The organism is Martinezella sp. CNPSo 3957 (assembly GCF_057784395.1).
Window position 1 is genome coordinate 115344 of record NZ_JBXSOU010000014.1, and the last position, 45946, is coordinate 161289.

The following is a 45946-nucleotide window of genomic DNA, read 5'->3' on the forward strand; positions in this document are numbered from 1 at the left end:
GAGAGCCATGCGGCGTCCTTCGCTCTACTCGTCTATGCCTCGTCCTGGCTCAAGGCCTATTATCCTGATGTCTTCTGTGCGGCGATTCTCAATGCCCAGCCCATGGGCTTCTATGCGCCGGCGCAGCTGGTGCGCGATGCGCGCGAGCATGGCGTCGAGGTGCGGCCGGTGGATATCAATCGTTCCAGCTGGGATTGCCTGCTGGAGAAGGCACGTTTCGATCCAGGCGCAATCGAGCGGCGCCATGCGTCGATGCGCGACGATATCAAGACGCAATGTGCCGTCCGTCTCGGCTTCCGGCAAGTCAAGGGTCTGTCTGAGGAGGAGATGAACCAGCTCGTCGAGCGCCGGGGCGATGGCTATCGGTCCGTGCGCGATCTCTGGCTGCGCTCCGGGCTTGCCAAGGCGCAGATCGAGCGCCTTGCGGATGCGGATGCGTTCGGCTCCATCGGTTTGAGCCGACGTGAGGCTCTATGGGCCGTGCGGGCGCTCGATGCCGGAAGTGCCGCCGAAACGCTTCCCCTCTTCGATCTCGGCGACCATGCGGAGCTGCAGGTCGAGCCGGCGGTCGCGCTGCCGGAAATGCTGCCTGGCGAGCAGGTCATCGAGGACTATCGCTATCTGTCGCTATCCTTGAAGGCGCATCCTGTTTCCTTCCTGCGTGCCGATTTCGCCCGCCAGGGAATCGTGCAAAGCCGGGATTTGCCTGGTATCGCCAGCGGCCGCATGGTGACGATTGCCGGCCTGGTGCTGGTGCGCCAGCGGCCAGGTTCGGCCAAGGGCGTGATCTTCATGACGCTGGAGGATGAAACCGGTGTCGCCAATGCGATCGTCTGGCCGAAGAAGTTCGATAAGTACCGAGCCATCGTCATGGGGGCGCGGCTGGTCAAGATCCGAGGCCGGCTGCAGAGCGAAAGCGGCGTCATCCATGTGGTGGTCGATCATATCGAGGATATGACGCCGGCACTTGGTATTCTGCAGCGCGAGGCGCGACGGTTTGGTGTCAGCGACCGGGCGGATGAAGCCCTGCGCCCGACCATGGATCACAGGCAGAAGCGGAAGCCCGTCTTTCTGGCGCCTTCTTCCGATGGAGGGGCGGTGACGGAAGGCCGAAGCCATGGTGCCGAAACGGCGAAAGTCATGCCGCAAGGCCGCAATTTCCATTGAGCTTGCGGGCTTCGTATCGGGCAAGAGTTTCGGAACTCGGCCCGCGGACGAGATTCGAATCGTTTCTTTCTTGACAAAGAGCGTCTTCTTTAGCAGATAACAAGACAGCAAATGTCATGTTTGACGGGCTGAGCGAAGAATGCTGGTTTGCAGTTGTAATTACATCACCGACAAAGAAATCCGGGACGTCATCAACGAGTTCCTTGATCAGGACTGTTGGCAGCTCATCGTTCCCGCCAAGGTTTATCACGCGATGGAAAAGCGCGGCCGTTGCTGCGGCTGCTTCCCGAATGTCGTTGATATCATTATACAGACAACCCAGGATTATCATGCCCGCCGCCACTCGACGGAAGCGGAAATATTTGATTTCATGTCCCGCCTGAAAAAATTCCATGAAGACAACAGGAGAGCGGACATTGAAAGGCGACAAAAAGGTCATCGAGCGGCTTAACGAGGCACTCTTCCTCGAGCTTGGCGCAGTCAACCAATATTGGGTTCACTACAGACTCCTCGAAGACTGGGGCTACACCAAGCTTGCCAAGAAAGAGCGCGCAGAATCCATCGAGGAGATGCAGCACGCCGATCGCCTCGTTGCCCGCATCATCTTCCTCGAAGGTCATCCGAACCTGCAGACGCTAGCGCCGCTGCGCATCGGTCAGAACGTCAAGGAAGTGCTGGAAGCCGATCTCGCCGGCGAATACGACGCACGCACGGCCTACAAGAAATCCCGCGACATCTGTCACGATGCCGGCGACTACGTGTCCATGAAGCTGTTCGAAGAGCTTCTGGCCGATGAGGAAGGCCACATCGACTTCCTCGAAACCCAGCTCGAACTGCTCGGCAAGATCGGCGAAGCCAAATACGGCCAGCTTAATGCCGACTCCGCCGATTCCGCGGAATAAGCGACATACTGGAGCGGCTCGGTTTTTAAATCTCTGAACCGCTCCATATCTTTGTTTTCACCCAATTTCAGGAGAAGCGCGCAAGCTTTTCCTGGAATTGCTTTATGAATCGACCGTTTTGCGGCCGGCCTTGATTTTCAGTCTTCGGCTTTCAGATCGGCCAGGTGGCTGAACTCCGAAACCACCTGCTCGTAGACCGAGCGTTTGAAGGGAACGATCAGGTCGGGAAGCACCGCCATGGGCTTCCATTCCCATGCATCGAATTCCGGTTCGTGGCCGCCCGGCGGCGGATTGATGGCAATCTCCCCTTCGTCGCCGTCGAAGCGGAAGGCAAACCAGCGCTGCGTCTGGCCGCGGAATTTCCCCTTGAGGCCGATGCCGATCAGCTGCGGCGGAAGATCGTAATTGATCCAGTCCCTGGCTTCCGCGAGCAAGGTCACGGTTTTCATGCCCGTTTCTTCGTATAATTCGCGATAGGCCGCTTTCAGTGGGTCTTCGCCCTCGTCTATGCCGCCCTGTGGCATCTGCCAGAGCTGCGGCGAGCCGTCATATTCAGAATTGCCGACCGGAATGCGACGACCAGCCCAGACTAGGCCCCCTCGGTTCAGGATCATGATGCCGACACAGGGACGGTAAGGCAGGTCTTCGGCTTTCACGGTCGCATGGGGCGTGCTCATCTTTCTCTCCGGGTCAGGGGTGTTTGGAATCCTCGGCAAGCGCCGAGACCGCGACGATTTCAATACCGCGCATGGCTGCCTCTTCGCTCCATTTGCTGATGGCGTCGACGCTCTCATCGAAGGCGGAAGCGACGCCGATCGCAGAGCCGTTACGGCGGGCGATGCGCTCGAGTTCGTCGAGTTTCCTGAGGATCGCGTCCTGTTGGAGCTCTCCGTCGAGCTGGATATCGGCAAAAGCGTGCGGCACCTCAAGCGTTTTCGAAAGCATTCCGGACTTCGATTGGGCGGATGAGCCGTCGTCGAGGAACAGCAGTCCGCGCTTGCCGATGTCGCGCAGCACGGGTTCCATGGCGCCGGGATTGGCAAGGAAGCGGCCGCCGAGATAGTTCATGACGCCGGTATAATTGGTGATCTTGCCCATCGCTTTATGCAAATTTTCGATGTTCTTGGCTGATGACAGCGAGGTCAGCAGCGTATCCGGTCCGGGATTGTTGCCGGGATAGTCGAAGGGCTCGAACGGCACCTGGATGAGGATCTCGTGGCCGCCGCGCCTTGCCTCCTGCATCCAGCGCTGCAGGCTGTTGCCGCTGGCGGCAAAGGCAAGGGTGATTTCCTCCGGCAGCTTCTCGATGGCGCGCTGCGTGCCGGTCTGGCTCAGCCCAAGGCCGCTGACGACGATAGCGATGCGCGTGCCCCGCGCGCCGGACCAAGGCCGCGCATATTGATCCATCGGCCGAAGGCCGCTTGGCGAGGTGATCGGCAGCTTGCCGAAGGGCGAATCCTCCAGCAGGCTGTCATTCGGCGTCGCCGCCATGCGCGGATCCTGTCCCACCTGATTGGCGTTGATCAAGACCGGGCCGCTGCCGTCGCGATTGCTGGGGCTGAACATGGTGACGACCGAACCGTCGCCGGTCACTACGCGCGTGGTATTGGCGCCGGATTGCGGATCGACTTGGGTCAATCCGGCCTGACCGGTTTGTTCGGTGCTCCCCGGCTTGGTTTCGGCTGCAGGTGCCGGATCTTGCTTCTTTGCCGTTTCGGCCGGCTGAGTCTTTTGCAGGGGATCGCGCATCAGCGCCGAATAGAGCGAAAAGCCGGCGATCGCGATCAGACAGAAGCCGCCGAGAATGCGTCCAAAGGGGATGGAGCGCCGCTGGCGGCCGGGGCCGCGATTCTGTCCCAACGGTGCATGCAAATCCGTTCCCAAGCTTCAATCCACCCCAAGCGGAAAACTCTATTGGCCTCGAGCATATCGCTCACGGCGAAGCGGAAAAATGCCCGCGGCACTCGAAGTGCTAAAACATGAACAAGACTGTTCTGAGCGACGTCGGATTCAGAGGCTGACCGAGAAGAGCGGAACGATACCCCTCGCCCCGCTCCCTCATCATGAAAGCGCCGGGTCTGTTTCCAGCCCGGCGCCAATCCTTACTTGGAGGAAACCGCCTTTTCGGGGTTCGGCGGGAAGGCCGGATCCGTCTTCGCGCCACGCAGCAGGTCGAGCGCGTAGTTGAGCTGGATATCGTCCTTCGGATCCGGCGGCACATAGGCCGAAGAGCCGGAGCCCTTGTCGGTCTCGCTCTGGCCCTTGATGTGGCCCGGCAGGCTGGATTCGCCTTCCGTCGTCAGCTTGCCCTTCAGATCGTCGGGAAGCGGCTGGTCGACCTTGATGTCAGGCGTGATGCCGGTGCCCTGGATCGAGCGACCCGACGGCGTGTAGTAGAGCGCCGTCGTCAGGCGCAGCGCGCCATTGCCGTCGCCGAGCGGGATGATCGTCTGGACGGAGCCCTTGCCGAACGACTGTGTGCCGAGCACGGTGGCGCGACGCAGATCCTGCAAGGCGCCTGCGACGATTTCCGAAGCGGAGGCCGAGCCGCCGTTGGTGAGCACGATGATCGGTTTGCCGTCGGTCAGGTCGCCTGGGGTGGCGTTGAAGCGGCGGGTTTCGTCCGGGTTGCGGCCGCGGGTCGAAACGATCTCGCCGCGCTCGAGCACGTCGTCGGCAACGTTGATTGCCTGATCGAGCAGGCCGCCCGGGTTGAGGCGCAGGTCGAGGACGTAGCCCTTCAGCTTGTCGGCCGGGATATCCTTCTTGATCTTGGCGATCGCGGCTTCGAGGTCCGGGGTGGTCTTTTCGGTGAAGGAGATGATGCGAATATAGCCGACATCGCCGCCTTCCTCGCGCGACTTGACGGCGGCGACGGCAATCACGTCACGGATGACCGTGAGCTCGATCGGCTTGTCGGCGCCCTTACGCAGCAGCGTCAGCTTGATCGGCGTCTTGACCGGGCCGCGCATCTTTTCGACGGCGTCTTCCAGCTTCAGGCCGCGGACGGACTGGCCGTCGATGGCGGTGATATAGTCACCGGCAAGGACGCCGGCCTTGGCGGCAGGCGTATCGTCGATCGGGGTGATGACCTTGACGAGGTCATTGTCCATCGTCACTTCGATGCCGAGACCGCCGAATTCACCCTTGGTCTGGGTGCGCATGTCTTCCGCATCCTTGGCGTTCATGTAGCTCGAATGCGGGTCCAGCGAAGACAGCATGCCGTTGATCGCGGCTTCGACGAGCTTGTCTTCTTGGGGAGGAGTCACATACTGCGCGCGGACGCGCTCAAAGACGTCGCCGAAAATCGACAACTCCTTGTAAGTGGAAGTGCCAGCGGCTTCCGCCGGCGCTACCGCCGAGTAGATAACGCCCATCGCGGTCGCACCCATCAATGCGCCGACGAGAACAAGAGAAGCCCTACGTATCATTGCGTGCCTTTCCAGTGTCTTTGGAGGTCCACCAGGGCCGAGAATCGACTGGTTTTCCATCTTTTCGGAATTCAATGTAAAGCGTTGGCCGATCCGTTTCCAGCGCCAATGCGGTCGCGCTCGCGACTCTTTTTTGGCCCATGGTCGCAAGCGGTTCGCCAGCGAAGACGAATCTGCCCGGGCGCGTCTTGATCGCGTCCATGCCGGACAGCACCATGTGATAGCCGTCGCCCGTATCCAGGATGATCATCTGTCCGTAGCTGCGAAACGCGCCGGCATAGACGACCGTGCCGTCGGCGGGAGCCGTGACGAGTGCTTCCGGGCCGGTCGCAACGGTCAGTCCCATCGCGGTGTGGCCGGTGCCATCGTCGTCGCCGAATTGGCGGAGAATATCGCCCGCCACGGGCAACTCCAACTTTTTCTTCAGGTCTGAGAAGGGATATGCGGGCGTAATGCGGTTTTTATCGGGCACGCCGTTCTCGGCAAGGGCCTTCGCCTGCTCGCGCTGCTGTTCGCTCATCTGCGCCCGGCGCGCCTCTTCCGCGCGGGCAGCAGCGGCAGCGTCGCGTACGGAGCCGATCTGGCTTTCCAGCGAGGCGACGAGCCCTTCCAGGCTGGTTGCCTGGCCCGCCAGCTCTTCCGCGCGCTTGCGCTCCGCATCGAGCTGGGCCGTATTTTCCTTGCTGTGCTTGTCGTTCTCCGCAATCAGCAGATCCATGCGCCGTTCCTCCTCCAGACTATTGGTCACGGTGGCGGTGAAGCTGGCCTTTTCGGCGGCAGTGTCGGCCTGCAACTTGCTGAGATCGGTCAGATCGGCGATGAGCTTGTCCGTCTCCTTGCGCATTCCGGGCACGACGGCGCCCAGAAGAATGGCGCTGCGCACCGAGCCAAGCGCATCGTCCGGCGTCACCAGCAATGCCGGCGGCGGATTGCGACCCATGCGCTCCAGCGCGCCCAGCACTTCGGCCAGCAGCGCGCGACGCTCGTGCAGGGAAGCGCGGATCTTATCCTCCTTGACGGCAAGATTCGTCAGCGTCTTCTCGCTCTGCTGGATCTTGCGGTCCAGCTCTTTGCGGCGGGCGGCGCTGTCGATCAGCGCCTGGCGCAGGCTGGCAGTGCTCTTGTCGAGGGAGGCGATGCTATCTTCCAGTTCCTTCGTCTTGCCGGACGAAAGACCGATCGTCTTAGAAAGCGCATCGAGCTGCGCGCGGGTTTCGTCGCGCTTACGGGCAAGGTCCGCCGCCGGGTCAGGGGCCTCCTGCGCGGACGGCGGTGTAGAAGAGCGATCGTCGGGTGCTTGCGCAGCGACGGCATCGGCTTCCTGGGCGAGGGCGACGTTCTCCTGGGAGAAAGGGCCTGTCATATAGACGCCCATGCCCAGAGTTGCCGCCAAAGCTGGCAGCACGATACGCGAAAGCATGGGCGGGGCTTTTCTCATCCAGTCGGTTCGGCCTGGTCCCTCAGATCACGCGAAAATAAGCTGATTTGCCGCGATCATCCAGGAAGCATCGTCATTTTCAGGGCGGGAATCAAAACACGCCTGTGTGAGCGTTTCGTTAACGCAAAAACGGCGAAAGCCAAACTGTTTTCAAAACGGATGGAGCAATCACACCCGGTGGTAGGGGTGCCCGGAGAGGATTGTCACGGCGCGGTAGAGCTGTTCGGCAATCAGGATGCGCACGAGCTGGTGTGGCCAGGTCAGCTTGCCCAGGCAAATGGTCAGGTCGGCCTTGTCGTAGAGGGCAGGGTCCAGGCCGTCGGCGCCGCCAATGGCGATGGTCAAGTCGCGCTTGCCTTGATCGCGGTATGTCCCGAGCATGGCGGCGAAGGCTTCGCTGTCGAGCGCCTTGCCGCGTTCGTCGAGAAGGATGAGGACGCCGCCTTCGGGATGCGCCTTCTGCAGCAGGCCCGCCTCTTCGCGCTTGCGGGTCTCGCTATTGGAGGCGCGGCTTTCTGCAACCTCGGTCATGCGCGCCATTTCCAGGCCGATGGCCGGCCCGGCCTTGGCGAAACGGTCGAGATAGCGAGCCGCAAGATCCTTTTCCGGGCCGGCTTTCAGCCGTCCCACCGCAAAAAGACCTATTCGCATTCCCGCTCCCACGCACATCCGCCGTCATGGCGGCACAAAACGAAACTCTTGCCGGAGGCTCATCTCCGGCGATGTAAGGCTGAGTACCGGGCCGAGAAAGCGTTCCTGGCGTCGGTTAGTGCAGCGTGCCTTCGTCGAGATCGGGTGCTGCCCACATCTTTTCGATGTTGTAGAACTCGCGGATCTCGGGTCTGAAGACATGAACGATGATGTCGCCGGTGTCGATCAACACCCAGTCGCCGCCATCGAGACCCTCGACGCGGGCATTGCCGAAGCCCTCGTCCTTGAGATCGGTCATGAGATGGTCGGCAATCGCCAGGACATGGCGGCTCGATCGGCCGGAGACAACGACCATGTAGTCTCCAAGCGCAGACTTGCCAGCAATGTCGATGGTGACGATATTTTCGGCCTTGGAGTCCTCGAGGCTTGCGAGGACGGCTTGCAGGGCGCGGGCAGCGGCATCGGCGCCACGTTCCGAGCTCTTCGGGATAACGACAGGCGTTCTCCCCTTGGCGTGTACTGTTGTCAGTGCTCTTCCTTCCTTGAGTAACAGAACATGCACGTGAGTGATCTGAGTCGATCACGTTATAAAGATAGGCATCAAAGCATTAAGGTTTCAAGACGCAGGCCGGCAACTTCGGCCATTCAGGACAAGGATTTGTGTCTGAATAGTGCGCTTTCGCACCAGATATGGGCGAATATTCGTGCCGAAGACGAAAATCAGCCTTCCTGGCGCACTCCATCGACGAGAATAAGGTTGCGGCTGAGGGCCTGATCGCGGACCTCGAGAGCATGCGCATATTCGGGCGAGCGATACCAGGCTCTCGCTCGTTCCACATCCGGAAATTCCACGATCACGATCGCATTTGGCGACCAATCGCCCTCCAGTTGTTCGATCGGGCCGCCACGGACCAGATAGTGGCCGCCATAAAGGCCTATGGAGGCGGCCGCGCGGGTCCTGTAGGTCTGGAAGGCTTCGCTATCCCTGATGGTGACATCGGAAATGATATAGACTGGCATCGGTTTCCTCCTCTCAAACCTCAAGGCTGGTGCGGTCCGTGCTCGCGCGCCAATGCGTTTTCTCTTGAAGATCAGATAGGCCGGTTCAACCGCTTGTCCATTTCCGTCGGCATGTACAGCCGGACGAAGGCCACGTATAGATTATGCAGATATCAATTGCTTACAGACACCATGACAGATGCTCCGCAGCCACCGTTGAAGCCCATTCTCCGCATCAGCTTTTCGGGGCAGGATCGGCTCGGGCGCGGCAAGATGGAGCTTCTCGAGCATATTCAGGAGACCGGCTCGATCTCGGCCGCCGGCCGTGCCATGGATATGTCCTACCGCCGGGCATGGCTGCTCATCAGCGAACTCAATCACATGTTTCGCGAACCGGTCGTGGAATCGCAGCGCGGTGGTCAAAAGGGTGGCGGCGCTGCCCTGACGCCATTCGGCGAGGAGTTGTTGAGGCGCTTTCGCGGTATGGAAACGACGCTGCGAGCAGCAATAGCCGATGACCTGAACTGGCTCGAAGCCAATCGGAGCTCGGCGGACGCTTCTGCGAAGAAATCCTGACTAATGTTCGAGCGCCACGGTCTTGATGACCGCATGGATCGGCAGCCCGATGCGCAGCCCCAGTCTTTCGGCTGAGAATTGCGTGATGCGGGCAGTGACGATGTCGCCGCCGCAATCGACCTTGATCTCAGTCGCCCCGTCAGCCGCCGTGCCGATTCCCAGCACTTTGCCATCGAGAATATTCAAGGCGCTCAGGCCTTCTGGTCGCGTCGTCGCCAGCATGACGTCACGGGCGGGAATGTGGACGCGCACGGTCTTGCCGACAGCCGCCGCCTGGCCCGGCACAAAGAGCTTTGCCGTCTTCAGAGCAACGACTGTCAGATGATGGCGATCGTCGATCGCCTCGACGCGGCCTTCCAGCAGCACACCGGCTTCGCGGCGATCCGCCGCCAGCGGGCCGGACAGCCGGCTGAAGATGTCGACGGCAACGCCGATCGTCTCGACCTTGCCGTCGCGCATGACGACGACGCGGTTGGCAAGCCGCGCCACTTCGGCGATGGAGTGGCTGACGTAGATGATCGGGATCTTCGTCTCGTCGCGCAGCCGTTCGAGATAGGGAAGGATTTCCGCTTTGCGGGCTTCATCGAGCGCCGCAAGCGGCTCGTCCATCAGCAGGAGCCGCGGCGAAGAGAGCAGGGCGCGGCCGATCGCGACGCGCTGTTTCTCGCCGCCGGAAAGTTTGGCCGGCCTGCGGTCGAGCAAAGCGCCGATGCCGAGAAGATCGACGACCCCGTCAAAGCTTTCTCCGCGCTCGCTCTTGGGTGCGAACCAGCGGCCGTAATTGAGGTTCTGCCGCACGGATAGATGCGGGAACAGGCGCGCCTCCTGAAAGACATAGCCGAAGCGGCGGCGATGATGCGGCACGAAGATCTGCCTGTCGCTATCGGCAAGCACGGTATCGTCAAAGCTGACATGGCCGTGATCAGGGCGCGTCAGGCCGGCAATGATGCGAACGATCGACGTCTTGCCCGAGCCGGAGCGGCCGAAAAGAGCTGTCACGCCGCCATCGGAGGTGAATGTAGCCTCCAGCGAAAAGGTGCCGAGGCGGTGGCGGATATCGACCGAGAGCGTCATTCGAAATCCACCCTGCGGCCGGCGAGATAGGCAAGGAATTCCGAGGCAAGCAGCGCCGCCATGGAAATCACAATGGCGACGATGGTGAGGCGCATGGCGCCGGCATCGCCGCCTGGAACCTGCGTGAAGGTGTAGATCGCCGAAGACAGCGTTTGTGTCTCGCCGGGAATATTGGAGACGAAGGTGATGGTGGCGCCAAATTCACCCATGGCCTTGGCGAAGGAGAGGATCATGCCGGCGATGACGCCGGGCAGGATCAGTGGCAGCGTCACGGTCACAAAGGTCCAGATGGGGCTGGCGCCCAATGTGCCGGCGGCTTCCTCCAGTTTGCGGTCGACGGCCTCGACCGACAGGCGGATGCTTCGGACCATCAGTGGAAAGCCCATGACGCTGCAGGCAAGTGCGGCACCCGTCCAGCGAAAGGAGAAGACGAGGCCGAAATATTGCTCGAGCAAAGATCCGATCGGCCCTTTGCGGCCGAAGAGAATGAGAAGGATGAAGCCCGTGACGACGGGCGGCAGGATCAGCGGCAGGTGAATGAGGCCATTGAGGATCGACTTGCCCCAAAAGCGGCCACGGGCAAGCAGAAGTGCTGCGCCGATGCCGAAGGGCAGGCTGACCAGCATGGCGACGATGGAAACGCGCAGGCTCAGCTCTATGGCCGTCCATTCGTCGCTGCTCAAACCCAATGTGTCCAAATCCCGCCCCTTAAACATCTCAGGCCCGCCACGGCCGGCGAGCCTGATGATTGAACCTTCCTTGCCCAATCAGCGGCAATGATGCTCATGGCTTCAGGATGGTGAAGCCCTCATGCTCGAAGAAGGGAACAGCCTTAGCCGATTTCAGAAAATCGAAATAGGCTTGTACATCCGGGTTCTTGCTGCCGCTGGTGATGGCGATCGGGTAGACGATCGGGGGATGGCTGTCGGCGGGGAAGGTGCCGACGACGGCAACGCCTGGATCGGCGGAGACATCGGTCTGATAGACGATGCCATAGGGCGCTTCGCCGCGCGAAACCAAGGCAAGGGCCGCGCGCACGCTTTCGGCGCCAGCGACCTTCTTTTCGATCGACGACCAGACGCCGAGCTTTTCCAGCGCCGTCTTGCCGTATTTGCCCGCCGGAACCGATTCCGGCTGGCCCATCGCCAGACGGCCGTCGCCAAGCAGGCTAGCCAGATCGAAGCCCTGCTTGATCTCGACCGGCTTCGCCTTATCCTTGGCGGCGACGAGAACGAGCTTGTTACCCAGCAGGTTGACGCGGCTGTCGTCTTTGATCAGCTTCTCGCCAGCGACATAATCCATCCAGTTGGTGTCGGCGGAGATGAAAACATCGGCCGGCGCGCTGTTTTCAAGCTGTTTTGCAAGCGGACCGCTCGCAGCATAGGAGACGGTAACCTCTTTGCCGGTTTCCTTGGTGAAGGCGGCATCGGCGTTGTCGAGCGCGTTCTTCATGCTGGCGGCGGCAAAGACGACGATTTTGTCGGCGGCGAACACCGGTGTTGGAATGACCAAAAGGCCGAGCCATGCAACTGATGCTGCGGCGGTTGCAAGCTTGATCCATTGGCGTCGGCTGGTGGTCATTTCAATTCTCCCCGAAGATGTCGACATATTTCGAGAGATATAACGATGGAGGAAGCTTGGCTAGGGATGTGTTCGCAAAAATATATCGCCATAAGGTCGCGTAACCCTACGAATTCTATGGATTTTCCGTGGCGCAGAGCATGTGAACAGCTTTGGGCATTACAAAAATGCATGACTGACTTTGCCCAGTGGATTGGCGAACGCTCACGAAACGAGACATAACGTTACGAACCGTGGGGTCTCGCGTCATTCTTTCGCCGAATTAAGTCCGGAGACGGAACATCAAGCGGCGCTCAATTTGCAAAAGAAGCGTTTTTTGGGCAGATAATTTCCGCAGATATGCGTTTTATGCATTGCTGCATTGCGCAATCGCCCATTTATCAATCGGTAGAATCTGGTAAAACATAATCATCGAGGCGGCGATCTCCTCCTCCCAATGCCGTCCGATATGGATCAGCAACTCTCCTCCTCCCAGTTGCTGATCAGGTTCAAAAGCCCGACGCACCTCCTCCCGCGTCGGGCTTTTTATTTTTCCAGACTTTTTCAAAAGATCGATGAGATTATTGTGCGGCTCGCAACGCTGTCGAGCTGAGCGCTGAGCGTGGTCCGTGGATAAAGGTCCAGGCCGGCGCCCGCTTCTTCCAGAGTACGCGAGCATCATCTTCGTCGACGCGTGCGTAGTGGAAGGTCTTTGCCATCTTGGCCGAGAGGTAGGAGAGCGTCGATCCCGGCCGGTCGATAACGGCGATCGGGAAGGTTTGCGCGATTTCCTGCCACTTCTGCCAGCGATGGAACGTGTTCAGGCTGTCGGCGCCCATGATCCAGATGAAGTGGACATGGCGGTTGCGCGCCTTCACATGCGCCAGCGTATTGGCCGTGTAGCTCATGCCCAGCGTCTGTTCGAAGGCTGTCACCTTGATACGCGGATTGTGGAGAATCTGCTCGCTGAGCGCGATGCGCTCGGCAAGCGGCGCCAGATGATTGCGGCTCTTCAACGGGTTGCCCGGCGTTACCATCCACCAAAGCTGATCAAGGCCCAGCCGGCGGATGGCGATCTCGGCGACGAGCGCATGGCCTTCATGCGGCGGGTTGAATGAGCCGCCGAAAAGACCGACCACCATGCCGCGCTCGGCATGGGGCATGCGCAGATAGTGTTGATCAACCTCTTCTTTCAGCACGTCAGGGCCGTATCTGTCCGGTGCCGCGAACGCGATATTTGAAGGAGGTGAGCTGCTCGACGCCAACAGGACCGCGCGCATGCATCTTGCCGGTGGCGATGCCGATTTCCGCGCCCATGCCGAATTCGCCGCCATCGGCAAATTGCGTCGAGGCATTGTGCAGCAGGATCGCCGAGTCGATCTCCGTGAAGAAGCGCTCGACGATAGCGGGATCCTCGGCAATCACGGCCTCGGTGTGGTTCGACGAATATTTACCGATATGCTCGATCGCGCCGGAAATGCCATCGACCAAGGCCACCGAGATGATCGCGGCCAGATATTCCGTTGTCCAGTCTTCTTCCGTTGCCGCCTTCAGGCCGGGTGCAAGCTGCAGCACATCGGCCGAACCGCGAATTTCGCAGCCTGCCGCGGCAAGTCCGTCGAGCAGTGGCTTCAGATGGGTGGAGGCAACCTTCTTGTCGACCAGCAGCGTTTCGGCAGCGCCGCAGATGCCCGTGCGGCGCATCTTGGCGTTGACGACGATGGATTTCGCCATGTCCAGATCGGCCGAGGCATCGATATAGATGTGGCAAAGGCCTTCAAGATGGGCAAAGACCGGCACACGCGCTTCGGTCTGGACGCGTCCCACAAGGCTCTTGCCGCCGCGCGGCACGATAACGTCGATATTGCCCTCGAGGCCGCGCAGCATGGCGCCGACGGCAGCGCGATCGCTGACAGGCACGAGCTGGATGGCATGTTCCGGCAGGCCTGCCGCCTTCAACCCTTCGACCAGGCATTCATGAATCGCCTGCGAGGAGCGGCGCGAATCACTGCCGCAACGCAGGATCACCGCATTGCCGGCCTTGAGGCACAGCGCGCCGGCGTCGGCTGTCACGTTCGGTCTGCTTTCGAAGATAACGCCGATGACGCCAAGCGGCGTGCGGACGCGCTCGATCTTCAGGCCGTTCGGGCGGTCCCAGGCAGCGATGACTTCGCCGACGGGATCGGCGAGGGCAGCAATGGCGCGAATGCCCTCGGCCATCTCGGCGACGCGCTTGTCGTTCAGCGTCAGGCGATCGACGAAGGAGGCAAGCATATCGGTGCCTTCGACGTCTTTCAGGTCTTTGGCGTTTTCAGCGAGGATATGATCCTTGCGGGCCAAAATGGCATCCGCCATGGCATTCAAAGCCTTGTTCTTGCTCTCAGTCGAAGCAAAGGCCAGAGGTCGCGATGCAGCCCGGGCCTTGCGGCCGATATCGTTCATCAGCGCGTCGATGTCGGGGCTTTGTGCGACTGTATCAAGCATGAGCTTCATCCTTCTTCGATTTCTCGGCCTTCGTCTTGACGGATGACGTCATGACAAGGTCGTCACGATGCACCATGGCGGCGCGGCCGGCATAGCCGAGGATGGCCTCGATCTCAGCCGATTTGCGGCCGGTGATCTGGCGGGCCTCTTCGGCATCGTAGCTGACAAGGCCGCGGGCGATCTCCCGGCCGGAGGGGCCGATGACAGCGACGGTGTCACCGCGGCTGAAATGGCCGACGACGCGGCGCACACCGGCGGGCAGCAGGCTCTTGCCGGCGCCAAGGGCGGTCACGGCGCCATCGTCGACATGCAATTCGCCGGCCGGCTGCAGCTGCCCGGCAATCCAGGTCTTGCGGGCGGCAACGGGCGTACCCGATGGGGCAAACCAGGAGGAGCGGGCGCCGCTTTCGATTGATTTCAGCGGCCGGTCGGTCTTGCCGGATGCAATAATCATGGCGCAGCCGGCGCCGGTTGCGATCTTGCCGGCATCGATCTTGGTGCGCATGCCGCCACGCGACAGCTCGGAAGCGGCACCACCGGCCATGGCTTCGATCTCGGGCGTGATTTCGGCGATCGTATCGAGGAATTTTGCCTGCGGGTCGAGATGCGGTGGCGCTGTATAGAGCCCGTCGATATCCGACAACAGCACCAGCAGATCGGCGCCGGTCATGGTTGCGACGCGGGCCGCGAGGCGGTCATTGTCGCCATAACGGATTTCGCTGGTCGCGACCGTATCGTTCTCGTTGATGATCGGCACGGCGCCGATCTTCAGGAGCTGGTTTATGGTGGCGCGGGCGTTGAGGTAACGGCGGCGCTCTTCGGTGTCGCCGAGCGTCAGCAGGATCTGGCCGGCGACGATATTGTCATGCGACAGGCTTTCCGACCAGGCGCGGGCAAGCGAGATCTGGCCGACAGCCGCCGCCGCCTGGCTTTCTTCCAGCTTCAGCGCACCGAAGGGCAGGTCGAGCACGGAGCGGCCAAGCGCGATTGCGCCCGAGGAGACCACCAGGACATCGATGCCCTTGGCCTTCAGTGCGGCGATATCGGCGCACATGCCGTCGAGCCAGGATTTTTTCAAGCCGGTCTTGCGATCAACCAGGAGAGCGGAGCCGATCTTGATGACGATGCGGCGGTAGCGGTCGAGCGGCTTGCGGGCAGTCATCCCTGATGATCCCCGTCTTCGCTACGCTCATCAGCGCCTTCATCGTCGGCGGCCTGCATGTCGCGGTGCCGCACTTTCAGCGACTTTGCCGGCTTGTCCGCTTCGCCGGCATTGGCTTCGACGATCACGTCGCGCAGCGCGCGCAACACTTCCGTCATGCCGCGACCGGTGACGGCGGAAATCTGGAAGGGTGTTCTGCCACAGGCTCGCGCCAGTTCGCGCGTCTTCTTCTTCAGCGTTTCTTCGTCCACCACGTCGATTTGCGAGAGAGCGACGATTTCAGGCTTGTCGGGGATACTGTTGCCGTAAGCTTCGAGCTCGTGCTTCACAGTCTTGTAGGCCTGGCCGACCTTTTCCTCCTGGGCGGAAACCAGATGCAGCAGCACGCGGGTGCGCTCGACATGGCCGAGGAAGCGGTCTCCGATGCCGACGCCTTCATGGGCGCCCTCGATCAGGCCGGGAATGTCGGCGAGAATGAATTCCTGCCCATCGATGGTGGCGACGCCGAGATTGGGATGAAGCGTCGTGAACGGATAATTGGCGATCTTCGGCCGGGCACGGCTAACAGCGGCGAGAAAAGTCGATTTTCCAGCATTCGGCAGACCGACGAGGCCGGCATCGGCGATTAGCTTCAGCCGCAGCCAGATGGTCTTTTCTTCGCCCGGCAGGCCGGGATTGGCCCAATCGGGCGCCTGATTGACCGAGGATTTGAAATAAGCGTTGCCGAAGCCGCCATTGCCGCCGGCCGCAAGGCGGAAACGCTGGCCTTCCTGCGTGATGTCGCAGATCAGGGTTTCGCCATCTTCTTCGAAAATCTGCGTGCCGACAGGCACCCTCAGCGTCACGTCTTCACCCTTGGCGCCGGCGCGGTTCCTGCCCATGCCGTGCGTGCCAATCGTAGCCTTGAAATGCTGCTGGTAGCGGAAGTCGATCAGCGTATTGAGACCGTTGACGGCTTCGACCCAGACATCACCGCCGCGGCCGCCATCGCCGCCATCCGGGCCGCCGAATTCGATGAATTTCTCGCGCCGGAAGGAGACGCTGCCCGCGCCGCCGTCGCCTGAGCGAATATAGACTTTTGCTTCATCGAGAAATTTCATCTTACGTCCGTCACCCGGTGTCGGCGCATATCCCTTCGGATCGAATGGGATTCACAAAAGCCTATGCGCTCTTTTCAATGTCTGCCGCTCCTTCTGCATCCAAAAGACACATCGGGCGGCGTTTGCCCGTCATGTCGCCTTCGATATAGGCGCTTCGGGCTGAGGTCAAAGAATATCGTGCGGCTCCAGTGCCATAAAGGGGCGGAACCGCATGATTGGTATGACGGCCATCGCCGAACGGGTGGGCGATGGCCAATTTTCAGGGTCTTAAGCCGCCTGCGAGAGCCGCAGCGCACCCGGCCTCAACACGGTTTCGATGTGCGGAACCATGGTGTTGCGGGCAAAGCTGTAGATCTCCGAGCAACCCGTGATCTCGAAGCCGAGCTTCTGCTGCAGCTTCAAGGATGCCGGGTTGTCGGCGAAGGCGCCGGAATAGACGGCGACGTCGGGCATGCGGCGAGCAAAACGTTCGAGCGCAGCCTTGACCGCTTCGGTCATGATGCCTTGCCGCCAGTAGAAGCGGTTCAGCCAATAACCGAGGTGCCAGCGGCCGTGGCGAAGCTCGATGCCGACGCAGCCGATATGGGCATCATCCCGCTCGGTGATAGCGAGCTCCCAATCGACACCGAGGCCGGAGGTGTGCTCGACCAGCCAGTCGAGCGCATCCTGCCGGTCATAGGGCGCGGGAACGCGGGCCAGCATGCGGGTGACGGCGAAATCCGAAAGCGATTCCGCAATCATATCGGCATCGCTGAGCCGGTGCGGGCGCAGCGTCAGTCGGCCGGTCTGGATGACCGGCGCCGGTCCCGGCATCAGGATTCGGGCATCGCGGCGGGCGAGGGCGAGAGCGTTCATCTCATGCCTCCCCAGCTGCGCAACGAGATCCAGGTCTTGCGATCGAGCCTGTACCATTCGACCGGAACGGTGCTGCCGAGTGCCAGAGATGCGGCAAGGCCTGATCCCTGGAACTGGAAGCCGCACTTCTGGACGACGCGCCTTGATGCGACGTTCGTTACCCGGCAGCGGGCATCGATCTGCGCGACGTTCTCACGTGTGCGGAAGACCATGTCGATGAGGGCATGGGCCGCTTCCGTGGTATAGCCCTGGTTCCAGTGGGGCTCGCCCAGCCAATACCCGATCTCGACCGTGTTCGGATCGCCCGTGGGTTCGACCCCGCAGCAACCGAGAAAGGCGCCGTTGTCGGCTTTGGTAATGGCATAGACGCACTTGCCAATCTCGCCAAGCTTCGTGCGTCGCACGAAATCGGCGGCATCGGCGGTCGTATACGGGTGCGGCATACGCGATACCATTGTGGCGACGTTGGCGTTGTTGGCGAGATGGGCAAGGGCGTCGATGTCTTCTTCGTGGGGCGCGCGCAGAACGAGCCTTTCCGACAGTAAGACAGGGCAATCGGTCCTTAACCGCTCCGGCCTCAGCCGCTCTTCGGGAGACCTCGATTGGTCTTCCCTTAACAATTCGCCTTGCATGGTTCAGTCCTCCTTGGTTGAGGGTAAAGAAAAAGGGGAGATGGCGCCCCATCTCCCCTGTTTTCTGGACTGAACCTGATGCGGTCAGCCGGGTCGATGAGACGCCGGCTGTTTTAGAGCGCTACCGGCTTATTCCGCTGCTTCCGCTTTCGGCATTACAGACACGTACACGCGGCCATTGGCCTTCGTACGGTAGTTCACGTTGCCCGCCGTAAGCGCAAAAATCGTGTGATCCTTGCCGAGGCCAACGTTGGAACCCGGGTGCCACTGCGTGCCGCGCTGACGCACGATAATGTTGCCTGCGATGACGGCTTCGCCGCCGAACTTCTTCACGCCAAGGCGCTTGGATTCGGAATCGCGACCGTTGCGCGAGGAACCGCCAGCTTTTTTGTGTGCCATTGGAGTTCTCCTTTAAACCTTGATCCCGTTACTTACTTGGCAGCCACGATGTCCGTGATGCGGACAACCGTGTGATGCTGGCGATGGCCGCGCGAACGCTTCGAGTTCTGACGACGGCGCTTCTTGAAGGCGATGACCTTCTTGCCGCGGTTGTGCTCGACCACTTCGGCCTTGACGGAAGCGCCCTTGACGAAGGGAGCACCAATCGCAGCGTCGGCGCCTTCGCCGATAACGAGGACTTCGGTGAATTCAACGGTGCCGCCGGCGGTGACTTCGAGCTTCTCGATGGTCAGCACGTCGTTAGCTGCCACACGGTACTGCTTACCGCCGGTCTTGATGACTGCGAACATTTTTTATCCTTTCATGTTCGTTCCGGCTCTCTCGCCATAGTGGCGAGCGGCCGTCTTTTTATCAGTCGAAACTTAGCAGGAATTCCAAAGGCCTGAGGCCTTGTAAAAGATCTGCCGGTGAAACCCTGCGCGAAGCAGGGCAGGCAAGGCGCGGACTTATCCACACCTATTGCGTCGCACGGGATATATAAGCGCCCCTGATCTGTCAAGGCAAAAGGATGAAAAGCTTTCACATTCGCCCTTGCCATCCCCCTCGTCTGTCGCTATGAGACAGCCCGCGCCGAATAAGCGCCGACCAGCATAACCGGAGAGGTGGCAGAGTGGTCGAATGCACCGCACTCGAAATGCGGCATGCCTGCAAGGGCATCGTGGGTTCAAATCCCACCCTCTCCGCCATAAACGTGTGTATTATCATACGCTTATGATGCTGTGTCTGCGGCAAGCGTCGCGGGTTTTTACTCTTTGCGATCACAATTGATCACAGGGCCACGTTGAAGGCACTTGCCCGGCACGCCTGCTTCTCGGAATTCAACTCAGATTTTGGATTGCCCCGCACTGACAATCATGGATGCGGATTTAACATGTTCGTCGCAACATGTTAAAGAAATCGAGTTTTTTTAACTTATCGAGTCGCTCATGTTAAATCCGTCCTATCAGCTTCCCGATCTGACATCGCTTCATGGCTCGGAGACCACTCGATTTCCTTTGCAATGAATCCAATCGAACTGTTCTGTTGCGCGTGGCCGCCACAAAGGGCCTCCATATGCCCGACGCATCCCCAGCAATCATCCCCGTGTTCAAGGAAAGTGGGTCTCCTTCGAGATCGAGTTGCCTTTGGCATGTGGCGCAGCGTCCAATCATCGTTTCTCCAGACGTTGCAGGTGCCAGTAGCGATTGAAATACGAATGGCCTGTCGGCTAGGCGGCTTTCGGCCTACCATTCTGACGCGGGCGGTAATGCGCATGCATTAAGAGCGGGTCGCGTTGGCTTGCATGCAACAACATCTTGACGGCATGGCTAACCGGAGCGCCGGCACGATAATTTTTCCAAGTGCGGAGGGTGACTCCAAGGAAGTCCGCTGCCTCGTTATTCGAGAGCCCTATTGCTTCCTGCCATTTCCGCAAACCTCGGCGTTAAAATCGCGTTGGTCTTCGGCGATCTGAAAAAGGTGATAGGCATCGATCGCCAAATCATCGTCGGCCCATTCGACTGTCGCGCCACAGTCGGTGACTTCGGCGGTTTTCCAGACATCGGGAGACTTGAGCGGGGCGAGCAATTCGCCGCCGGTCGCAATCCAGCCGATAAGGTTTGCGGAGGATTCTGCACCACCCTTCCACTTGATTGCCAGCGTCATGTTTGACGTTGGCGTTATGCTTTCAATTCGCGGCATATCCATGTCTGTTTCCTTTCCTCAAGCGAATGGAAAGCGGGGATTGGTCCGATTCCACTCGGCGGCAATAGCTGCCTTGTTCTTTGCTGCCCACTCGAGGGCGGTGTCTTGTGCCTTGCGTGCGAGCTTACCACGCAGGATTTCCGGTGTCGTGATCTCCACCAATGCATCCCCATCGGGGTGAGAATGTGGAAATGCGGTTCGCGGGGATACGCTCGTCGTCGTTCGGCGCGCGACTTTCGGCAAATCAGGTGGACGGCATGGAAGTCATTCTTGCCGCGTAGCGTGCCGCGCCGTCTGATGTGCGCTGGTTGCCTGCGGCGCGTTGCAGCGCATGGATGACTAAGAGTGAGTGAAGCCAGACCCGGATTGCGGGGTTTGCCAATCGGAAACGCACCCGCTGTGTCGCGCCCGATATGACTTAGCAGACCAACGATGTCCTGGGTGAGACTTTCAGCCGCTGGCCGATCTCCGTGAGATGCGTTTCTGGGGGCAGATTGGCGAGCTACGGCAGCAGCCTGTCGGTAGCAACGGGTCCTGAGCGCAATGGCATGGTCAGCGACATCGGGAACGCTGAGCGGCGCTCTTCCCAGCTCGCGTATAGTCAAGCCGCCATTCACCTTCGAAGGTCAGGTGGACGACAGGCAGGCTCTCGGAGAAGATTGTCGTCATCGATCATTCCCGAAGGTTGGTAGGAAGTCGAGGTCATCATCCGATGATGCCGGAACAGATCGGACTGTCTTGAGGTCACCGATCTCGATCCCCACGGTGCGTGCCACGACTAGGGATTTTTCGAGCTGGCAGCTTGGCTTGCCGGCTTCCAGTTCAACGATGAAGCGCTCGCCCGTGCCGGAACGAGCGGCAAGCTCGATCTGGGTCCAGCCCATGGCTTTGCGTTTCTCTCGAACGGCGGCGCCGAACTCCCGTGCAGACCTGTACATCGAACAACTCCTGAATCGTCTTACCGTACAGGAAGCTTCTTCCGAAAATAATGCCCAGTCTTACCGATCGGGAAGTTCGATGACAAGAACGTTAAAATCACCCCGATCGGGAAGTTTTATCTTCTCAGTTGGTCAATCCTGATCTGACATCGCCTATGGCTGAGAACCCATCGAGGTCTTCAAGGCACTCACTCTCGCGCACAGATCGCTCGCTAAGTTGAAGGGGCGAGTGGTCGCAATACCCAATCCAGGAATTCTAATCGACACGCTTGTATTGCAAGAGGCAAAAGCGAGCTCGGAGATCGAAAACATCGTCACCACCACCCAGGATGGGTTGTTTCAGGCGGACTTATTTCAAGAGGGTTGGCGTCTCAAGCAGCAAAGGAAATTGCGTTATATCGTGATGCTCTCAAATTTGGCTTTGACAAGCTTCGGCAGACCGATGGCGTGATTACCAACGCGACTATCCTCTGTATGTTTCAGCTTCTCAAACGGCAGACGGGTGGTTTCGCTAGACGCCAGGCACAGCGCTCAGAAACGATCAGTCGACACGCTAATCCTCCGGAAACCGATAGATCACGTCTGTGAAAGATCCCGTCGGAAACACGTAGAAGAATTTCAGGTTGGCGGACGCTTCGTTGCGGATGCCATGTTCGGCGTTGCCGGGGATGAAGACGGTCGTGCCGGGCTTCACCGTCGTCTCCTGGCCGTCGATCTGGACGATGCCAGTTCCCTCGAAGACGAAGTAAATTTCCGATGGGTCGTGGCGATGCGGCTTGAGTTCGCCGCCCAAGGCGAGGTCCGCGATGCCGGCGCTCATGCTGTCGGTGGGGGTGATGTCGCTGCTAAGCAGCGTGTGCCAGGAGATGGAGCCATGGACAGGATCGTTCCATCCGTCGCGTGGGCGTTGTTCCGCAGTGGTGATAACGGCTTGCGATCGCTTTGTCATTTTGCCTCCGGACGGTGGGTCGGCAACCATGCGGAACGGTGTCACAACCGTGGAGAATGTCAATCGGAGCCGCATTCAATCAGCTGACATCCGCCGCCGTTCGCCGGTCTTCAATGGCATTTCCAAAGCACCATGTGGCGGTAGGTGGACTGTAGTCGAGCTACGTCGTGGTTGACAGAAGCGAGAAGATTTTCTCGCTTCCGCATTTTGCTTCGGATTTGGTCCCGAACCGTGATGCTCAGGTTCGTCGCAGAAAATCCGCGATCAGGCCCGAGATGGTTTCCGGCGCGTCTTCGAAGCAATAATGGCCGACACCCGGAAGCCGCTCAACCGGGGCTGATGGGAACAGGGCGGAAAAGAGCGGCAGGAAATGCTCCGCATGCAGCGTCCTGTCCGCCTCGCCCCAAATGGCGAGCGCCGGCTTGCCACGGATGATGCGCTCGGCGGCCGGATCGGGTACTTCGAATTGGTGAGCGCCGGTCGCGAAGCCTTTTGCCCAGCCCAGTGCGCCGAGACACTCGGCCGCCGTGGCAAAAGGTGCGCCATAAGCATCGAGCCATGCGTCATCGATGATGGCGTTGTTTTCGAAACCGTTGAGCTTGAGCGTGCTGAGAATGTTGTAACCGAGATGGTCGAGCACCGGCTCCAGCGTGCCGTCGGCCTCGGCCTTCATGATCCATTGAAACCACGGGGAGACGGCGGCATTTGCAACACCTCGCTCCATACTGTCGGGCTGACCGAAGGGCGTTGGCCCATTTGCCGAGATGATGCGGCGGATGCGCTCAGGATGACGGGCTGCAAGGCCCATGCCCACGGGGCCGCCGAAATCATGCATCACCAGCGTGATATCCATAAGGTCGAGCGCGAGCACGAAGGCCTCCAGATTGGCGATATGATCCTGCAGCCAATAGCTGCGCCCTTCAGGCGTTTCGCTTTTGCCAAAGCCCATATGGTCGGGAACGACGACACGATGCATTCGGCTCAGCGTCGAGATCAGATGGCGAAACAGATAGCCCCACGTCGGCTCGCCGTGCAGGCAGAGGATGATCTCGCCATCGCGAGGCCCTTCATCGACATAATGCATCCGGAAGCCGGGTGCCTCGGTGAAATGCGGTGCGAAGGGGAATGTGCCGGCGAATGTTTCATTGGCAGGAATCACGGTTGTCTCCGAATGTGGTTTTAATTTGAAACCATGATTGCGTATCTCTTGTGGTTTTAGTTTGCAACCGATATATTCCGAAAGGCGCTGCAGCCGCATCTTGCTGCGACGCGAATGATGACAGGTGAGCAAGCGAGGGCACGGCGGTATGGCCAAGAGAGTAAGCCACAAGGATTCCATGTGCGGAGTGGCGCGGCCGCTGGATGCGATTGGCGATTGGTGGTCGCTGTTGATCGTCCGCGATGCCTTCGACGGGCTGCGCCGGTTCGGTGAGTTTCAGAAGAGCCTGGGGCTTGCCAAGAACATCCTCTCGGCCCGGCTGCGCAATCTCGTTGCCCACGGTATTCTCGACACAGTGCCAGCCGCCGATGGCAGCTCCTACCAGGAATATGTGCTGACGCAGAAGGGCCGCGGCCTGTTTCCGCTGCTGGTCGCCCTTCGCCAATGGGGCGAGGATTTCTTCTTCGAGCCCGATGAGCCGCATGTGACGCTCGTCGACAGAGCGTCGAACCTACCCGTGCGGCGGCTGGAACTGCGAGCACAGGATGGGCGGATGCTTATGGCGGAGGATACCGTGATCGTGGTGCCGGCACCCGCGGACGAGCGCGAATAAATCAGCCGGCGAAAATCTCGCAAGTCCTTCATCGGAAACCACCGGGTGGCGGGCCGCGCTTGTGCATAAGGAAGAGAAGAGGGATCAGCGCCGTTCGAGGGTGGCCAGGTGGATTAGGCCGGCGCGCCGGCTTTCAATCAATAGTTCGGTCACGGCCGAACTATTGCAAGCGTCATCTCGGCTACACTGGAACTCTCAAAGGAGAGTTTGCAATGTTGATGAACACAGCCAAATTCAACGCCGCCGAGACCGATCACGAGCATATCGAAATCAAGCCCAGCGTGCTTTATGTTGGTACTCCCGTCGTGCTGATTACGAGCCTCAATCCTGACGGCACGACGAATATCTCGCCGATGTCCTCGTTTTGGGCCCTATATGACCGGGTCGTTCTGGGTCTGACATCGACCAGCAAGGGCCGGGAAAATCTCCTGCGCGAGCGTCAGCTGGTGCTGAATTTTCCGTCGCCGGAGCTGTGGCCGAAGGTCGAGGCGATCGCGCCGACCACGGGCCGCGATCCTGTTCCCCCGCATAAGGAAAAGATCGGCTATCGTTTCGAGGCCGATAAATTCGATGTGGCCGGCTTCACGCCGCAGACCGCCGATCTCGTGCGGCCTCTGCGCATCGCAGAATGTCCGATCCAGTTCGAGGCGGAGGTGGTGGCGGCGCATCCTCCCGGTGCGGAATGGCCCGCCGAGCGTCCCGAAAGCTTCTCCATCGTCGAAGCGAAGGTCCTCCGCGTCCACGCACACAAGGATATCGTTGTCGCTGGCACCAACCATATCGATACCAGCACGTGGAGCCCGCTGTTTTACGTGTTTCGACATTATTTCGGCACCGGGCCGGATCTCGGCCGCACTTTCAAAGCCGACAGATGATGCATTCAATTTCAGAATGATGCCTATATGAGACATTACAGGCCGCACCTGAAGTTGTCGGCAACCGCGCGGGTCATTCGTGTCGTTCGGTCCGCGCCTCACAGAGCGTACGTGCAATTTTCACGCACGCAATGTCTGAAATTCAGCTAACCTTTGCGAGTCGTGGGCCGCCTTCTGGCCGCCCACCACAACCCCGCAAGCGCAATTTTCCTCAAAGCGCCGAGACGCTGACCGGCGACGGCTTCAAATCTTCAGCCAATGGCGGGATAGTCAATGAAGATCGATGCCTTGCACAGGCAATGAGCGATCCAGCCCCCCCGCTAAAAATGCTTCTTTGACTCTCAGTTGATTGACGAAAGAGCGACTGCCGCGAACGCCGTTAATCCAGCGAAAATCAGCAGCAGTTTCGTCATAATGAGTTGCGCAAGCTTTCGCTTTTCTGTGTCGGTCACGTTCTTCTCGCTTCGAAAAAATAACTGCTCAGAAAGCCCTATTGTGCCGCAATTGGAATAATAGTGTCGCTTAGTGTGCGAAAATAGCACCAAGGATACGCCCTGGCTATAGGTGCGTTGCTAGGGATGGTGTTGGGGAGTGTTTACTTGTCGTGCGCAGGCGCGCACCTCATAAGAAGTCGATACTTTTGCATGCGAAAATCAATATCTGCGTCATCGTTGCGTTTGGCGCGCGGGTCATTGCGTACATGCGCCCTCGCTGGAAATGCTCTTTCGAACCACTCTCAGCTGAGCTCCTTTGGAACAAAGACATTTCCACCAGGAGTGCCCCGGTTCCCTGGCCGGCCGAAGCCGGGGTTCAACCGCCGGCGGCTGGAGCGCAACCAAATTGGCTGCCGATTAGCAGCTGTCGGTTTGACAAACTTTGCCAACATCACGTAACCTGCTGGCACTATGGAGGCTCGAATGGCGACGATGAATGTATCTCTTCCCGACCCCATGAAAGATTGGGTCGAGGCGCAAGCAAAGACTGGGCGATATTCGAATGCTAGTGATTATGTCCGCGACTTGATTCGTAGGGACCAAGCCCGTAGCGATAAGATTGTCGCCATGCAGCGTTTTGTTGATGACGGTCTTAAAAGCGGCGTCGGCAGCCGATCGAAGAATGAACTCTTTGCTGCGGCCGTCGAGCGCGGAGAAACAACGCGCGGCGACAGGTAATGCGTTTCAGCCTTTCAGTTGAAGCGGAAGAGGACATTATTGCGATCGCCGAACAAGGCGTACGCATGTTTGGAACCGCTCAGGCTAGACGTTACCATGATGACTTGTTTGCTGTGCTTGATCTAATCGCTGCCAACCCGCGAATGGCTCGTGAGCGGGAAGAGATTTCGCCGCCGGTCAGAATTTATCCTTTCAAAGCCCATCTTATTGTCTATCGGATTGAGGGGGGCGCGGCAATTTTCGTGATCCGAATACGCCATGGACATGAAGACTGAGTCGGCGATTCAGTTTAGGCTCTCGCTGAGCGGACGAATAAGCATCGTTGTGTCAGAGACATTAAGGCGTGGCCGTGATGTGTATTAGCCTATCTGGCGTTGTCTAAATAGTCGTATCCTGCGGCTTTAATTGGGTGGGGCGGAGTTCTAATCCCGCCGAGTGCGAGACAATTTTATTCAATTGCTGAACGTCGGTGTTGCAGATTTTACACGCATATCTGAAAACGAGCGTGTGAGTCACCCATGTTCTTGCTACTTTTTGCTGTACTTTTTTAGAAATCTGCTATTGAGCTGATCAGGCCCATGATCGGCTACGCCACCCTGTGGTGAATCTTCCTGATTTTTGACCGACATGCCGATTGAGCAAGGTGCGCCTTGCGCAAGCGGATGGCTTTGACTTGGTAGTTCGTATGTCCCCCGCAATTAAGTCTTTCTCCTTTAAGACCTTCACCTCTGTCGCGCTCCTTTCTTCGGCGCTGGTTGCATTTTCCGCGACCGCGCAGGAACAGCCCGCTCCGGCGGCTGCCAATATGTCGTCCGGCGCCGGTTCTGCTCCGAGCGCGGCCCCTCAAACAGAAGAACAAAAGCAAGCACCTCAGGCGCGGGTGCAGAAGTTCGATGACTGGTACTATCGCTGCATCGACGGCAAGGCGGTGGACGGTTCGGCGACGACGAACTGCGAAGTTGCGCAGATCGCAACGGTCAAGCAGGGCGACCAGGATGTGAACATATTGACGCTGGCGGTTGCCAAGGTGGCGGCTCCTGCCGCAACGGACAAGAAGGCGGCAAAGCAGCCTGCCAGTGAACTGGTGTTGACCACGCTCGTACCGCTTAATATGTACATTCCCGCCGGGCTTAGCATCGATGTGGCAGACAAACCTGTCGTCCAGTTGGCCTACCGCAACTGCAACCAGGCCGGCTGCTGGGCGCAGCAGAAGCTGGACGCCAAGATGGTGTCGGCCCTTTCCAAGGCTGCGGATGGCACTGGCCATGTGCAGATGATGAATGGCCAGAAGGTCAACATCAAGTTCTCGCTGAAGGGATTGTCGGCGGCGCTCGATGCGCTGCAGAAGGCTGCTTCGAACTGACCGGGGCGGACCCTATGACGTCAATCTCGCGCTCGACCGCCGCCATAGGTGGGCTTCTGGCAGCGGTTCTCGCGGCTTCGGCTGCGGCCGCGCAGACGCCGAACGACGACTTCGCGCGCCGGCAGGCACAGGAAGCAGAGCAGCAGCGGCTGCAGAGCTTGGGCCAGATGACGCCCAAGCCTTCTCCGGTCGAGGTTCAGCAGCCGGCGACGGGCGGCGGCAAGGCTGGCCCATGCTTTGCCATCACCCATATCGAGGTCGAGGGCGTCAGGCAGTTTTCGGTGCGCGCGATCGACAAGGTCACGGCTCCTTACGCGAACCGCTGTGTGGGCGTCGGCGAGATCAATGCACTGCTGCGCGACCTCACGCATCTCTATCTCGACAAGGGGTTTGTCAGCTCCCGTGTCTATGTGCCGGCGCAGGATATCGCCAAGACCAAGGTGCTGCGCCTCGTTGCCGTCGAAGGCACGCTTGCCGACATCTACATCAACGGCAAGCCAGTTTCGGGTTTCGGTGCGCCGGGCTCCGGCGTGATCGCCACGGCCTTTCCCGGCATGAAGGGCGAGATCACCAATCTGCGCGATATCGAGCAGGGCCTCGACCAGATCAATCGCCTGACCTCCAACAATGCCAAGACGGCGATGCTGCCCGGCAAGACGGATGGCACCTCGATCCTCAATATCGAGAACAAGCCCAACCATCCCTGGCACCTGTCATTCGGCAACAGCAATCTTGGCCAGGAGCAGACCGGTTATTCCAAGAGCTCGGCTTCGATCGGCTATGACGGCCTTTTTGGCATCAACGATCAGTGGAATTTCGGCTACGAGCATACCGGTCCGGATTATCCCTGGCGCGATGACGGCCATGGCAAGAGCAACAGCTATTCCGGCAATGTCAGCGCGCCCTACGGCTATTGGACCTTTTCCGCCAATGGCTCCTGGTACGAGTATGACAGTTCCGTTCCGGGCAATTTCGGCACGCTGCAGACCTCGGGCGACAGCAAGCAGGTCGGCGTCGGCGCCGATCGCGTGATCTTCCGCGACAAGGATTCGATCACCACCTTCAACAGCGGTCTGACCTACAAGGAAACCAACAATTTCCTGCTCGGCAACCGGATCGAGGTCGGCAGCCGTAAATACACGGTCGGCGATCTCGGCCTCTCGCATTCGCGCCGCATGCTGGGCGGCCTCTGGGTTTTCGATCTCTCCTATAGCCAGGGGCTCAACCTCTTTGACGCTGTCGCTCCCGGCGATGCCGGCGCGGGCAACGCAGATCCCCGCTTTTCGAAGTTCACGGGCACGATCACTCTGACGCGGCCCTTCGAAGTGGCTGAGCAGCGCTTCGAGATCAATTCAATCGTCACCGGGCAATATTCCCCCGACAATCTGTTCGGGGCCGAGCAGATCTCGGTCGGCGGATATTCCTCGGTGCGCGGCACGCGCGAGACGATGCTTTACGGCAATAACGGCTTCTTCATCCGCAACGATCTCGTCTGGCGGACGCAGCCATTTGCCGACAATGCCGAGCTGGCGAAGATGCTTGGAGAGTTCAGGCCCTATGTCGGTCTCGACTACGGGCGGATCGCACGCCAGGCCCGCTACCAGATCGCAGGCGGCGACATGCTCGGCTGGACGATCGGCGCCAAGCTCGCCGGCGGCGATGTCAATTTCGATATGGGTTATTCGGATGTCTTTGGTGGCACGGTCGACCGTCGCGACTCCGGGCTCTTGTTTGTCAGTACGTCAGTGAGGTGGTGAAATGGGTGAGAAGATGAAGGAAAGTAGCAAAAAATTGCATCGCGGCGTGACCAGAGCTCTGCTTGCCGCTGCGCTTGTGGGTTCGACTGTCGTGGCCGGATGCACGACACAAGATCCACGCCTCACCGCAGCGCTTAGCACGGCCAGTATAGCTGATGTTCGCATCGAATCGGCGCCTGATCTGAGGATGGGATCACCGCTATTGAATGGTGACACGCGGGAATCTCAGGTAGCACTTGTGTCGCGTGTCCTGCAGCAAAGACTTGCAAAAGATCTGAAGGGCTATCCAGGGGGTAATATTCCCGCACGGTTGATTGTTACCCTTCACGATCTGGATGTCGCGTCGGCTCCTGGCAGAATTATCGCAGGTAACAACAGCTTTATCGATGGAACCGTCCGCCTCGAGGACATGCGCACAGGAAAACTGATCGCGCAGGCTCAGGAGATCCGCGCCAATGACATGACGGTCCGCGGGGACGGGTTAGCGCTTATTCCCGCGATGGTCATCAATGCGGCCGTCACCCCCAATCAGACCGCCGTGGCAACCCAACTGGCCGAGACGTTCATGAAGCAGGTGAAGACGTGGCTAACGCCACGGAAGTAGTCGATCGGAAATTCGAAGCGGGTAGAAAGCGTTAAACGGGGCAGGGCGATGACCAGGACGTCAGCACGTATTTCAAATGGCGAAAATGGCAAGGTAAGGGTCAGGGGCCTGGGCAGCGCCATGCGTCAATTGTCTGCGACTCTTCTGAGCGCCCTGCTTGTTTTCCAGCCGATGCTGGCCAACGCGCAATCCGTTTCCGCTGCTGGATCGGCTCCCGCTGCCAATCAGCCGGGCGTCGGGGCCGCCCCGAACGGCGTACCGCTGATCGATATCGTCACGCCGAACGCCACCGGCCTCTCGCACAACAAGTACGACAACTTCAACGTCGGCACCCAGGGCCTGATCCTCAACAACTTCAAAGGTGAAGTCGGCACGTCGAACTTGGGCGGCGCGACACCCGGCAACCCGAACCTCAACGGCTCCGGCCCCGCTTCCGTCATTATCAACGAAGTTACATCAGGCAATCGCTCGGCCCTGAATGGCCCGACTGAAGTGTTCGGCGGCAGAGCGGACGTGATCATAGCTAATCCGAATGGGATCACGTGCGCCGGCTGCGGCTTCATCAATACGCCGAGAGCGACGCTGACGACCGGTGTGCCCAATATCGGCGCCGACGGCAGCCTGACAGGATTCACCGTCAATGGCGGCGATGTCACCTTCGAAGGGGCAGGCGGCAATTTCGCGGCGGCTCCAGGCGCGGTCGATCTGTTCGACGTCGTCTCCCGCCAGATCCATGTCAACGCGCCGATCTATGGCAAGACCGTGCGCCTGACTGGTGGCGCCAGCCAATACAATTATGCCACTGGAGAGGCGACGGCGCTGACCGCCACCTCGGGCACGCCGGAATATGCGATCGACGGTTCGGCGCTCGGCGCCATGCAGGCCGATCGCATCAAGGTCGTCGTCACGGAAAAGGGTGCCGGCGTCAGGATGAGCGGCGATATGGCCGCCAATGCCGGCGAACTGTCGCTATCGGCCGACGGCAAGATCTCGATCGGCAATGCGTCCGCACGCGATGGCGTGACTATTACCTCGAAACAGAGGGTCACTGCCGCCAAGCTGACCGCGAGGCAGAAGGTCAAGGTTCAAGCCGATCAAGGCATTACCCTGCAATCGGTTGCCACCGACAGCGATATCGTACTTGCAAGCGGAACCGGCCTGCTCAGCGTCTCCGGCGACGTGAACAGCGGCGCGACCACCCAGATGAGTTCAGGCGGCGGCATTGCTGCTGGCAGCGTTACCGCTGGCAATGGTGCAGCGACGCTTGTCGCCAGCTCCGGCGATATCGCGATTGCCGGCGCTGCCAACAGCACCGGCGACCTCACCCTGACTGCCACGGCCGGCTCGATCTCGGCCGCCTCGCTGTTGAGCTACAACAATCTCGCTCTTACCGCTGGTAATAGTCTTGCCGTTTCCGGCAATGTCCTGGCGCAGGGCAATGTCAGCGCCACTGCGCGGTCAATCTCCACCGGCATGGTTGTTTCCGGCATTAACGTTGCTGCCACGAGTGCCGATCCTGGCGGGAATGTCATTCTTGGCTCCGCAGGCAACTTGAGCTTGACGGCGACTGGCGGCACGATAGCTACCGGCAATCTGCAGTCGGGCGGAAGCCTCAACACCAGTGCGACCGGCGATATCGCGGCGGGAAATATTCAATCAGCCGGCAATCTTACCGCGACCGCGACCTCGCTCACGGCCGCTAACGTTACCTCGCATGGCGGGCTCACCGTTAACGCTGCGATGAACGCGAGCGGCCAGATTCTTGGTGCGGGCGACATCCTGATCTCCGGGGCTGGCATTCAGGCGACCGCTATCGCGTCCGGCGTCGACTTTGCCTCAACCAACGCCGCTGGTGGCAATATCGTCCTAGGTTCGGCTGGCGCACTCGATCTAAAAGCTGCCGCCGGAACCATCACGGTTGGCACGTTGCTGTCGGCCGGCAATCTGATCGCACAGGCTTCCTTGCTGCAGTCTAGCAACCTCACCAGTCACGGCAACGTCCGTATCGACGGCGGCATGCGCGTCACCAACCAATTGCTCGGAGCCAGCGATATCACCATCAATGGCAACGCCAATGGTGTTAGCGCTGGTCTGCTTGCGTCTGGGGTCAATTTTGCCGCGACTAAGGCCGCCGCCGGCAATATCGTGCTGGCAGGTAGCGGTGATCTGACGATCAACGACAGCGTTGGCGCCATCCAGGCAGGAACCGTGCTGGCGGCAGGCGCGATCAACGCCACCGGTCAGACCCTCACTGCTGATGCGATCACCGGCAGCAAGAGCATCATACTGACCGGCGCCACCAGTGCGACCGCCGGAAGCGGCAGCGTGAAGATCAGCGGCCAGGTGCTCGGCGGCGGCAATGTCGGCATCGCCGGTTCCAGCATCGCGGCTGATGCCATCGTCTCCGGTGTCGACATCGCCGCCACCAATGCGGCGGGTGGGCGCATCACCCTTGGCCCGACGATCACGGGAACTGGCAATCTGACACTGACGACCGCAGGCGCGATCAGCGCCGGAACGCTATTGTCTGCGGGCGATCTCATCGCGAACGGCTCATCGATATCCGCCGGCAATATCTCCGCGCATCACAACATGACGCTTGGCGGCGTCGTCAGCGTCAGTGGCCAGATTCTCGGCGCCGGCAACGTGCTGATCTCAGGTCAAAGTTTGTCGGCACAGACGCTTGTCGCTGGTATTGACTTTAATGCCACCAATGCCGCCGGTGGCAATATCGTCCTTGGTCAGACCGGCGATTTGGCCGTAAACGTCAATGGCGCCGTTGCGGCATCGACCATACAGGCCGCGGGTGCCATCGGCATCAGCGGTGCATCGGTCTCCGCAGCTTCAATCACCGGCCAAAAGGATATTAGCCTTTCCGGCGGGTCAGCCGGTGGTGTCGCTGTCACCAGCCAGCTGCTCGGAGGTGGTAATGTTGGCATCTCCGGCTCGAGCATTAAGGTTGGTACTGCGGTCTCGGGTATTGATTTCGCGGCAACGGCAGCCGCTAATGGGAACATCGTCCAGACGACAAGCGGCGATCTGACGCTTGTCTCAGCCGGCATCATCGACACTGGCACGCTGCTCTCGGCCGGCAAACTCAATGCTACCGGCTCGACCGTCACGGCCGGGACCGTCACGGCGCATGGCGATATGACGCTTAGGGGTGCCACTAGTGTTGCCGGCCAGATCCTGAGCGCCGGTAACGTGCTGATCACTGGCCAAAGTCTGGCAGCGCAGACCGTCATTGCGGGCATCGATTTCAGTGCAACCAATGCCGCGGGCGGCAACATCGTTGTCGGACAGCTCGGGGAGCTGACGGCTCAGTTGAGTGGTGGATTCTCGGCATCGACGATGCAAGCCGCCGGTGCCATCAACGTCAATGCCGCGACCGTGACGGCCGATACCGTCACTGGTCATCATGACATTACCCTTTCCGGGATAACGACCGTCAATCAGCAGATCTTGGGTGGCGGCAACATCGGCATCTCCGGCTCAAGCATTCAAACTGGGGCTATCGTCTCCGGCGTCGATTTCGCAGCGACGGCTGCCGCCAATGGGAATATCGTCCAGACGACAAGCGGCAACCTGACGCTCGCTTCGACCGGTGCGATCAATACCGGGACATTGCTGTCGGCCGGTAGTTTTTCGGCTGGCGGCGCGACTGTGACTGCGGACGCGGTCACAGCGCATGGTGATATCACGCTTAGTGGCGAGACCAACGTTACCGGCCAGGTTCTCGGCGCCGGCAACATCCTGATCACTGGTCAGAGCCTGTCGGCCCAATCTGTCGTCGCCGGTATCGACTTTGACGCGACCAGCAGGGCAGGAGGCAATATCGTCCTTGGTCGAGCCGGGGATCTTACCGCCCGGCTCAATGGCGGATTGTCTGCATCGACAATGCAGGCCGGCGGTGCCATCAACGTCAATGCCGCTACCGTGACGGCCGATGCCGTCACCGGCCACAAGGATATCGCGCTTGCCGGTACGACGACCGTCAACGGACAAGTCCTTGCCGGTGGAAGCATCAGCCTCTCAGGCTCGAGCATCGCCGCAGGCGCGATCGTCTCCGGTGTCGACTTCACTGGCACTGCGGCCGCCAACGGCAATATCGTCCAGACATCAAGTGGCGATATGTCCCTGACTTCGAGCGGTAATCTCACGATCGGCACGCTGTCGTCGGCAGGCAATTTAACTGCGCAAGCGAGCGATCTGAGCGCGAGTAGCATCACAAGCCATGGCACGGCCGATCTGGTGGCCAGCGGTCGCGTCGACGTCAGTGGCCAGGTACTATCGGCCGGCAATCTCTCGATCGATGGCGCCAGCCTCAACGCCGGACTTCTGGTCTCCGGCGTGGATTTTGCAGCCACCGCCGCCAATGGCGGAAACATCGTGCTCGGAGGGGCAGGTAAGACGGACCTCACCGTTTCCGGCAATACCATGGCCGGCACGATCCTGTCGGCGGACGATATGACGGCAAAGACGGCCAACCTCCAGGCGGGTAGCGTCACAAGCCACGGCAATGTCGGCATCATCGGTAACGTCGATGTCAGCAACCAAATCCTGGCCGCGGGCGACCTCACCATCAATGGTGGCAGCATCAGCGCGCCAACCCTGATCTCGGGCATCGACTTTGCCGCCACCAATGCCGCCGGCGGCAACATCGTACTGGCATCGTCTGGCAGCACCAATCTTACGGCCTCCGGCAATATCTCGGCTGGCACGATCCTTTCGGCAGGTGGCTTCACGGCGAAAGCGGCGGATCTCATCGCCGACAGCATCACAGCTCATGGCAACGCAGACATTATCGGCAGTGTCGATATCAACAACCAGATCATTGCTGCCGGCAATCTCACGGTTAGCGGCGGCCACATCAACGCGCCGACGTTGATCTCCGGCATCGACTTTGCTGCCACCAACGCCCGTGGCGGCGGTATAGTGCTCGGAACTGCCGGCGATATGAATCTGACCGCGTCTGCGGGCATCACCGCCCAGACCATGCTGTCTGCCGGCGCTATCAATGCCAGTGGGTCTGCGATTGTGGCCAATACCATGACCGGGCATGGCGACATTACCCTTGCTGGAAGCAACAGCGTCAATGTCTCGGGCCAGCTCCTCGGCGCCGGCGACGTCTTGCTCTCCGGTTCGACCGTCCAACTCGGCCAGGCGGTCACCGGCGTTGATTTCGCTACAACCGCGCGATCGTCAAACGGCGCCATCGCTCTCGGATCAAGCGGCGATCTCACCATTAACGCTGGAAGTGCATCGGCCGGCACGCTGATCGTCGCAGGCAACCTCAACGTGGCGGCAAGCGCCTTTACGGGCGGCAACATCACGGGCCACGGTGCCGTCGCGATCGGCTCATCCACCAGTCCCGGCGCGGTCAGGATTAACGGCCAGCTCCTGGGCGCCAGCAACGTCTCGGTGACCGGATCCGCCGTCAGCGGCAACGTCATCGCGGCCGGGGTCGATTTTGCGGCGATGGACCAATCGGGCGCCGGTAACGTCATTTTAGGCCAGGGCGGCGACCTGACGCTCGCGAGCACAGCTGGCGACATCTCTTTCAACAGCCTGCTTGCTGCCGGGACGATTACGGCCAACGCTGCGAACAATATCAGCGCCAATGCCGTCGCCCATGGTGATCTGTCGCTCACAGCGCGCAACGCCATCACGCTCACCGGCCAATCGCTTGCAAGCCGCAACGCCAATCTGTCCGCCCGATCGATAACGATCGACACGCTGGTCTCAGGTGTCGATTTCGCCGCCACCAATGCTGCGGCCGGCGGCAGCCTGATGCTGCAGCATACTGGTGCAATGACGCTGTCAGCCTCGAGCGGTAGTATCAGCGCCAATTCGCTACTTTCGGGCGGCAATCTTGCCGCTACGGCGGCGCAGAACATCGGTTACAATAGCCTGCAGAGCTTAGGCGACGCTGCGCTTACAGGCCCTGGCGCCATTGCTTATACCAGCACCACCCGCGTTGGAGGCAACCTAACCCTCAATACCGGAACGCTGGATCTCTCCGGCAGCAGGGGCAGCCGGATTGCCGCCGGTGGCTCGCTAATCGTCAACGCTTCATCCGCCAATCTCTCGGGAAGCAATCTCGTCTTCGGCGGCCTGACCCTCAATCTCTCCGGCGGTGCCGATCTTTCCAATGCGCAAGTCAGCACCGTTACCAATGCTGGCGGTTCTGGCGACATCACCATCTCCGCTGCAGGCCTTGCCACCACCGCGGGCACTTCGCTGCTTGCCGCGCATGACCTGACGCTGAACCTGCCGTCGCTCGGCAACACCGGTCAGCTTGCCGCCGGCAACAATCTGACCTTCAACGTCGCTGGCGACTTCTACAACAGCCCGTCCGGCCTCGTATTTGCGGGCAACAACGCCAACCTCTTCGTCGGCGGCACGCTCACCAACGACCAGGGCGCTATCCTCGCAGATGGCGGGTTGACCATCCGGGGAACGACCGAAGGTCAGCGCAATGCGGCAGTCACCAATGTGTCCGGTCTCATTCAGGCCGGTGGTGATATGTCGATACTCACCAGCAACCTCACAAATAGGCGATCGACGACGCCGACCTGGGTAACGGGTCAGCTGGTCTCCTCTGGTGGCGTTGTCGGTACCTTCGTGCTCAATCCAGCCGTCGCAGGCCAACCCTTCGCCTATCTGGAATCGACCGATCAGAATATGTTTCAGCTTTATGCGGGGGTCGATCCGGGCCAGTTTTCCGACTACCAGCCGCTGTTATATTCGGTCGCAACCCTTGCCGACGGCACCTCCTATCATGCCTGGACCTGGGTCAGCGGCAGTGGTCCGACGGAAGTTCGACCGATCTTCGACTGGATCAAGGCTCGCGTTCCCAAGGATGCCAACGGCAATCCGATCCTCGATCCCAACAATCCGTCGCGTTATTTCATTGTCGATGAGGTTGTTCGTAATGGCTCGGATACGAGCACGACCTACACGTGGGATCCAACGTCCAACATATCGCAGTCGGTTTATGAAGACCGCTTCACCAGTGCGCTCAGCCCCGAGGCCGTGATCCGCGCCGGCGGCAATCTCACCGTCGATGCCACCAACCTCACCAATTCCTACAGCCGGATTGAGGCCGGCGGTAACGCGTCGCTCACGGGATCGACGCTCACCAACGAAGGCGTCGTTCTCAATCGCACCACGACGTTGACCTGCAGTGCCCAAAGCGCATGCACAGCTTACAACAGCGACGGTTCTGCCGATCCTTCCCGCAATATCGCCAACGGCACGTCGATCGTCTCGGGATCGCAGGTTATCGGCGGCGCGGCCGGCACGCTCAAGGCGGCCAGGGCCTTGAGCCTTAATTTCGGTACGGTCAACAATACGTCGCTCGGTTCGACGGGCGGCGGCGCGGCCGTCAGTGCGCCTTCGACATCGAATGATCCCCTGTCGGCCCTGAATGGCATGACGGCCGGCGGCGCCTTGTTCAATGTCAATGCCGCGCTAGGCAGTTTCACCTCGAATGGTGGCGCCAATGTCGGTAGTGGTCCATCACTGACGGGTACCGGTACAACGATCACCGGCGGGCCGACCGTCAATGGCGGCAACCTGACGGCAGCCGTCGGTGCGTCGGTGGGCAGCAACGGCGTGACGCTCGTGAGCGGCCCATCGATCAGCTCGGGCACCCTGACAGCTGGTGGTGCTGCGATCAACCCCAACAGCCTGATGGGCAAGCTCACCGCTGCTCTCGGCAACAGCGGCAACCTCGCTCAGGTGCTGCAGGTCAACGGCGCGCAACTCGCCTCCCTTGCGAAGCCGCAGTCGGGCGGGGTTGGCGGCACGGTGCCGGGCCAGGTCTTCCTGTTCGAAACGCGGGCCGCCTTCCTTGACGTGTCGAAGTTTTACGGGTCGAGCTATTTCATCGACAGAGTTGGCTATACGCCGGAGACCAAGGTTCCCTTCCTCGGCGACGCCTATTTCGACAATCAGCTCGTAGACGAACAGATGCGGCAGCTGGTGGGCGATGGCCTTGGCGCGGGGTCGTTCATCCCCGGCAATAATGCCACCGACCAGATGAAGACGCTGCTCGACAATGGCGTCGCTTATGCGGAGGCGAACGGGCTAGCTCTCGGGCAAGCACTGACGCCGGAGCAGGCCGCATCGCTCACTCAGTCGATGGTGATCTACCAGACGCAGATCGTCGACGGCGCGCAGGTGCTGGTGCCGGTCGTCTATCTCTCTGCCGCTGATAAGGCAAAGGTCAACGCAGGCGGCGCCGTCATCGCCGGCAACAGCGTCAGCATCGACGCTGGCTCCGTCAACAATTCCGGTGCGATTGCCGCAGCGGATGGCATGACCATCAATGCGACCGAGATCAAGGCCAATGGCGGCACCTTCCTGGCCGGTGGCAACATGAACCTCAACGCCACAAATGGCATTAGGCTTGCCGCACAGACGATGACCATCGGTGGTCAGAATGTCGTCAACACCAATGCCGGTGTGTCGGCTGGCGGCAACCTGCAGATCGCCGCGGGCGGTACGCTGAGCTTAGAGGGCACCAAGATTGCCGCAGGGGGCAATGCCCAGCTTTCCGGCACCAATGTCAATCTTACCACTGTCAAGGTCGACAACGGCGGTCAGCAGAATGCGACAGGGGCACGCGTCAACGCCGGCGGCAATCTCACCATCGCTGGCGCCAACGACGTCAACATCATTGGTTCCTCCGCCAAGGCCGGTGGCGATCTCAAGGTCAAGGCCACGGATGGCGCGGTCAACATCGTCTCGACCGACGTCGCCCGAAAGACGGACGATGGCTACAGCAAGACGACGGGTACCGATCAGCAGGCCTCGCAGCTCTCCGCGGGCGGCAACCTTCAGGTCAATGCCAACACCGGTGTCCTGATCTCTGGTTCCGACCTGACGGCCAAGGGCGATGTCGGTCTGACCTCGAACGGCGACATCAACGTTACCACCTCGCAGAACCAGTCGAACTCTACCTTCGGCAAAAACTCCTCGTCCGAGCTCACGCATAATGGCTCGACCATTACGGCCGGTGGCGATCTGGTCGCGAAGTCTAACAGCGACATCAACGTTATCGGCTCAACGATGGATGCCGACGGAAAGCTTGGCTTGCAGGCCGGTCAGAACGTCACGATCGCTGAAGCGACCGATAGCGCCACCCTCGACGTCAAGAGCTCCAGCAAGAAGAGTGGGTTCTTCGGTTCGACGAAGGAGAATGCTTCCGGACATCTGGAGACGACAACCGCGGCTGGCTCGTCACTGTCCGGCAAGGACGGTGTGACGATTATTTCCGGTGGCGACACCACGGTCTCCGCCTCCAAGGTGACGGCAGGTGATGACACTCATACCGCCGATCTCAAAGTCCAGACTGATGGCAATCTGATCGTCACGGCCGGCAAGGACACCGAGACGGAGCATGACAGCGCCAAACGCAAGGGCTTCCTGCGCAGCGGCAGCTCGAGCTATGACGGCTACAACGAGACGACGGTCGCGTCGCAGCTTTCGGCTTCTGGTGATGTTAATCTCGATGCTGGCAAGGCGGCCGCCATTGTCGGCTCAAAGGTCAATGCCGATGGCTCGCTGAATATCTCCGGCGAGAGCGTCAGCATCATTGGGGCACAGGAAAACCACGAGTCCGATAGCAAGCGCAAGGATTCTGGCCTCTTCGTCGGCTCCGGTGGCGGCTTCATCTCGCTCTACGGCAAGAACGAAAAGCAGGGCCAGCAATCTTCCACGGATAACGTCGGCTCAGAGCTTACGGCCGGGAAGGATGTCAATTTGACGGCGAGGGCCACCGATCTCAACATCATGGGATCGTCGGTCAATGCCGATCGCGACATCAATCTGTCGGCTGCACGTGACGTCAATGTCACGCCCGGCGCCGAAAGTTCCTCGCAATCCGAACAGCAGAAGAAATCCGGCTTCGGCCTGGCCCTTTCCGCCGGCAATGGCGGTTTCTCGATCGGTATCGGCGCGCAGTCGACGAAGGACAGCAAAGCGCAGCAGTCCGATACCAATGCAGTATCGACATTGGCGGCGGGTCGTGATCTCAACATCTCGGCAGGCAACAATGTCAACCTGCAGGCAACCAGCGCTTCCGCCGAGCGCGACGTCACTCTTTTCGCTGGCAACAACGTCAATCTGCTCTCGGCCAACGACGTCACCAATTACGAGGAGGTGCATGAGAAGACCTTTGCCGGTGTGACCATCTCGGTGACGAGCCAAGTCGGCAAGGCGGCTGAGAGTATCATGAACTCGGCCGAGCGTCTTTCCGACAGTGGCGGCGTCAATGCGGTGACCAACGCGGCCATTGCCGGCCTCGGCTTCTATCAGGCCTATGAGGACCTTAAGGCCGCTTCGGAAAATTTTGATGCAGGTAAGGGTCTTTCTTTCAGTATTGGCATCAATGCTGGCGTCAATCATCAGGAAAGCAGCTGGTCGTCGTCGTCCTCGACCCCGGTGGTCACGGATATCCGTGCCGGGCGCTCGATCTCCATGGAGGCCGAGAGCGGCTCCATCACCAGCGATGGCGCGCAGATCCTGGCCGGCTATGACAAGTACGGCATCCCGACGATATCGGGCGATCCACTGACCGGAGACATCTTCCTGTCGGCAGCGAACGGCGACATCAACCTCAATGCTGCCACGGGCACCTCGGATTCGACCAGCTCGAACAACTCCTGGAGCGCCGGCGTCGGCGTCAACTTCGGCTGCAGTACCAAGGGTGGTTGCCAGGAGACCGGGGTCGGGGTCAACGCATCCTATGGCAAGGGCGGTTCGGAAACTTCCGGCACCAACCACACGAACACACATGTGAACGGTACCGGCGATGTCACCATCGTCACCAACGATCTCGGGCTGAAGGGGGCGACGGTCGCCGGCAATTCGGTTGCGATCGACGTCAAGAACCTGACGATCGAAAGCCAGCTGGATACGCAAAAGGCCAAGGCCGATCAATTCAATGTCTCCGGTCAGATCGGCTTTGGAAACACCGGCGTCTCCGGCACCGGGCAGAAAGCCAAGGGCGATGCGGTTCTCGTCTCCGAACAGTCGGGCATTCATGCAGGCACCGACGGCCTCAACATTGATGTCAGCGGCCAGACGTCGCTTGTCGGCGGGCTGATTACCAGCCAGGCGACGGCGGACAAGAATTCCTTCTCCACCGGTACGCTGACGGTTGCGGATATCGATACACACTCGACCTGGAAGGCCGAAACCTATGGCGGCGGGATCGGGACTGGCGGATTGACCATCGCTCCACCCGTCAAGGCCGGCGAAAACGAGACCGGCAAGGCCTATTCTGCCATCGGCGGCAATATCGGTATCACGATTACCGATCCCGAGCACCAGGTGCAGGACATCGGGACGATCCGCCGGGATACCGAGAACACCAACACCTCGCTGCCCGGCCTGCCGGACCTGCAGAATATCTTGCGCCAGCAGTACAAGACCCAGGCTGATCTGCAGGCGGCGCAAAGGACAATGGCAACGCTCGTAGGTGAGATCGCCAGCGAACTGCGAGACCATGCTAGCACACCGGAAGAATATACCTTGTGGGATGAGGGGGGCGCAGGCCGCGCGCTCCTACACGCTATCGGCGGTGGTTTGCTCGGTGGTGTTAACGGCTGGGAGGGAGCGCTGAAAGGCGCGCTCGGCGGTGCGGCAACCACGTTGCTGGCACCAGCGATTGAGCGGCTGATCAACGGTATGGTGAAAGACAGCAACCTGTCAGCCGCCGATCGTGAGCAGCTTGCTGCTCTGCTTGGTGAGAGCCTAAGCGCCGTTGTTGGCGGAGCTGTCGGCGGCGGAGAAGGTGCGGCCTATGGTGCCGCCAACTATCAATACAACTATCTAAACGACAAACAACGGAAGAACGGCATTGCCGCCTATCGCGCTGCAAAAGAGTGTAAAGCCACCGATAATTGCACGGTCGAGAACGCCCGCCTGGCGTTCTATCTGGCGATGTCGCAGGCGAACACAGCGACCCTGATCAGTGTCTGCACCAGCGATCCATCTTCGTCGGCCTGCAGATCAATGATCAGCGATCTGCAATCGTTCGTGAACGCGTATAACAACTTGAACATTCCCACGGCAGTCGACATCGTCAACGGCACCGATGATGATTCAACGGCAGCAACGCAGGCGCTCGCCGGCATGGATGGGTTTATCCCGTATGATGTCATCTTGGCGCAGCATTTGGCCGAGGTGGCCAATGGCAAATCCGCTGATGTGGCCATCCAAGCGGCTTTGCTCGACATCAGCCAGCGCAATGGTGGCATCAAAACTTTCCTCGATGCGATGGGTGTTGCCTATGGGATCGGCTCTTGCGCGGGATCGTTTGGCATTACCTGCGCGATAGGCGCGCTCAATGCGGCGGTTTCAGCCAATCATCTCGTCTCGGCCGTGCCGCAGGCACTGACAGGCAGGAAAGCTCAAACAGCCGCTGTGCTAGCTTTGACAGGCATGGGGGTCGACAAGCAAGAGGCCGAGAAATGGCAGAATTACGTTGAAACTGGCGTTCTGGTCGTCAGCGTCGCCTATGTGGGCGGCGAGATGATCTATCAGCTGCGCGTAAACAAGGCTGCACTTGCAGCCGGCGATGAAGACTTGGCCGCCCTCAACAACAAAAGCTTCAACCCAAAAACGAATGAGACCGTCGATAATGTCTTTGGGGCGGCTTGTTCGTTTGACGGTGCGACGCTGGTCAAGACCATCGACGGCTTTACGGCGATCAGCCAGATTCGCCCTGGCAAGACATTAGTGTGGTCGCGTGATGAGAAAGGGCGCGAAGGCTACAAGCTTGCACTTGCTAAGATTCAGGAGGAGCACGCGAGAACTCTTTATTTGACCGTCAAATCCGATACGAACGGTCGCCAGCAGACTATCACAACGACGATGAACCATCCCTTCTTCGCGGTTCTCTCGAAAAAAAGAACAATCCCGACTGCGCTGCCCGAGGGGTATCGTTATAAGGGGCCGATCAAAAATGGCGCCTGGATTGCTGCAGGCGACCTTCTGTCGGGCGAAAAATTGCTCGATGCCGATGGAAGCTGGAACTCGGTCGTCAATGTCCGCATCGAAGACAAGTCGTTTGACGCCTACAATTTGACGATTGCGGACTTCCATACCTATTTTGTCAAGCAAGCCACCAATGAGGACGTCCAGGCCGTTTGGGTACACAATAATTGCTTTGATGACCTGGCGAATTTGTACAATAAAAATCATCCCCTGAAATCACTCGACATCGAAGGAGTGCAGGTTAACGTTGGCTCTGGCGGAAATACCAGCGGAACAACCATAGTTCTTGACAGTCAAACTTTGACTGATGCTCAGATATTAACTTATGCTGAAAAACTTGCCGGTGGGGCGTTAACTCCTCACCCAAGCGTTTCCGGAATTTTCACGGCTACCTCATCAGATGGAACTCGGATTACATTGCGATCAATCTCGAGCTCGGCGGGTAGTACAGGCGCTCGCTGGACCATCGATATCGCTGGGAGCGATAAAATTCAGGGGGTAAATCCTAAACTTCCCCGTGTTGAACTCAAATTCCGCTGAGAGAGGCTATCGAACGATGAAGAAACAATGGGAAGAAATTGTCGAACTATCAGAATTCTGGGCTTTCAACGGACTATGGATGTTTATTCGCGATGAGTACAAAAACTTCTCTGAGGCTCGTAAGGTTTTTTTGGGTATAGTTGAAGATCTTCTTTGTGGCGGTCGGATAAAGCTTGCGAAGAGCGGAGTATTACTGGAAAATTCGGTAAATGAGCAGATTTCCCTTTTGAGGAATGCTTTACCCGTTGATCGCCGCGAAATGATATTCGGACCTGCGGCTAGCTCATCTCTGCCGATGCGGATCGAAGATTTCGATCAAATGGCAGAAGAGGAAAAAATTGCTGAAGAAAGTTTATGGTTCTTTCGCGAAGAGTGCCCCGCTGGAGTCGTGTGGATAAGAGATGATGGTTCTGAGGAGTGGACCTGACTTTGGTCACATTAATGAATATTGATTACCCACAGAAGAGACAGAAGTTTTCAGGAGGGGCTCCGAAATGGTTATGAGATTGAACCAGCTCTCGATGAAAATATCTATACTTGGGTGTAAGACATGAAACCTATTGACTATATGTCAATGATGCTCATCCGAAGAATGTCGCGCAGTTCAATCCATGTAATATCCTGCGTCTATGAAGTAATTCCTACATTCCGTAGGAGCGAGGCGGAGTATCAAAGCGCCGACTTCTCTGAATAACAGGCTCTCCGATATGGAGACGCCATTGGAACGCACTGTGTGGTTTCATCTCCGTTGATTTCAATACCCAAGGCCAAGCACCGACATGCGCTCATAATTCCTGCGGTATGGTATTGGATACATTGGGGCGGCCTTTCGATGTGGAAGCGATGATCGCTAAAATTCCGCCTACGGACGAGGGGATTTTTTCTTAGGGCGTTGCTAAACTCTTAAAAGATCAGGGAGTTAATGCTTCGCCTTATAACGTGAGCATACGGTGAAGGCCGCTGGTCACGCCGCTTGAGCGTCGATGGTCGGCGGTGTCCAGTTCCATGGAAGCAATTGCTCCAACCTGATGATCGGAGTGTCGGCTATGCGGGCGAGGATGTCGGCAAGCCAGGCCTGCGGATCGATGTCGTTGAGCTTTGCCGTCATGATCAGCGTAGCCATGAAGGCGGCACGGTCAGCGCCACGATCCGATCCGGCGAATAGCCATGATTTCCTGCCCAGTGCGAAGCCTCGCAGCGCTCGCTCGGCGGCATTGTTGGTCAGGCAAATCCTGCCGTCGTCCAGGAATGACGTGAAGCCATCCCAACGCTTGAGCATGTAGTCGATCGCCTCTGCGACCGGAGAACTGCGCGACAGTTTTGCACGCTCGGTTTGAAGCCAAGCCTGCAGATCGTCGACGAGCGGCAGGCTGTCTCTACGGCGTCGCTCCAGGCGTTGACCGGCGGCAAGCCCGTTTATATCCCGCTCGATATCGAACAGGGCGTCGATCCGTTTGACGGCTTCCAGCGCCATGGGCGAGATCGGCGCAGCGTTCTTTCCACGCTTGGCATTCGCCGCGATGTCGGCGAGCACGAAGAACTTACGTCTCGAATGTGACCAGCAAAACGCCTGCCTTAGCGGATTTGGATCGCGATCAACCTTGAACAGCGGATTATAGCCGCCATAGGCATCCGCCTGCAGAATGCCGGTGAAGGTCTTCAGATGGCGTTCCGGATGCTCCTGTCGCCGGTCCCGCGATGCGTAATACAGCGCGGCCGGCGGTGAGAGCCCGCCGAATGGTCGGTCATCCCGGACATAGGTCCATATGCGACCGGTATCGGTCTTTCCCCTCGCCAGGATCGGCACTGTCGTGTCGTCGCCATGAAGTCGCTCGGCGGCCAGAACGTGCGCTTCGATCAGTGAATGGATAGGCTTCAACGCCGCGGCGCATGCTCCGACCTGGTCGGCCAATGTCGATAAGCTGAGGTCGACGCCCTCGCGGGCATAGCGTTCGCTTTGGCGATTGAGCGGCTGGTGCTGGGCGAACTTCTCAAACAGGATCATCGCCAGCAGGTTCGGCCCTACAAAACCGCGGGGCGTCACATGGAAGGGTGCAGGTGGCTGCGTAATCTTCTCACACTCGCGGCAGGTGAACTTCTCCCGCACCGTCTGGATGACTTTCCACTGACGCGGGACGACCTCCAGGGTCTCGGTGATGTCCTCACCAAGCTTCGACAGTTTGGTCGATCCGCAGCAGGCGCAATTGGCGGGAGCGGCGATAACGACGCGCTCGCGTGGCAGGTGTTCAGGAAACGGTTTGCGTGATGGGCGCTTGCGCTCGAAAGCTTCGACGGTTGAGGCTTTGGCTGCGATCTCCGCGACCAATTCATCTTCACCGGCGTCTGCCTCGAGTTCCTCGAGCTGCAGTTCCATCTGCTCCAGGAGCCGCGCCTTGCGCTCGGACCGGCTGCCGTAGAGTTCACGGCGAACCTTGTCGATCTCCAGCTTCAGCCGTGCGATCAGCGCCTCGGAATGTGATACGAGTGCCTTTGCGCTGGCGGCTTCTGCCTTCGCAGTCGCCGCTTCTGCTTCGGCTGCGACACGTCGAGCGCGTTCCTGGGCCAGCAGTGCAAGCGCACTGGCAAGGTCGTCCGGAAGCTCTTCGGTCGCGTTGCTCATGACAGGATGGAATCATATTCGCTCCCATCATGCCAGCATTTTTGCCTATCCGGCAGATGTTGGCCGCCAGGTCCTTTGCGGCATCCGCCAGTCGATACCCTCCAGCAGGTAACCGAGCTGCGCAGGCGTGATCACCACCGTGCCATCGGCTGCTGATGGCCAGATGAAGCGTCCG

The 45946-nt window shown here is 59.5% G+C and carries 38 protein-coding genes, 1 tRNA gene and 1 pseudogene (1 of these 40 running past the window's edge); 15 read left to right on the forward strand and 25 right to left on the reverse strand.

All coding sequences use genetic code 11. From position 1 onward, the window contains the following. From AC13QE_RS25965 to bfr, 3 genes are all read left to right on the forward strand, one after another. A protein-coding gene (locus AC13QE_RS25965; protein ID WP_488485857.1) for an error-prone DNA polymerase crosses the window boundary here: on the forward strand, positions 1-1167 show its 3' end. 2301 nt of this gene lie to the left of the window's left edge; 1167 of the gene's 3468 nt are visible here — the last part of the coding sequence; its start codon lies beyond the left edge, outside the window; the stop codon is at positions 1165-1167. A 139-nt stretch (positions 1168-1306) separates the two neighbouring features. Next, complete coding sequence (locus AC13QE_RS25970; RefSeq protein WP_246699069.1) at positions 1307-1618, forward strand: (2Fe-2S)-binding protein; 312 nt, start codon at positions 1307-1309, stop codon at positions 1616-1618. Further along, positions 1584-2069, forward strand: a complete 486-nt coding sequence (gene bfr / locus AC13QE_RS25975; protein ID WP_069611399.1) for a bacterioferritin — start codon at positions 1584-1586, stop codon at positions 2067-2069. Before AC13QE_RS25970 ends, bfr begins: the two co-directional genes overlap by 35 nt. Before the next feature lie 137 nt (positions 2070-2206). On the opposite strand, the gene AC13QE_RS25980 is transcribed toward bfr, so the two are convergent. From AC13QE_RS25980 to AC13QE_RS26010, 7 genes and pseudogenes are all read right to left on the reverse strand, one after another. Beyond that, positions 2207-2746 (reverse strand): RNA pyrophosphohydrolase, encoded by a 540-nt coding sequence (locus AC13QE_RS25980; RefSeq protein ID WP_488485858.1) that lies wholly within the window; start codon positions 2744-2746, stop codon positions 2207-2209. 13 nt (positions 2747-2759) lie between these two features. Beyond that, the gene (locus tag AC13QE_RS25985; protein ID WP_488485859.1) at positions 2760-3953 is read right to left on the reverse strand and encodes a divergent polysaccharide deacetylase family protein; all 1194 of its coding nucleotides are present in this window, start codon (positions 3951-3953) and stop codon (positions 2760-2762) included. A 218-nt stretch (positions 3954-4171) separates the two neighbouring features. Continuing rightward, positions 4172-5500 (reverse strand): S41 family peptidase, encoded by a 1329-nt coding sequence (locus tag AC13QE_RS25990; protein ID WP_015341735.1) that lies wholly within the window; start codon positions 5498-5500, stop codon positions 4172-4174. Next, positions 5490-6920 (reverse strand): murein hydrolase activator EnvC family protein, encoded by a 1431-nt coding sequence (locus AC13QE_RS25995; protein WP_488485860.1) that lies wholly within the window; start codon positions 6918-6920, stop codon positions 5490-5492. The genes AC13QE_RS25990 and AC13QE_RS25995 overlap by 11 nt, the downstream gene beginning before the upstream one ends. A 186-nt stretch (positions 6921-7106) precedes the next feature. Further along, complete coding sequence (gene rlmH / locus AC13QE_RS26000) at positions 7107-7589, reverse strand: 23S rRNA (pseudouridine(1915)-N(3))-methyltransferase RlmH (protein ID WP_132719712.1); 483 nt, start codon at positions 7587-7589, stop codon at positions 7107-7109. A 115-nt stretch (positions 7590-7704) separates the two neighbouring features. Then, positions 7705-8147 (reverse strand): annotated as a pseudogene (gene rsfS, locus AC13QE_RS26005) (ribosome silencing factor). 162 nt (positions 8148-8309) lie between these two features. Further along, the gene (locus AC13QE_RS26010; protein WP_488485861.1) at positions 8310-8609 is read right to left on the reverse strand and encodes a DUF1330 domain-containing protein; all 300 of its coding nucleotides are present in this window, start codon (positions 8607-8609) and stop codon (positions 8310-8312) included. Positions 8610-8780: 171 nt separating this feature from the next. On the opposite strand from AC13QE_RS26010, the gene AC13QE_RS26015 reads away from it, so the two are divergent. After that, complete coding sequence (locus tag AC13QE_RS26015; protein ID WP_488485862.1) at positions 8781-9164, forward strand: winged helix-turn-helix domain-containing protein; 384 nt, start codon at positions 8781-8783, stop codon at positions 9162-9164. Here the strand turns inward: AC13QE_RS26015 and modC are convergent, their stop codons facing one another. The 11 genes from modC to rplU all read right to left on the reverse strand — a co-directional run bounded on the left by modC (position 9165) and on the right by rplU (position 18780). Continuing rightward, the gene (gene modC, locus AC13QE_RS26020; RefSeq protein ID WP_488485863.1) at positions 9165-10238 is read right to left on the reverse strand and encodes a molybdenum ABC transporter ATP-binding protein; all 1074 of its coding nucleotides are present in this window, start codon (positions 10236-10238) and stop codon (positions 9165-9167) included. Continuing rightward, complete coding sequence (modB, locus tag AC13QE_RS26025; RefSeq protein WP_488485864.1) at positions 10235-10936, reverse strand: molybdate ABC transporter permease subunit; 702 nt, start codon at positions 10934-10936, stop codon at positions 10235-10237. The genes modC and modB overlap by 4 nt, the downstream gene beginning before the upstream one ends. Positions 10937-11021: 85 nt before the next feature. After that, positions 11022-11819: a molybdate ABC transporter substrate-binding protein gene (modA, locus tag AC13QE_RS26030; RefSeq protein ID WP_488485865.1), complete on the reverse strand. Its 798-nt coding sequence runs from the start codon at positions 11817-11819 to the stop codon at positions 11022-11024. 560 nt (positions 11820-12379) lie between these two features. Beyond that, entirely contained in the window at positions 12380-12961 is a 582-nt protein-coding gene (locus tag AC13QE_RS26035) for a nicotinate-nucleotide adenylyltransferase (RefSeq protein ID WP_285175705.1), read from the reverse strand. 37 nt (positions 12962-12998) lie between these two features. Beyond that, positions 12999-14282 (reverse strand): glutamate-5-semialdehyde dehydrogenase, encoded by a 1284-nt coding sequence (locus AC13QE_RS26040; protein WP_488485866.1) that lies wholly within the window; start codon positions 14280-14282, stop codon positions 12999-13001. Next, positions 14275-15444 carry a glutamate 5-kinase gene (proB, locus tag AC13QE_RS26045; RefSeq protein WP_488485867.1) on the reverse strand — a complete coding sequence of 390 codons (1170 nt, stop codon included), beginning with the start codon at positions 15442-15444 and terminating at the stop codon, positions 14275-14277. The genes AC13QE_RS26040 and proB overlap by 8 nt, the downstream gene beginning before the upstream one ends. Then, positions 15441-16544, reverse strand: a complete 1104-nt coding sequence (obgE, locus tag AC13QE_RS26050) for a GTPase ObgE (protein ID WP_488485868.1) — start codon at positions 16542-16544, stop codon at positions 15441-15443. Before obgE ends, proB begins: the two co-directional genes overlap by 4 nt. A gap of 267 nt (positions 16545-16811) precedes the next feature. After that, complete coding sequence (locus AC13QE_RS26055) at positions 16812-17399, reverse strand: GNAT family N-acetyltransferase (protein WP_488485869.1); 588 nt, start codon at positions 17397-17399, stop codon at positions 16812-16814. After that, positions 17396-18031 (reverse strand): GNAT family N-acetyltransferase, encoded by a 636-nt coding sequence (locus tag AC13QE_RS26060; protein WP_488485870.1) that lies wholly within the window; start codon positions 18029-18031, stop codon positions 17396-17398. The genes AC13QE_RS26055 and AC13QE_RS26060 overlap by 4 nt, the downstream gene beginning before the upstream one ends. Positions 18032-18160: 129 nt before the next feature. Then, positions 18161-18430 (reverse strand): 50S ribosomal protein L27, encoded by a 270-nt coding sequence (rpmA, locus tag AC13QE_RS26065; protein WP_004127267.1) that lies wholly within the window; start codon positions 18428-18430, stop codon positions 18161-18163. Between the two features lie 32 nt (positions 18431-18462). Beyond that, positions 18463-18780, reverse strand: coding sequence for a 50S ribosomal protein L21 (gene rplU / locus AC13QE_RS26070; protein WP_004127263.1), 318 nt, complete (start codon positions 18778-18780; stop codon positions 18463-18465). A gap of 306 nt (positions 18781-19086) precedes the next feature. Here rplU and AC13QE_RS26075 point away from each other — a divergent pair. Then, a tRNA-Ser gene (locus AC13QE_RS26075) sits at positions 19087-19176 on the forward strand. Positions 19177-19879: 703 nt separating this feature from the next. Here AC13QE_RS26075 and AC13QE_RS26080 read toward each other — a convergent pair. The 3 genes from AC13QE_RS26080 to AC13QE_RS26090 form a co-directional block, all read right to left on the reverse strand. Continuing rightward, positions 19880-20176: a hypothetical protein gene (locus AC13QE_RS26080; protein ID WP_488485871.1), complete on the reverse strand. Its 297-nt coding sequence runs from the start codon at positions 20174-20176 to the stop codon at positions 19880-19882. Positions 20177-20191: 15 nt separating this feature from the next. Further along, positions 20192-20332 (reverse strand): hypothetical protein, encoded by a 141-nt coding sequence (locus AC13QE_RS26085; RefSeq protein WP_488485872.1) that lies wholly within the window; start codon positions 20330-20332, stop codon positions 20192-20194. Positions 20333-20838: 506 nt separating this feature from the next. Beyond that, the gene (locus tag AC13QE_RS26090) at positions 20839-21111 is read right to left on the reverse strand and encodes a helix-turn-helix transcriptional regulator (RefSeq protein ID WP_488485873.1); all 273 of its coding nucleotides are present in this window, start codon (positions 21109-21111) and stop codon (positions 20839-20841) included. 229 nt (positions 21112-21340) lie between these two features. Between AC13QE_RS26090 and AC13QE_RS26095 the strand changes: the two genes are divergently transcribed. Next, positions 21341-21562, forward strand: coding sequence for a Fic/DOC family N-terminal domain-containing protein (locus tag AC13QE_RS26095; protein WP_488485874.1), 222 nt, complete (start codon positions 21341-21343; stop codon positions 21560-21562). A 102-nt stretch (positions 21563-21664) separates the two neighbouring features. Here the strand turns inward: AC13QE_RS26095 and AC13QE_RS26100 are convergent, their stop codons facing one another. Next, positions 21665-22060 carry a cupin domain-containing protein gene (locus tag AC13QE_RS26100; protein ID WP_112435101.1) on the reverse strand — a complete coding sequence of 132 codons (396 nt, stop codon included), beginning with the start codon at positions 22058-22060 and terminating at the stop codon, positions 21665-21667. A 238-nt stretch (positions 22061-22298) separates the two neighbouring features. Continuing rightward, positions 22299-23219, reverse strand: coding sequence for an alpha/beta fold hydrolase (locus AC13QE_RS26105; RefSeq protein WP_488485875.1), 921 nt, complete (start codon positions 23217-23219; stop codon positions 22299-22301). A 148-nt stretch (positions 23220-23367) separates the two neighbouring features. Here AC13QE_RS26105 and AC13QE_RS26110 point away from each other — a divergent pair, with 148 nt between their 5' ends. The 9 genes from AC13QE_RS26110 (at position 23368) to AC13QE_RS26150 (ending at position 43578) form a co-directional block, all read left to right on the forward strand. Then, positions 23368-23832: a winged helix-turn-helix transcriptional regulator gene (locus AC13QE_RS26110; RefSeq protein WP_488485876.1), complete on the forward strand. Its 465-nt coding sequence runs from the start codon at positions 23368-23370 to the stop codon at positions 23830-23832. Positions 23833-24044: 212 nt separating this feature from the next. Then, positions 24045-24707: a flavin reductase family protein gene (locus tag AC13QE_RS26115; protein WP_488485877.1), complete on the forward strand. Its 663-nt coding sequence runs from the start codon at positions 24045-24047 to the stop codon at positions 24705-24707. Positions 24708-25624: 917 nt separating this feature from the next. Then, complete coding sequence (locus AC13QE_RS26120) at positions 25625-25879, forward strand: type II toxin-antitoxin system ParD family antitoxin (protein ID WP_488485878.1); 255 nt, start codon at positions 25625-25627, stop codon at positions 25877-25879. Next, entirely contained in the window at positions 25879-26154 is a 276-nt protein-coding gene (locus AC13QE_RS26125; RefSeq protein WP_488485879.1) for a type II toxin-antitoxin system RelE/ParE family toxin, read from the forward strand. The genes AC13QE_RS26120 and AC13QE_RS26125 overlap by 1 nt, the downstream gene beginning before the upstream one ends. 410 nt (positions 26155-26564) lie before the next feature. Further along, the gene (locus tag AC13QE_RS26130) at positions 26565-27242 is read left to right on the forward strand and encodes an invasion associated locus B family protein (RefSeq protein WP_488485880.1); all 678 of its coding nucleotides are present in this window, start codon (positions 26565-26567) and stop codon (positions 27240-27242) included. A gap of 14 nt (positions 27243-27256) precedes the next feature. Then, positions 27257-28999 (forward strand): ShlB/FhaC/HecB family hemolysin secretion/activation protein, encoded by a 1743-nt coding sequence (locus tag AC13QE_RS26135; protein ID WP_488485881.1) that lies wholly within the window; start codon positions 27257-27259, stop codon positions 28997-28999. A gap of 1 nt (position 29000) precedes the next feature. Continuing rightward, positions 29001-29603, forward strand: a complete 603-nt coding sequence (locus AC13QE_RS26140) for a hypothetical protein (RefSeq protein WP_488485882.1) — start codon at positions 29001-29003, stop codon at positions 29601-29603. A gap of 48 nt (positions 29604-29651) precedes the next feature. Beyond that, positions 29652-43151 carry a hemagglutinin repeat-containing protein gene (locus AC13QE_RS26145; protein WP_488485883.1) on the forward strand — a complete coding sequence of 4500 codons (13500 nt, stop codon included), beginning with the start codon at positions 29652-29654 and terminating at the stop codon, positions 43149-43151. A gap of 16 nt (positions 43152-43167) precedes the next feature. Further along, on the forward strand, positions 43168-43578 hold the full coding sequence (locus AC13QE_RS26150; protein WP_488485884.1) for a DUF596 domain-containing protein: 411 nt from the start codon (positions 43168-43170) through the stop codon (positions 43576-43578). 537 nt (positions 43579-44115) lie between these two features. Here AC13QE_RS26150 and tnpC read toward each other — a convergent pair. Together tnpC and AC13QE_RS26160 are read right to left on the reverse strand one after the other, a co-directional pair. After that, on the reverse strand, positions 44116-45771 hold the full coding sequence (gene tnpC, locus AC13QE_RS26155; protein ID WP_488485885.1) for an IS66 family transposase: 1656 nt from the start codon (positions 45769-45771) through the stop codon (positions 44116-44118). A 45-nt stretch (positions 45772-45816) separates the two neighbouring features. Then, on the reverse strand, positions 45817-45936 hold the full coding sequence (locus AC13QE_RS26160) for a hypothetical protein (protein ID WP_488485893.1): 120 nt from the start codon (positions 45934-45936) through the stop codon (positions 45817-45819). Positions 45937-45946: the final 10 nt, after the last annotated feature.

Coding starts and splice junctions, on each gene's coding strand:
- AC13QE_RS25970 (WP_246699069.1), top strand. CDS start 1,307: ATGCTGGTTTGCAGTTGTAATTACATCACCGACAAAGAAATCCGGGAC.
- AC13QE_RS25980 (WP_488485858.1), bottom strand. CDS start 2,746: ATGAGCACGCCCCATGCGACCGTGAAAGCCGAAGACCTGCCTTACCGT.
- AC13QE_RS25990 (WP_015341735.1), bottom strand. CDS start 5,500: ATGATACGTAGGGCTTCTCTTGTTCTCGTCGGCGCATTGATGGGTGCG.
- AC13QE_RS25995 (WP_488485860.1), bottom strand. CDS start 6,920: ATGCTTTCGCGTATCGTGCTGCCAGCTTTGGCGGCAACTCTGGGCATG.
- rlmH (WP_132719712.1), bottom strand. CDS start 7,589: ATGCGAATAGGTCTTTTTGCGGTGGGACGGCTGAAAGCCGGCCCGGAA.
- AC13QE_RS26010 (WP_488485861.1), bottom strand. CDS start 8,609: ATGCCAGTCTATATCATTTCCGATGTCACCATCAGGGATAGCGAAGCC.
- AC13QE_RS26015 (WP_488485862.1), top strand. CDS start 8,781: ATGACAGATGCTCCGCAGCCACCGTTGAAGCCCATTCTCCGCATCAGC.
- modC (WP_488485863.1), bottom strand. CDS start 10,238: ATGACGCTCTCGGTCGATATCCGCCACCGCCTCGGCACCTTTTCGCTG.
- modA (WP_488485865.1), bottom strand. CDS start 11,819: ATGACCACCAGCCGACGCCAATGGATCAAGCTTGCAACCGCCGCAGCA.
- AC13QE_RS26035 (WP_285175705.1), bottom strand. CDS start 12,961: ATGCCCCATGCCGAGCGCGGCATGGTGGTCGGTCTTTTCGGCGGCTCA.
- AC13QE_RS26040 (WP_488485866.1), bottom strand. CDS start 14,282: ATGCTTGATACAGTCGCACAAAGCCCCGACATCGACGCGCTGATGAAC.
- proB (WP_488485867.1), bottom strand. CDS start 15,444: ATGACTGCCCGCAAGCCGCTCGACCGCTACCGCCGCATCGTCATCAAG.
- obgE (WP_488485868.1), bottom strand. CDS start 16,544: ATGAAATTTCTCGATGAAGCAAAAGTCTATATTCGCTCAGGCGACGGC.
- AC13QE_RS26055 (WP_488485869.1), bottom strand. CDS start 17,399: ATGAACGCTCTCGCCCTCGCCCGCCGCGATGCCCGAATCCTGATGCCG.
- AC13QE_RS26060 (WP_488485870.1), bottom strand. CDS start 18,031: ATGCAAGGCGAATTGTTAAGGGAAGACCAATCGAGGTCTCCCGAAGAG.
- rpmA (WP_004127267.1), bottom strand. CDS start 18,430: ATGGCACACAAAAAAGCTGGCGGTTCCTCGCGCAACGGTCGCGATTCC.
- rplU (WP_004127263.1), bottom strand. CDS start 18,780: ATGTTCGCAGTCATCAAGACCGGCGGTAAGCAGTACCGTGTGGCAGCT.
- AC13QE_RS26080 (WP_488485871.1), bottom strand. CDS start 20,176: ATGGATATGCCGCGAATTGAAAGCATAACGCCAACGTCAAACATGACG.
- AC13QE_RS26090 (WP_488485873.1), bottom strand. CDS start 21,111: ATGTACAGGTCTGCACGGGAGTTCGGCGCCGCCGTTCGAGAGAAACGC.
- AC13QE_RS26100 (WP_112435101.1), bottom strand. CDS start 22,060: ATGACAAAGCGATCGCAAGCCGTTATCACCACTGCGGAACAACGCCCA.
- AC13QE_RS26110 (WP_488485876.1), top strand. CDS start 23,368: ATGGCCAAGAGAGTAAGCCACAAGGATTCCATGTGCGGAGTGGCGCGG.
- AC13QE_RS26115 (WP_488485877.1), top strand. CDS start 24,045: ATGTTGATGAACACAGCCAAATTCAACGCCGCCGAGACCGATCACGAG.
- AC13QE_RS26120 (WP_488485878.1), top strand. CDS start 25,625: ATGGCGACGATGAATGTATCTCTTCCCGACCCCATGAAAGATTGGGTC.
- AC13QE_RS26125 (WP_488485879.1), top strand. CDS start 25,879: ATGCGTTTCAGCCTTTCAGTTGAAGCGGAAGAGGACATTATTGCGATC.
- AC13QE_RS26130 (WP_488485880.1), top strand. CDS start 26,565: ATGTCCCCCGCAATTAAGTCTTTCTCCTTTAAGACCTTCACCTCTGTC.
- AC13QE_RS26135 (WP_488485881.1), top strand. CDS start 27,257: ATGACGTCAATCTCGCGCTCGACCGCCGCCATAGGTGGGCTTCTGGCA.
- AC13QE_RS26140 (WP_488485882.1), top strand. CDS start 29,001: ATGGGTGAGAAGATGAAGGAAAGTAGCAAAAAATTGCATCGCGGCGTG.
- AC13QE_RS26145 (WP_488485883.1), top strand. CDS start 29,652: ATGACCAGGACGTCAGCACGTATTTCAAATGGCGAAAATGGCAAGGTA.
- AC13QE_RS26150 (WP_488485884.1), top strand. CDS start 43,168: ATGAAGAAACAATGGGAAGAAATTGTCGAACTATCAGAATTCTGGGCT.
- tnpC (WP_488485885.1), bottom strand. CDS start 45,771: ATGAGCAACGCGACCGAAGAGCTTCCGGACGACCTTGCCAGTGCGCTT.